Origin of the sequence: Nocardia sp. NPDC051570 (assembly GCF_044454005.1) — a bacterium.
In the GTDB taxonomy this organism is placed as follows: domain Bacteria; phylum Actinomycetota; class Actinomycetes; order Mycobacteriales; family Mycobacteriaceae; genus Nocardia.
In genome coordinates, this window is sequence record NZ_JBITDI010000011.1 from 1 (window position 1) to 57671 (window position 57671).

At 66.4% G+C, this 57671-nt stretch carries 54 protein-coding genes and 1 tRNA gene (1 of these 55 running past the window's edge); 34 read left to right on the plus strand and 21 right to left on the minus strand.

The window, feature by feature from the left end; all coding sequences use genetic code 11:
• Positions 1 to 199: 199 nt before the first annotated feature.
• Complete coding sequence (locus ACIA76_RS26180; RefSeq protein WP_397155088.1) at positions 200 to 865, minus strand: hypothetical protein; 666 nt, start codon at positions 863 to 865, stop codon at positions 200 to 202.
• Between the two features lie 204 nt (positions 866 to 1069).
• Between ACIA76_RS26180 and ACIA76_RS26185 the strand changes: the two genes are divergently transcribed.
• Positions 1070 to 1453, plus strand: coding sequence for a hypothetical protein (locus ACIA76_RS26185; protein WP_397155090.1), 384 nt, complete (start codon positions 1070 to 1072; stop codon positions 1451 to 1453).
• 119 nt (positions 1454 to 1572) lie between these two features.
• On the opposite strand, the gene ACIA76_RS26190 is transcribed toward ACIA76_RS26185, so the two are convergent.
• Both ACIA76_RS26190 and ACIA76_RS26195 read right to left on the minus strand, forming a co-directional pair.
• Entirely contained in the window at positions 1573 to 2265 is a 693-nt protein-coding gene (locus ACIA76_RS26190) for a histidine phosphatase family protein (RefSeq protein ID WP_397155092.1), read from the minus strand.
• Positions 2266 to 2333: 68 nt separating this feature from the next.
• Positions 2334 to 3206, minus strand: coding sequence for an aldo/keto reductase family oxidoreductase (locus ACIA76_RS26195; protein ID WP_397155093.1), 873 nt, complete (start codon positions 3204 to 3206; stop codon positions 2334 to 2336).
• Between the two features lie 131 nt (positions 3207 to 3337).
• Between ACIA76_RS26195 and ACIA76_RS26200 the strand changes: the two genes are divergently transcribed.
• Together ACIA76_RS26200 and ACIA76_RS26205 are read left to right on the plus strand one after the other, a co-directional pair.
• On the plus strand, positions 3338 to 3781 hold the full coding sequence (locus ACIA76_RS26200) for a winged helix-turn-helix transcriptional regulator (protein ID WP_397155095.1): 444 nt from the start codon (positions 3338 to 3340) through the stop codon (positions 3779 to 3781).
• 147 nt (positions 3782 to 3928) lie between these two features.
• Positions 3929 to 4015 (plus strand) — tRNA-Leu (locus tag ACIA76_RS26205).
• Here ACIA76_RS26205 and ACIA76_RS26210 read toward each other — a convergent pair.
• Positions 3994 to 4191: a hypothetical protein gene (locus tag ACIA76_RS26210; protein ID WP_397155097.1), complete on the minus strand. Its 198-nt coding sequence runs from the start codon at positions 4189 to 4191 to the stop codon at positions 3994 to 3996. The genes ACIA76_RS26205 and ACIA76_RS26210 overlap by 22 nt on opposite strands.
• A 99-nt stretch (positions 4192 to 4290) precedes the next feature.
• Here ACIA76_RS26210 and ACIA76_RS26215 point away from each other — a divergent pair, with 99 nt between their 5' ends.
• The gene (locus ACIA76_RS26215) at positions 4291 to 4593 is read left to right on the plus strand and encodes a hypothetical protein (protein WP_397155099.1); all 303 of its coding nucleotides are present in this window, start codon (positions 4291 to 4293) and stop codon (positions 4591 to 4593) included.
• Positions 4594 to 4616: 23 nt separating this feature from the next.
• Here the strand turns inward: ACIA76_RS26215 and ACIA76_RS26220 are convergent, their stop codons facing one another.
• The 4 genes from ACIA76_RS26220 to ACIA76_RS26235 all read right to left on the minus strand — a co-directional run bounded on the left by ACIA76_RS26220 (position 4617) and on the right by ACIA76_RS26235 (position 6596).
• Positions 4617 to 5117 (minus strand): nucleoside deaminase, encoded by a 501-nt coding sequence (locus ACIA76_RS26220; RefSeq protein ID WP_397155101.1) that lies wholly within the window; start codon positions 5115 to 5117, stop codon positions 4617 to 4619.
• A gap of 243 nt (positions 5118 to 5360) precedes the next feature.
• Entirely contained in the window at positions 5361 to 5609 is a 249-nt protein-coding gene (locus ACIA76_RS26225; protein WP_397155103.1) for a hypothetical protein, read from the minus strand.
• Between the two features lie 163 nt (positions 5610 to 5772).
• On the minus strand, positions 5773 to 6174 hold the full coding sequence (locus ACIA76_RS26230) for a hypothetical protein (RefSeq protein WP_397155105.1): 402 nt from the start codon (positions 6172 to 6174) through the stop codon (positions 5773 to 5775).
• A gap of 80 nt (positions 6175 to 6254) precedes the next feature.
• The gene (locus tag ACIA76_RS26235) at positions 6255 to 6596 is read right to left on the minus strand and encodes a MerR family transcriptional regulator (RefSeq protein WP_397155107.1); all 342 of its coding nucleotides are present in this window, start codon (positions 6594 to 6596) and stop codon (positions 6255 to 6257) included.
• Positions 6597 to 6678: 82 nt separating this feature from the next.
• Between ACIA76_RS26235 and ACIA76_RS26240 the strand changes: the two genes are divergently transcribed.
• On the plus strand, positions 6679 to 7818 hold the full coding sequence (locus ACIA76_RS26240; RefSeq protein WP_397155653.1) for an MFS transporter: 1140 nt from the start codon (positions 6679 to 6681) through the stop codon (positions 7816 to 7818).
• Between the two features lie 317 nt (positions 7819 to 8135).
• Entirely contained in the window at positions 8136 to 9257 is a 1122-nt protein-coding gene (locus ACIA76_RS26245) for an FAD-dependent oxidoreductase (protein ID WP_397155109.1), read from the plus strand.
• Positions 9258 to 9557: 300 nt separating this feature from the next.
• Here ACIA76_RS26245 and ACIA76_RS26250 read toward each other — a convergent pair whose 3' ends face one another.
• Positions 9558 to 9836 (minus strand): hypothetical protein, encoded by a 279-nt coding sequence (locus ACIA76_RS26250; RefSeq protein WP_397155110.1) that lies wholly within the window; start codon positions 9834 to 9836, stop codon positions 9558 to 9560.
• A 118-nt stretch (positions 9837 to 9954) separates the two neighbouring features.
• A complete protein-coding gene (gene lepB / locus ACIA76_RS26255; protein WP_397155111.1) occupies positions 9955 to 10749 on the minus strand; it encodes a signal peptidase I in 795 nt (264 codons plus the stop codon).
• Positions 10750 to 10924: 175 nt separating this feature from the next.
• Between lepB and ACIA76_RS26260 the strand changes: the two genes are divergently transcribed.
• From ACIA76_RS26260 to ACIA76_RS26280, 5 genes are all read left to right on the plus strand, one after another.
• On the plus strand, positions 10925 to 11428 hold the full coding sequence (locus tag ACIA76_RS26260) for an AAA family ATPase (RefSeq protein ID WP_397155113.1): 504 nt from the start codon (positions 10925 to 10927) through the stop codon (positions 11426 to 11428).
• Between the two features lie 25 nt (positions 11429 to 11453).
• Positions 11454 to 11717 carry a TetR family transcriptional regulator C-terminal domain-containing protein gene (locus ACIA76_RS26265; RefSeq protein ID WP_397155655.1) on the plus strand — a complete coding sequence of 88 codons (264 nt, stop codon included), beginning with the start codon at positions 11454 to 11456 and terminating at the stop codon, positions 11715 to 11717.
• A 462-nt stretch (positions 11718 to 12179) separates the two neighbouring features.
• Positions 12180 to 12773 carry a hypothetical protein gene (locus ACIA76_RS26270; protein WP_397155114.1) on the plus strand — a complete coding sequence of 198 codons (594 nt, stop codon included), beginning with the start codon at positions 12180 to 12182 and terminating at the stop codon, positions 12771 to 12773.
• A 174-nt stretch (positions 12774 to 12947) separates the two neighbouring features.
• The gene (locus ACIA76_RS26275; RefSeq protein WP_397155115.1) at positions 12948 to 14207 is read left to right on the plus strand and encodes a glycosyltransferase family 87 protein; all 1260 of its coding nucleotides are present in this window, start codon (positions 12948 to 12950) and stop codon (positions 14205 to 14207) included.
• A gap of 436 nt (positions 14208 to 14643) precedes the next feature.
• A complete protein-coding gene (locus ACIA76_RS26280; RefSeq protein ID WP_397155116.1) occupies positions 14644 to 15123 on the plus strand; it encodes a YcxB family protein in 480 nt (159 codons plus the stop codon).
• A gap of 73 nt (positions 15124 to 15196) precedes the next feature.
• On the opposite strand, the gene ACIA76_RS26285 is transcribed toward ACIA76_RS26280, so the two are convergent.
• Complete coding sequence (locus ACIA76_RS26285) at positions 15197 to 15709, minus strand: DinB family protein (protein ID WP_397155118.1); 513 nt, start codon at positions 15707 to 15709, stop codon at positions 15197 to 15199.
• A gap of 111 nt (positions 15710 to 15820) precedes the next feature.
• Between ACIA76_RS26285 and ACIA76_RS26290 the strand changes: the two genes are divergently transcribed.
• Positions 15821 to 16234 carry an SDR family oxidoreductase gene (locus ACIA76_RS26290; protein ID WP_397155120.1) on the plus strand — a complete coding sequence of 138 codons (414 nt, stop codon included), beginning with the start codon at positions 15821 to 15823 and terminating at the stop codon, positions 16232 to 16234.
• 77 nt (positions 16235 to 16311) lie between these two features.
• On the opposite strand, the gene ACIA76_RS26295 is transcribed toward ACIA76_RS26290, so the two are convergent.
• On the minus strand, positions 16312 to 16905 hold the full coding sequence (locus ACIA76_RS26295) for an EF-hand domain-containing protein (RefSeq protein WP_397155122.1): 594 nt from the start codon (positions 16903 to 16905) through the stop codon (positions 16312 to 16314).
• Positions 16906 to 17261: 356 nt separating this feature from the next.
• Here ACIA76_RS26295 and ACIA76_RS26300 point away from each other — a divergent pair, with 356 nt between their 5' ends.
• The 14 genes from ACIA76_RS26300 to ACIA76_RS26365 all read left to right on the plus strand — a co-directional run bounded on the left by ACIA76_RS26300 (position 17262) and on the right by ACIA76_RS26365 (position 37365).
• Positions 17262 to 18065, plus strand: coding sequence for a hypothetical protein (locus tag ACIA76_RS26300; protein WP_397155123.1), 804 nt, complete (start codon positions 17262 to 17264; stop codon positions 18063 to 18065).
• On the plus strand, positions 18062 to 19768 hold the full coding sequence (locus ACIA76_RS26305) for a non-ribosomal peptide synthetase (RefSeq protein ID WP_397155125.1): 1707 nt from the start codon (positions 18062 to 18064) through the stop codon (positions 19766 to 19768). The genes ACIA76_RS26300 and ACIA76_RS26305 overlap by 4 nt, the downstream gene beginning before the upstream one ends.
• Positions 19769 to 19798: 30 nt before the next feature.
• A complete protein-coding gene (locus tag ACIA76_RS26310; RefSeq protein ID WP_397155127.1) occupies positions 19799 to 20770 on the plus strand; it encodes a TauD/TfdA family dioxygenase in 972 nt (323 codons plus the stop codon).
• Positions 20767 to 22278 (plus strand): condensation domain-containing protein, encoded by a 1512-nt coding sequence (locus ACIA76_RS26315; RefSeq protein ID WP_397155129.1) that lies wholly within the window; start codon positions 20767 to 20769, stop codon positions 22276 to 22278. The genes ACIA76_RS26310 and ACIA76_RS26315 overlap by 4 nt, the downstream gene beginning before the upstream one ends.
• A complete protein-coding gene (locus ACIA76_RS26320; protein ID WP_397155131.1) occupies positions 22266 to 22517 on the plus strand; it encodes a phosphopantetheine-binding protein in 252 nt (83 codons plus the stop codon). The genes ACIA76_RS26315 and ACIA76_RS26320 overlap by 13 nt, the downstream gene beginning before the upstream one ends.
• Positions 22517 to 26539: a type I polyketide synthase gene (locus ACIA76_RS26325; RefSeq protein ID WP_397155133.1), complete on the plus strand. Its 4023-nt coding sequence runs from the start codon at positions 22517 to 22519 to the stop codon at positions 26537 to 26539. Before ACIA76_RS26320 ends, ACIA76_RS26325 begins: the two co-directional genes overlap by 1 nt.
• Positions 26536 to 27762 carry an MFS transporter gene (locus tag ACIA76_RS26330; RefSeq protein ID WP_397155135.1) on the plus strand — a complete coding sequence of 409 codons (1227 nt, stop codon included), beginning with the start codon at positions 26536 to 26538 and terminating at the stop codon, positions 27760 to 27762. The genes ACIA76_RS26325 and ACIA76_RS26330 overlap by 4 nt, the downstream gene beginning before the upstream one ends.
• Before the next feature lie 30 nt (positions 27763 to 27792).
• A complete protein-coding gene (locus ACIA76_RS26335; protein WP_397155136.1) occupies positions 27793 to 29508 on the plus strand; it encodes an amino acid adenylation domain-containing protein in 1716 nt (571 codons plus the stop codon).
• Between the two features lie 26 nt (positions 29509 to 29534).
• Complete coding sequence (locus ACIA76_RS26340) at positions 29535 to 34100, plus strand: amino acid adenylation domain-containing protein (RefSeq protein WP_397155137.1); 4566 nt, start codon at positions 29535 to 29537, stop codon at positions 34098 to 34100.
• A gap of 85 nt (positions 34101 to 34185) precedes the next feature.
• A complete protein-coding gene (locus ACIA76_RS26345; protein ID WP_397155139.1) occupies positions 34186 to 34431 on the plus strand; it encodes a hypothetical protein in 246 nt (81 codons plus the stop codon).
• Positions 34406 to 34867 carry a M43 family zinc metalloprotease gene (locus ACIA76_RS26350; RefSeq protein ID WP_397155141.1) on the plus strand — a complete coding sequence of 154 codons (462 nt, stop codon included), beginning with the start codon at positions 34406 to 34408 and terminating at the stop codon, positions 34865 to 34867. Before ACIA76_RS26345 ends, ACIA76_RS26350 begins: the two co-directional genes overlap by 26 nt.
• 55 nt (positions 34868 to 34922) lie before the next feature.
• Complete coding sequence (locus ACIA76_RS26355) at positions 34923 to 35846, plus strand: NADP-dependent oxidoreductase (RefSeq protein WP_397155143.1); 924 nt, start codon at positions 34923 to 34925, stop codon at positions 35844 to 35846.
• A 61-nt stretch (positions 35847 to 35907) separates the two neighbouring features.
• Entirely contained in the window at positions 35908 to 36480 is a 573-nt protein-coding gene (locus tag ACIA76_RS26360; protein ID WP_397155144.1) for a Uma2 family endonuclease, read from the plus strand.
• A 348-nt stretch (positions 36481 to 36828) separates the two neighbouring features.
• Entirely contained in the window at positions 36829 to 37365 is a 537-nt protein-coding gene (locus ACIA76_RS26365) for a GNAT family N-acetyltransferase (protein WP_397155146.1), read from the plus strand.
• Between the two features lie 75 nt (positions 37366 to 37440).
• Here ACIA76_RS26365 and ACIA76_RS26370 read toward each other — a convergent pair whose 3' ends face one another.
• The 3 genes from ACIA76_RS26370 to ACIA76_RS26380 form a co-directional block, all read right to left on the minus strand.
• Positions 37441 to 38418: an alpha/beta fold hydrolase gene (locus tag ACIA76_RS26370; RefSeq protein ID WP_397155148.1), complete on the minus strand. Its 978-nt coding sequence runs from the start codon at positions 38416 to 38418 to the stop codon at positions 37441 to 37443.
• Positions 38415 to 39407, minus strand: a complete 993-nt coding sequence (locus tag ACIA76_RS26375) for an oxygenase MpaB family protein (protein ID WP_397155150.1) — start codon at positions 39405 to 39407, stop codon at positions 38415 to 38417. Before ACIA76_RS26375 ends, ACIA76_RS26370 begins: the two co-directional genes overlap by 4 nt.
• 166 nt (positions 39408 to 39573) lie before the next feature.
• A complete protein-coding gene (locus tag ACIA76_RS26380) occupies positions 39574 to 39783 on the minus strand; it encodes a hypothetical protein (protein WP_397155152.1) in 210 nt (69 codons plus the stop codon).
• 245 nt (positions 39784 to 40028) lie between these two features.
• On the opposite strand from ACIA76_RS26380, the gene ACIA76_RS26385 reads away from it, so the two are divergent.
• Both ACIA76_RS26385 and ACIA76_RS26390 read left to right on the plus strand, forming a co-directional pair.
• Positions 40029 to 41228, plus strand: coding sequence for an FAD-dependent oxidoreductase (locus tag ACIA76_RS26385; protein WP_397155154.1), 1200 nt, complete (start codon positions 40029 to 40031; stop codon positions 41226 to 41228).
• Positions 41229 to 41341: 113 nt separating this feature from the next.
• A complete protein-coding gene (locus ACIA76_RS26390; RefSeq protein WP_397155156.1) occupies positions 41342 to 42478 on the plus strand; it encodes an asparaginase in 1137 nt (378 codons plus the stop codon).
• A 3-nt stretch (positions 42479 to 42481) separates the two neighbouring features.
• Here the strand turns inward: ACIA76_RS26390 and ACIA76_RS26395 are convergent, their stop codons facing one another.
• Entirely contained in the window at positions 42482 to 42904 is a 423-nt protein-coding gene (locus ACIA76_RS26395; RefSeq protein WP_397155157.1) for a hypothetical protein, read from the minus strand.
• Between the two features lie 96 nt (positions 42905 to 43000).
• On the opposite strand from ACIA76_RS26395, the gene ACIA76_RS26400 reads away from it, so the two are divergent.
• Positions 43001 to 43927, plus strand: a complete 927-nt coding sequence (locus tag ACIA76_RS26400; RefSeq protein ID WP_397155159.1) for an inositol monophosphatase family protein — start codon at positions 43001 to 43003, stop codon at positions 43925 to 43927.
• A 9-nt stretch (positions 43928 to 43936) separates the two neighbouring features.
• Here ACIA76_RS26400 and ACIA76_RS26405 read toward each other — a convergent pair whose 3' ends face one another.
• Genes ACIA76_RS26405 through ACIA76_RS26425 form a run of 5 tightly spaced genes read right to left on the minus strand, consistent with a single transcriptional unit; the run spans position 43937 to position 52758 of the window.
• Positions 43937 to 45271 (minus strand): phytoene desaturase family protein, encoded by a 1335-nt coding sequence (locus tag ACIA76_RS26405; RefSeq protein WP_397155161.1) that lies wholly within the window; start codon positions 45269 to 45271, stop codon positions 43937 to 43939.
• Positions 45258 to 47639, minus strand: coding sequence for an MMPL family transporter (locus ACIA76_RS26410; RefSeq protein WP_397155163.1), 2382 nt, complete (start codon positions 47637 to 47639; stop codon positions 45258 to 45260). The genes ACIA76_RS26405 and ACIA76_RS26410 overlap by 14 nt, the downstream gene beginning before the upstream one ends.
• Positions 47636 to 47914: an acyl carrier protein gene (locus ACIA76_RS26415; protein WP_397155165.1), complete on the minus strand. Its 279-nt coding sequence runs from the start codon at positions 47912 to 47914 to the stop codon at positions 47636 to 47638. The genes ACIA76_RS26410 and ACIA76_RS26415 overlap by 4 nt, the downstream gene beginning before the upstream one ends.
• Before the next feature lie 33 nt (positions 47915 to 47947).
• Positions 47948 to 50425: an aminotransferase class III-fold pyridoxal phosphate-dependent enzyme gene (locus ACIA76_RS26420; RefSeq protein ID WP_397155167.1), complete on the minus strand. Its 2478-nt coding sequence runs from the start codon at positions 50423 to 50425 to the stop codon at positions 47948 to 47950.
• Complete coding sequence (locus ACIA76_RS26425; RefSeq protein WP_397155169.1) at positions 50422 to 52758, minus strand: hypothetical protein; 2337 nt, start codon at positions 52756 to 52758, stop codon at positions 50422 to 50424. Before ACIA76_RS26425 ends, ACIA76_RS26420 begins: the two co-directional genes overlap by 4 nt.
• 585 nt (positions 52759 to 53343) lie before the next feature.
• On the opposite strand from ACIA76_RS26425, the gene ACIA76_RS26430 reads away from it, so the two are divergent.
• The 5 genes from ACIA76_RS26430 to ACIA76_RS26450 form a co-directional block, all read left to right on the plus strand.
• Positions 53344 to 53616, plus strand: coding sequence for an acyl carrier protein (locus tag ACIA76_RS26430; protein ID WP_397155170.1), 273 nt, complete (start codon positions 53344 to 53346; stop codon positions 53614 to 53616).
• The gene (locus tag ACIA76_RS26435) at positions 53613 to 54614 is read left to right on the plus strand and encodes an acyl-CoA desaturase (protein WP_397155172.1); all 1002 of its coding nucleotides are present in this window, start codon (positions 53613 to 53615) and stop codon (positions 54612 to 54614) included. The genes ACIA76_RS26430 and ACIA76_RS26435 overlap by 4 nt, the downstream gene beginning before the upstream one ends.
• Entirely contained in the window at positions 54611 to 56263 is a 1653-nt protein-coding gene (locus ACIA76_RS26440) for an AMP-binding protein (RefSeq protein WP_397155173.1), read from the plus strand. The genes ACIA76_RS26435 and ACIA76_RS26440 overlap by 4 nt, the downstream gene beginning before the upstream one ends.
• 100 nt (positions 56264 to 56363) lie before the next feature.
• Positions 56364 to 57371, plus strand: a complete 1008-nt coding sequence (locus ACIA76_RS26445) for an SDR family oxidoreductase (protein WP_397155174.1) — start codon at positions 56364 to 56366, stop codon at positions 57369 to 57371.
• Position 57372: 1 nt separating this feature from the next.
• Positions 57373 to 57671: the start of an SDR family NAD(P)-dependent oxidoreductase gene (locus ACIA76_RS26450; protein WP_397155176.1), read on the plus strand. It continues 640 nt past the right edge of the window; only the first 299 of its 939 coding nucleotides appear in the window; the start codon lies at positions 57373 to 57375; its stop codon lies off the right edge, out of view.

A 57671-nucleotide genomic window follows, 5' to 3' on the forward strand; every position in this document is an offset into this window, starting at 1 on the left:
TTTCGATCCTAGACAAATCGAATTATCGCAGCTCAGAGCACCTTTCGCCATTTCAGCGACCAGTTGTCACCAATTACAATGAATGGCCGAGGTTAGGTAGAGTTTGCCTGATGCAGCCGAGGTGGTCGGTTCAGTGACGGATTGGGCGTTCCCGCGCCATGTCGAGTATGTCGTTGCCGCCCGAGGGGTGTTCGTCGGGTCAGGTGGTGAGCGGATGGCGAACCCATACATTCGGTTCGACGTAGACGGCTTGGTTCTGGGCCACGTCGCAGTGCACGGGCGCCAGCGCGTGGGGGGCCATGACGGGGCCGGAGGTATCGAACGGCAGACCCGTCCAGCCGCGCCATTCGGCAAGGGTGCCGGGGATGACCAATGAGCGCGGTGCGATCCGATCGATCCGTCCACCCGCGCGTACGTGCACGCGTAGCCAGGTATCGAACGGCAGCCCGTCCGCGCGCACCTGGAAGGCGTACTCGGACATCGGTTGGCCGGGATCCTGTTTACCGTTCGGCCGCACCGGTGCGAACAACTCGCGGAATCCCAACCGGGACACGTTCTCTCGCAGTGCGGCCAGGATGCGACCGGACAAACCCTTACCCTGGTGATCCGGCCGGATCGCGATCTCGATCGCCGAGACCGCATTCGGTGTCCGCCCGTCGAGCCGGGTGCTGACGGCGCGGCGCACGACACCGTCCCAGCCGTCGTCGAAGGGCTCGTCCTCGCTCATCTGGAATGGTGCGGCGAATGCCTGCGCGATCAGCTCGCCCGACCCGTTCGAGACGAGGAGGACGTACTCCGGGAAGAGGTCGGCGGCCTGGCCGTAGAAGAGGGTGCGGAGGGGTTGTGGTGCATGATCTCGAGCCACGGGCTCGGCATCTCCCGGAGCTTGCCGACAGCGTCGAGACGCTGCGCGAGCGTCGAAATCTCGAGTTCCACACCGAGCCTCTCACTCTGTGAAAACGTCGAGTATTGCACCTTTCGGCGGTCGATCCGGACCCAGCAGGGCCACTGATAGCATTTCTACATGACTCGAAGCGGAGTAGTGAGAACGGACTCTCGGCTGGTCCGGATGGCTATTCGCAGTAGTGTCGCGGCAGGTGTCGCCACGATCGCCATCGCGGCGTCGGGAACGGCATCCGCGGTGACCGAGGACGTCCAGGCGATGGTTTCCGGGCAGAGCGTCACCATCAGCGCCTATTGCCCGGGTGACGCCAGTGCGCCCACGGCCTGGTATCACAACGGTGCACGGTTCGGCCACGAGAATTCGCCGCTGCAGGGGATGGTGCGGGACGGGGCGCGCTGGTCGACCACCTTCACCGATGTGCGGCCGGGCCATTGGTTCTCCCAGGCGGCCTGTAACTACAAGCCCGCGGCGGGCGGGACCGGTAGCTGGGATCCGCCACAACCGGCCGTAGCCGATACCGCAGACGGCCCCGCGTTCGATATCTCCTGAGGCCATCCCCATATCGCATAACCGGCACTATCGGATATTTGTGAGATCGTATGCGGCGTTCCTGGGGGCGGGCGTCCGATCCGCCCGCCCCGGTGAACAGGTCCGGTATCCGTGGCCGGTCAGGAGATGGGGGCGGGGGAATCTCCGGCGAGTAGTAACTGTGGGATCTGAGTGAATCTCCAGCCGTCGCCCTGGCGGGTGAGGACGTAGACCATGTCGAACCGTGCTCCGGGCCAGGAGTTCGGCGGAGCGGGATCGATGGCGCCCAGGTGGTCGAGGATGGCGCCGATACTTTCGTGCTGCCAGGCGATCAGGACCGGACCCTGGGCACCCGGCAGTGCCGCGACCAGGTCGGCCTCGCCGCCCTTGGTGAAACGGGTGTCCACCGACAAGGACAGGGCCTGCGCGAGAGGAGTCACCGTCTGTTGCGGCCGCTTACTTCCGTCGCCGCCGGGGTTGGAGGCGAAAATCGTTGCGGGCCTGGATAGTCCCGGCCGCAGCGGGGCGGGGGTGCCGTCGGCGGCTCGGGGGGCGAACAGTTCGACCAAGGCCCCGGCTCGGGTCCATCCACGGACCGTGAGGGACTCCTTATCCTTTTCCCCGTCCTCGGTGATCCCGTGCGGACTGCCCGACCCGGTCGGTTTCTCCGCGTGCCGAACGATCATCACCGTATCCGGCAGTGACCCCCTGCCGGCGGGGACCGGCGTGGGAGTCGCCGCGGCGTGCTTGGTCCCGCCACCGCACGCGGCCGCCCCGAAAGTCATCGCCCCCAGCATCGCGAACATCGCCCGTCGATCCAGCTCTACCTTCATGTGCCGACGGTACCGGTCGAACATGCCCGCCATGCTCACGATCCACTGCTCGGCACCTCGCCCGGCGGTTAGTGGCCGATCTTGTCCAGCTCGGCGAGCTCGGTGTCGGAGAGTGAGAGTCCCGCGCCGATGATGTTCTCGCGCAGGTGCGCTGTCGATGAGGTGCCGGGAATGAGCAGGATATTCGGCGACCGCTGCAGCAGCCAGGCCAGGGCGACCGACATCGGCGTCGACTTCGATCGGGAGGCTACGGTCGACAGCGCCGAAGACTGTAGGGGGCTGAAGCCGCCGAGCGGGAAGAAGGGCACGTAGGCGATGCCCTGTTCGGCGAGCGTGTCGATCAGCTCGTCGTCTTGGCGGTAGGCGAGGTTGTACACGTTCTGCACGCATACGATCGGGGCGATCGCCTGTGCTTGGGCGATCTGTTCGGCCGTCGCGTTGCTCACGCCGAGTTGTCGGATCAGGCCCTGGTTTTGGAGTTCGACGAGTGTCTCGAACGGTTCGGCGAGGGAGCCGGATTGGGTGCCCGCAGCATTGCCGAGCCGGAGGTTGACCAGGTCGAGCACGTCGAGGCCGAGGGTGTCGAGGTTCTCGTGGACGGCGCGGCGCAGGTCTTCGGGCCGTCGGGCCGGAGGCCAGCCGCCTTCTCGGTCCCGGGTCGCGCCGACCTTGGTCACGATGTGCAGCGATTCGGGGTATGGGTGCAGTGCCTCACGGATCAGCTGGTTGGTGATGTGCGGTCCGTAGGCGTCGCTGGTGTCGATGTGGGTGATTCCGAGGTCGACGGCCTCGCGGAGGACGGCGAGTGCGCTGTCGTGGTCGGCGGGCGGTCCCATGACCCCGGGGCCGGCGAGCTGCATGGCGCCGTAGCCGAACCGGGTGACGGTCAGGTCGCCCAGGGTTCGGGTGCCGCCGGGAAGCGAAGCGGAGAGCGTGCTCAAAACCTTTGCCTTCGTGTCGAACTGGATGGTGGTGCCTGATGGCTCCTTGCATCAGTATTGGTAGGTAACTTCCTGGCGGGAAGTACGCACTTCGAAGTGCGTAAGACACCTGCGGGTGAGAGGAGCGGTCGATGACAACGATGACGGCGGCCCAGAAGAGGGCACAGACCAAGGCGGCATACGACGCTTTCCTGGCGGCATGTCCCAGCCGCAAACTGCTCGACCGGATCTCCGACAAATGGGTCGCGCTCATCCTGGCCGCGCTCGGCAGCGACGGCTCGCATCAGCTGGGCGCCGAGTGTGCCGGTGAGCCCCGGTCGATGCGCTACTCGGAACTGTCCCGCCTGCTGGCCGGCGTCAGCCAGAAGATGCTCACCCAGACGCTGCGCTCTCTGGAGCGTGACGGTCTGATCACCCGCACCGTGACACCGACTGTGCCCGTGACGGTCTCCTACGAGCTGACCGATCTCGGTCTCTCACTGCACCAGATGATGCGCGGCCTCAAGACCTGGGCCGAGACGCATATGGACGATGTGCTCGCCCACCGCGCGACGTACGACACGCGCGTCGCATGAACCAGGAGCGGGTGGCGCTCGCGGTTCGGACAGGTTGCCGCCGGGCAGGCGCGGGCCGTCGCAGCGCTGTTTGTGGCCGAAACCACGTCACGACCAACCGATTTCGCCTCAGCGGCATAGTTGCGCTACGCTTGCCGAGTATCACCGGTCCGGGTGGCGGAATGGCAGACGCGCTAGCTTGAGGTGCTAGTGCCCGATAAGGGCGTAGGGGTTCAAGTCCCCTTCTGGACACCAGTATTAACCACGCACACGCTGACGGCCGCGATCTGTTCGTGCGGCCGGTAACGGATCTCCAGATTCAGCGCCACGTCGATCAGCTTCTCGGATTCGAGTGCCGAGAGCTGGCCTATTTGAGGCATCCGATCCAATTCGCTTTGGGCTGCGGCCTTTTCGGCTTGGGCGGTGTTCATCGCATCTACGAGCACGGCTGGATCTACGCCTGGTCGGCATCTCGCCGCGACCATGCCGCCCACGCCAGCCGTTCTCGGCGGAGGTGCCATCCTTGGGCAGTGAGCGAATATTTCTGGCCGGAAGATGAGGAATTAGGGATACGGGCACGTCGTGCATGGTCGGTGACCGTTGCCGCGTTGCCGATCGGCACTCGCGTGACAGGCACAGTCATCGGTCGGCAGCCGTTCGGAGTATTCATTCGTATCGACCAGGCGCCTGATGCAGTCGGCCTCATCCGGGCTACTGCAGTTCCCCCGGATGCGCAGCTTCCCCCCAGAGACGCGCCGATCGTTGGCGAGGTGCTCTGGCACACCGAACACAACTGGCAGGTGATCGTGAAACCCCCAGGATGCCAAGGCTGAACGAGTGACGCTACCATCGCTATTCACAGGCGTGCGAGCCCATCAGCCCAGGCGCGCATACCTGGCGGGCCGTCGCCAGCGGCGTATGCGGCGAACTGCTCCCGTGCTTCGCCTGATCGGATGCCGCCCCTGATCTCGCGTGGTTTGGCGAAGAATGGCAGCTCTTGCGGAGGAGACCACGACTCCACCAACGCGGCGGCGCCGTCGTTCGGCGACGGGAGCGCGAACCACACCCTGCGGATGCCCAACGTGATAGCCGCACCCATACACATCAGGCAGGGCTCGAGATTCACCGCGAGCGTGAGAGTTCCGGCCGGGCGAGTGAACCCCAACGCCTCGTCGGCCTGCTGCATTGCGAGAAGATCGGCATGCACAATCCGTCGGCCTAACGCCTTCTCCTGGGTGTGAGCGCGTCCGAGGACCCGCTCGTCATCGAACACGACCGCACCGATCGACATCTCACCTGCAGACAGTCCCTCGCCAGCGACCGACAATGCCAGTCCCACAGCGTCATACGGCTCCATCACGACTCCAGTGCTGCCAGCGGGGAAGCCTGCCAACAGGCGCCGCGGTCGAGAGCGACAGCCACACGTTCGGCCTCGACCCACACGGCGTCGGCTTCTGCCTGGTCGCTGCGCGGATCGGAATACGGACCTGCCGTCGCAGATGCGCTTCGAGCGGCTCCGGGATGTCGCCGAGTGGACTTGCCCACGCGTCGATGATCGTGAGAGCGGTCACCTCGTCGATGGCCCGATAGGTCTCGGGAGTTATGCGGGCGCTCCACCATTGGCCATGTCGCGGCCAGTCATAGACGCTCCACCGTCGTAGGTGTCCAGAAACTGTGGGTGAGCGATCAAGGCGGCCAGCACCTTTCGATCATCGGGTGCATCGGACGCCAGCCAAAAGCGTTTGGTGTCGGCCCAGCGGTAACCATGGTCGAAACATCTCTCGGGGTCGTAGTCCCGGAAGTTTGCACAGTCGCTATCCAGGTGCGCGAGGATGGATACCGGTTCCATGTCAGTCATCGTATGGCCGTCGCCTCTGGCCGGACGGACAGCGCGATACGCGGCTATCAGCGCACTCGCTCCGAATGAAGTCAGCATGATAGGTGCGATTCAAAACGCCTTACGCTGATGACAGGACGTTCGCGTATGCGCCCGCCCTGTCCCCGGTCGCGCGCTACGGCTTGGCGTCCATCGCCCACCGGAGGCTGATGTCCGGCTTGGTCTGAAGCCACAGTGTTTTGGCGGCAGTGTGATCAGTGAAGTCGATCCGAAGCCGCTCGCGACCGGAGCGCTTGTCGACCGCTACTGTTCGCACACTGGCGAGTTCGAGATCAGCGAGCGGGTCATCGCCTACCCCGATGATCAGGTGCACTTGATCGTGGTCGGGGTGGATCTCCATCTCCGCCCACGTATTCTTGCGCTGCAATCGAAAGATGGCAGTCGTGCAGGGCCACAACTGTTCCTCGTACGCCGCGTCGCTGTACGGTTCTGACAGCTCCTCTATGTGCGGCCATCGCGGCTCTGTCTCGAACAACCAGATGAGATCGGTGAGGTCTGGTGGTGGATCCATGGTCACGAGCGAAGAATCGTATCGCCTGTGTCCGGCCCCACCCCACTCAGCGGCAAAGTAGTTTGTTCTGTGAGGAGCTTGTCGGGTCACCGAACGGGGTTGTCCAGCAGTTGGTCGAGAATCGTTCGTGCCGAGCTGATTCGATCAATATCGGCGGTCATGCGCCGACGCTCGTGCATGAGACGTTCTCGGCAGCCGTCGAGCAACGGAGAGCCGCTCGAGTTGCAAGTGAGAATCTCCGTGATGATATCCATGCCCAGACCAGCGGACAGCAGGGTCTGGATGTGGTCGACGGCTCGAACGGCGGCGTCATCGAAGATTCGGTATCCCGCAGGCGTCCGGTCCGCCTGGAGCGCACCCTTGCCCTGGTAGTAACGCAGCGCACGGACACTGACACCGGTCCGATTCGACAGCTCACCGATCCTCATCGACCTCTCCTGCGCATCGCTGCTTGACTCTCACACCAGTGTGAGACTTTAGCGTAGCGAGATGCTTCGAACAGCAATCTTGATGTCCTGCATATTCAGCATCACTACCGGTGAGTTCGTGGTGGCGGGGATCCTTCCCGAGGTGGCCGGAAGTCTCGGAGTTCCGTTAGGGACTGCGGGTTTGGTCGTGACGGCATACGCGGTCGGCATGATCGTCGGAGGCCCGATTCTCACCGCTATGACCGCAGGCATCGACCGGAAGCGGTTGATGCTGACCCTGCTCGCAATCGCCGCGATCGGCAACGTGCTCTCCGGGCTCGCCCCCGGGTTGGTACCGCTGCTGGGTGCGCGCGTCGCGACGGCACTGGTGACCTCGACGTTCTTTGCGCAAGCCATAGTGGTCGCAGTCCACTCGGCACCACCCGGACGGTCGGCCACTACCGTTGCCCGGCTGGCGTTCGGAATGAACCTGGCCATGATCGTCGGCGCACCCATCGGCACGGCAATCGGTGGCCAATGGGGCTGGCGGGCAGCGTTTCTGACCGTCGGCCTCGCGTGTCTGGTCTGCCTCGTACTGGTGGCCGGGCTGATCACGTCACCGCCTGAGGAACCGCGTAGATCGGCGGTGGCCGAACTGCGCGTAATCAGGCGACGACCAGTGTTGGTAGCGCTTGCCATCACCGCGATCGGTAACGTCGGCGTGCTGATGGTTTTCTCCTATATTGCCCCCCTTCTCACAGATATTGCGGGGCATCCCAGCGCACGCCTGCCGATACTGCTGGTCGGCTACGGAATAGGAGCCACGGTCGGCAATCTCGTTGGTGGCGCGCTGTATGACAGGAACCCCCGCACATCTCAATCCGTACTGCTGGGCCTTCTCGCTGTCGCCCTCGCGGGGGGCTGGCTGACAGCTCGCTCGCCGCTGCCGGCCGCACTGGCGGCTGTGGTGATCGGCGGGCTCGGTTTCGCGATCATCCCCGGTATGCAGGCGCGAGTGATCAGCGCTGCCTCCGAGGCACCTACGCTGTCCATGGCAGTCAACGCATCCGCCTACCAGGTCGCCGCGGCTTGCGCGGGTCTGCTCGGTGGATTCATCACCGACTCCGGTGCCGGGCTACGCCTCATCTACCTCGCCGCTTCCGCGCTCACCAGCTTCGGGCTACTCCTCAGCCTGACAAGCACGCCCGCACGGCAGACCGACCACGACGTATTGATCCCCTGAATCACAGTCGCCACCAACTTTCGGACCGTCGGCGAGGACGCAGAACACGCACTGAATTCGGCCGAATCGGACGTTCGCAAGGTCGACTGTGGGTCATAAGCTGTGCTCGATCGAACGTCCGCGCAGCGGCTACAGATCACTCGAGGTGACCTGTCGTCAGCGTGCTGAACTTCTCGATGCAGAGCGCCTTACGCTCGGCTACGCGACATACTCCGACGACCAATGGGCACAGGTTGTTTCGGATGTATCTCGATGCACGGGCATGATGCAAGCCGGGTGCAAGGACGGTGCAATCATCGGCGAGCACCCTCGTTCCTATGACCACTCCAGTAACGATCATCGGCGCCGGACTCGGTGGACTCACCCTCGCCCGCGTGCTGTACGTGCACGGCATCCCGTCCACGGTCTACGAGGCGGAATCGTCCCCGTCGGCGCGCACGCAGGGCGGGCTGCTCGACATCCGCGACTACAACGGCCAGCCCGCGCTGGAGACGGCGGGCCTGACCGAGGAGTTCCGCAAGCTCATCCTGGAGGGACGTCAGGCGATTCGACTCCTGGACCGAAACGGAAACCTCCTGCGAGACATGCCCGACGACGGCACCGGCGCCGAACCCGAGGTGCAGCGCGGCGAACTGCGGCAGATGCTGCTCGACTCGCTCCCGGCCGGCACCGTCCGGTGGAGCCACAAAGTCACCGGCGTTCGCGGCCTGGGCGACGGTCGCCACGAGGTGGCCTTCGCCAACGGCATCACCGCCACCACAAGCCTGCTGATCGGCGCGGACGGCGCCTGGTCCCGGGTCCGGCCGCTACTGTCCGGCGCGACACCCGAGTACACCGGCTTCTCGTTCATCGAGACCTACCTTTTCGACGCCGACACCCGGCACCCTGCCAGCGCGGAAACCGTTGGCGGCGGAGCGATGATGGTGCTGGAACCGGGTAAAGGGATCCTGGCCCACCGGGAGCGCGGCGGAAACCTCCACACCTGGGTGATGCTCGCCAGACCGCAGGATTGGTTCGCCGGTATCGACTTCACCGATTCCGCCGCGGCCACCGCACAGATCGTGCAGGAGTTCAGTGGCTGGGCGCCGCAGCTCACCGCTCTGGTCACCGGCGGGGAGACCACGCCGGTCCTGCGCACCATCTACACCCTGCCCGTCGAGCACAACCGGTGGGACCGGATACCGGGGGTGACCCTGCTCGGGGATGCCGCACACCTCGCGGCCCCCAACGGCGAAGGCGCCAACCTGGCCCTGTACGACGGCGCGGAACTGGGCAAGGCCATCGCCGCACACCCCGGCGACATCGAAACCGCCCTGACCGAATACGAGCAGGCCATGTTCGTGCGCAGCGCCGCGGCCAACGCCGACGCCGACGATCTTCACGACATGCTGGGCGAGGACACACCCCACCACCTGATCAACGCCGTCGCAGGCGGCTGATCTGATCTTCAAACTGTTTGGCGTGGTCAGCGGATGGCCAGAACTCCGGGCCCGGCGGGCCCAACCATGCTCAGCACCCTGATTTCCGCAGGCCCGCGCTGGCCGTTCCGCTCCGCGCGGGTCTCGGCAGTAGAGGATGTTCAGCCGAGCCTCGAGCGCGTTGTGTGAACGCGACTTCGCCATCCAGCCAGTGGATTGAATGTCAGGCCAGCACTATTCGGCTACCGCGCATTGGAAGGCGCTGTCGGCCAACCAATCGGGGCGATCGACCAACGCCCGCACCAGCGGCAGTGGAGTGCCTCAGCTGTCTGTAGGACGCTGGTGGCCGCATTCGAGTTCGGTACCGGACCGATCGCGAACCGCGACCTCGTGGCTGGAGGCCGGCCAGACCGTGACGCCCTTGTCGTGCCACACCACATCGAACTCCGCACCGAGGTTCGCCTGTTCGGCGAAGTCGCTTTCGTTGTACTCGATGGTGAACGCATCTCCCGGGCGCAGCCAGTAATCCCGGGCCCAAGGCTCGACCCAGACGATGAACGGCTTATCGGAGTCCGAATTGGTGAACATGATCTTGGGCATGACCGCAGCGTATGACGACGGCGTCAGCAGCGCCTGGAGACCGGTTACAACAGACACACTCTGCGCGGCAACGGCTTCCACTGGGCCGACCGCCCGACCAGCGGCTAGTTATCGCGTGCTAGTGAATCGGTCCGATCCGGTTCGGCGGCCAGATCCTGAACACCGCTTTGCCTCGAATGTTGCTGATCGGAACAGCGCCGGAGTACTGGTCGTCGATATGCCCTCGCGAATCGAGGGATTCGTTGCGGTTGTCTCCCATCGCCCAGATGAATCCCTCGGGGATGCGGACCGGTCCGAACTCCCGACCGGCCGGGTTGACCGATAGCCCGTCCGCGGTCTTGACCGCGAAGGGCAGGCCGGGCTGGTACGGGAACGTGTAATGGCCGTAGTGCTCGTTCGCCCGCTTGCCGTCGATCTCGATATTTCCCTGAGCGTCACAGCACTGCACGGTCTGACCGCCGACGGCGATCACTCGCTTGACGAGGTCGTTTTCGTCGGGGGCGGCGAGTCCGAAGATCGAGAAGAAGTTCTCGATGCCACCGATGATCGCGTTCCGGGATCGGGTGGAATGCCAGTCCCGGTCCCAGGAGCTGGTCGGTGCCTTGAAGACTACGACGTCTCCCTGCTGCGGGCTGCCGAAGTCGTAGCTCAGTCTCTCCACATAGATTCGGTCACCAGTGCAGCCCGCACAGCCGTGCAGGGTCGGCTCCATCGACTGGGACGGAATCACATACGGGCGACCGAGGAAGTTCACCACCAGCGCGGCGATCACCGCCGCGGTGACGACGAGCAGCGGCAACTCCTGCCAGAACGGGCGTTGATCGCGCTTCCTGCGGGACCTTCTCCGTACGCCTCCCTCCTCGTGTCCGTCATCCGTCCCGGAGATCGTCACCGCATCGCGTTCGTCCGTCACACCGAACAGGTTATCGAAACCGGGCGAGATCCCTTGTGGCTGCGGAGAATTGAACTGCGCACACCAATACCGCCGAGCACACACTCGTCGGCATGATCGGGTGTTTGCGAGATCGAGTGTTGGACAACGGCTGCGGCGGTCGGGTAGCCGGTGGCAGCGCCCGTAGGATGTGGGCGTGACGGTGATCTTGGTGACAGGCATGTCCGGCACGGGGAAGTCCTCGACTCTGAATCTGTTGGCAGGGCGGGGATATCGAGTGGTCGACACCGATTTCGGCGGGTGGATCGAACAGGTGCCGCTGCCCGATGGTGCCGGTATCGAGCCGCAGTGGAACGAGGAGCGGATCGAGGCGTTGATCAGCGAGCATGAGCAGTCGGGTGAACCGCTGTTCATCGCCGGTGCGGTGTGGAACCAATACAAGTTCTATCCGCGGCTCGACCAGGTGGTTTTGCTCAGTGCGCCGTTGGATGTGTTGCTCGAGCGCATCGCGGTTCGTGAGACCAACCCGTTCGGCAAAACCGAGGAAGAGCGTGGCCGCATCGTCGCGGACGTGGCCGAGATCGAGCCATTGCTGCGGTCGGCGGCGACTGTGGAGATCGACACTCGCAAGCCGCTGGCCGATATCGTGGACCATCTGGCTGAGCTTGCCGGTCCGCCCGCTTCACTTGGCCGACCATAGGTCCGACCAGCTGAGGTGATCGGACATCGGGTATTCCAGAGACAGAGCCGCGCGGAATCCGGACATGTCGTCCCGCCTGTCCGCCGGTTCCGATCGGCTCGCGACCGCGATCGCTGCGGCCCTCCACTCGAGCACGACCCGCCACTCCCGCGAGGATGCGCTGCGCGATGCGCGCGGACTGCTGCCCCTCGTCGAGGGCCTTCTGCTGCAACTGGCACGCCGCGACATCGACCCCAACGAAGCCCCCATGGCGATCACCCGCTTCGTCGCACTCACCTTCAACCGGTGAAGCCCACGCCACCAACTCGAGCCAAGGACCCGAAACCTTGCCCCGGGTACTGTCCGAGACAACCGCTCATCGGCATAGAGCGGATGTTCTGCGTCGCAGCGCATCTCACTGGTCGAGCGCGCGGGTCGCGGCATTATCGACACTCGGGGGTCACGTGTGATTTCGACGGATTCGTGATGACGCGCAGGGGTACGCATGCTCGTACGGGATCGGTGGGATCGGTCCTGTCGAGTCGGACCGGCGATTGCTCCGGATCCAGTGCAGGATAGGCTGCGGCGGTAGCCACGAAGTGGTTGTGTTTCGGATCTGCAGGGGGGTCAGAGCGTCATGTCGTGCCGCCGAATGGTTTTCGCGGGATTGCTGGTGGGGGCGACGGTGGTTGCTGCGGGGTGTGCCAACAGTCAGGAAGCGGCGACGGCGACCAGTGCCGCTGCTCCGACCACCACAGTCGCGCCGCGGCCGATGACCGAGTATCTCGTGAGTACCGTCGAGACGCCGGAGATCACCTACGTGCTGCCTCCGGCGGCCGATGCCGTCGCGCTCGGTACCGTAGGCGTCGCCTCGGGCCGGAATACGCCGGAGTGCGCGGCGCGCAACGCGGCTATTCCGATCGTCGCAGCCGATCCGCTGGCGGCCGCGCTGGCCCGGGTCGAGACCGCCGACGGCAAGCCCCGCTTCGACGTAGAGATCGCGGTCTTGAACCGCGCCGTTGACGTCGACACGCTGGCCTCGACCATGCGGGCGTGCCCGAGCGTGAACATCTCGGTGCGCAATCGTGATGGGTCGGAACAGGCCATCGACTGGGAAGTGCCGGTGATCAAGGACATCGCGGGGGTGGGTTCGGTGCGGGAGATGTCCTACATCCGGGAACTGGGCAACAGGAGCAGCGGCAGTGCGACCGCCGCCGCCGTCGCACGTTTCGTGACAGTTGGCAATCGCACGGTGGTCGAATACATCAACGGCAACCTTTTCTCCTATCGACCCGAATTGCCCACCGAGAGCATTGCTTTCGGGGATCGGTTACTGGCCGCGCAGGTGGCCAAGCTGAAACGCTGACCTGCAGGTGGTCGTTCGCAGCATTTCGAACACCCTCGTCTCGGCAGATGCGGACGTTCCGGAGACGTTGGCGGCCAACCGGTTTGGCGGCCGCCCAACGCGCGCATGCGACAATATCGGACGTTCGTTGATCATCGAGGTGAGTTGGTGCGCACGGCTGTGTACGGTTCGGCTGTGGAGCTTCTCACGCGAATCTCATCTGGCCGGTTCTTCACCGTGCAGTCACTGACCTGCAGTCAGGTGGTACGGCTGGTTGCGTGGCCGCTCGCCGTGATCACCGCGCTGGATGTCGTGTTCGTTCGCGCGGTTCACGGGGACATCACCGACGACTTCAAACCCGTTCACGCCGCGGCCGACGCGTTCCTGCACCACAGGCCGGTCTACACCGAGCAGTTGGACTGGGTGGATCCGCACTATCTGTATTCCCCGGGGGCCACGCTGCTGTTGTCGCCGCTGGGCCTGCTTCAAGAGCACACTGCACGATACGTTTTCATCTTTATCAACGCTCTCGCACTGGTCGGGGCCACTGCCTTGTTGCTTCGCCTGTTCGGGTACTCCTTGCGGTCTGTGGCAGCGCCGATCTGCTACTTCGTGGTCTTCGCATCCGAATCCACGGTCAACACACTGACTTTCGGAAACATCAACGGACTGACATTCCTGGCCGAAGTCGCATCCTTGCACCTGTTGTTGAAGCGGCGAGATGTGGCAGCGGGTATCGTTCTCGGGCTGACGATCACGGTCAAGCCGACGTTGGCCCCGCTGCTGTTGATTGCTGCCGCTCGAAGGCAGTGGGCGACAATCGCTGCAGCGGCCGTAGTGCCACTGGCTGTTACGGCAGTGGCGTGGCCGTTGTCGGCCGACCCGGTCGCGTACTTCCGTCGAACCCTGCCCTACAGTGCGCAGGCACGGGACTACTTCAACTCCTCCATTGCTGGAAACGCGCTCTATTACGGGATCCCCTCGTGGATGTCGCTGCTGATCCGAGCGTTGTTCGCGGCTGTTGTCGCGGTCTCGCTGTGGCTGCTCTATCGGTATTACCGGCGAGACGAGCTGTTCTTCGTCGCCACCACCACCGGAGTGCTGATGACCGCCGAGTTCCTGCTCAGCACCCTTGGACAGCAGTACTACTCGATGTTCATCTTCCCCCTGCTGCTGACGATCGTGCTCAGCAACTCCGTGGTCCGGAACTGGCCCGCATGGCTGGCCATCTTCGGATTCATAACCTACGACAAATGGCTACTCGACCACTGGCCCGCACTGGGCCGCGACCTCGAATACCTGCGGATCACATTCGGCTGGTCACTGCTGCTCATCGTCGTGTGCTACGTGCTCACAGACCGATATCTCACGACCCGGCGCAACGACCGGCTTCCCGATCTCGATCCTCCTGAGCTGGCGCCGGGCTACCCACCCGCTGACGCCATACTCCAGTGAAACCAACGGCTGCGCACCGACCGGAACCGGACTGTCCCGCAACGTAACTGATCAAAGCTCGGCGCTCGCCCGTCTTATCGAGGCCGTTGCGGCGACGTCGACCGATCAGGCTGCTTACTCGCACGGTGAGGCACAGCTCTTCTGTCCAACGGCCCCTCATCAGCTATATCGGACGTTCGTGAGATCCGTTGGCCGCCAACGGTTACGGCTCGGTCGAAGGACCGGAACGCGGCTGCTCGCTTGCCTCAGCCATGCTCGGTGAGCAGGTGGGGCCGCGCGTCCTATCCCTGGACATGAACTGATGTTCAGGTTTTAGTGTGAGGTCCGTGATCGAATCCGAAACGTCCGCGACGACCGGCGGGCGGTGTGGGTAGGAGAGCGGCGGCAGTTGTCCGCTATTTCCGTTTGATGCATTTTCGTGGTCTAGGATGCCGCGGTGCAGATCTCGATGTGGGTCCCCTATGACAAGAAACGACGGCGGCGCGGGGTGAAGTTCGTGCTGCGTTCGCAGCTGAACTCCCTCTACATCGGGGGCGTGGGTCTGGTGGTGCTCGGTCTTGTGTTTCTCGCGCAAGGGTTTTCGGAGCTGATGGGCTACTTCTTGCTGGGGCTCGGCGTGTTCTGGGTGGTGGCCATGCCGCCGATCACCGTCGCTCAAACGATCCGGAAGCAGTCCGGCCTCGCCAAGGACGGGGTCCACGTGACCCTCGACGATGAGGGAGTCACCACCATCCACCCGCTCGTCGAGTCCCGGATTCGATGGGCCGCGCTGAGTCACACCGTCGAAACCTCGGAGGTGTGGTATCTCGTGCTCAGCAAACTGTCGGCTCTCTCCATCCCGAAAGCCCTCATGACCGCGGACCAGCAAACCGAATTCGCCGCGTTCCTCGCAGAACACCGAACGGGCCGATCGTAGGTAGCGGATCGAGTCTGGTCGCCGACCCGTAAGCGGTATAGATGTTGGCGGACCGTGTGTTTGGTGTTCGGCTCTATGTGTCGGTCTGGCCGTCGATCCGCTCCCGGATGAGGTCGGCGTGCCCGTTGTGACGGGCGTATTCCTGGATCATGTGTGTGAGGATCCAGCGCAGGCTGTAGCGGTCGCCGGTCGGCTGATATACACGGGAGGTGTCGAGCGATTCGCAGGCATCGACGATCTCGCGGGATCGGGCACATGCGCTGTGCCACAACCGGAGTGATTCGTCCACGTCAGCGTCGTCGACGTCGAAGTCGCGGCCGTCCGGGGTATCGTCGTGCCAATAGTGGAACGGGGTATCCCCGCCGGACAGGATGCGGTCGAACCAGCCTTGCTCGACGTCGGTCAGGTGGCGGACGAGTCCGATCAGCGACAACTTCGACGGTTCCACGGCCCGCAGGCGAAGCTGGTCGGCGGTGAGTCCGGAACACTTGCGGGCCAGTGTTTTTCGATGGAATTCCAGGATGTTGGTGAGTGTCTCGCGTTCTCCGGCAGTGTGTTGTGTTTCGGTCTGTTGCGTCGATTCCACTCGTTCATGATGCCGGGTGTGGGCGAGTGCTGATGAACGTCGGCACGCAACTCGGACGTTCGTGAGAGCGGTTGGCCGCGAACGGTTACGGCTCAGTCGAACGAACGGATCGTGCAGGCGTGTCTGGACGGGAAAGAGGCCGCCGCTGTCGCCTATCTCGACGCCGACCCATCCGGTGGTGGCGTGGCCGGTGGCTATGGGATCGCCAAGCGTGCGTTGAATCGCTGGGTGCGCGAGGTCGCCCCGACCGCTGAGTGGGCCGGTTCCGGTATTGCTCTCAATGTCGTTGCCTCGGGTGTCGTCGACACGCCCGCGGCGGCCTGGATCTTCGCCGACGATGAGGTGCGTAGGGCGGTCGAAACCGCTGCGCCGCAACCGTTCGGTGGTTTCCCGGGGCGGCCGGAATGGGTCGCTGAGCTGATCTGCTGGCTGGCCAGCGCGGACAACCGTTTCGTGACCGGTCAGGTCATCTTCGCTGACGGAGGTTCGGAAGCGGCGGCACTCGGTGATTGCCATTGGCGGTAGTGGACACACAGCAGTTCGGCCGCCGCGGGTCTCCATGATCCACGCTGTCTCGCCCCTCGTACACGGTCTGTAATCGATCAGTCGAGTGGGCCCAAGAGCCAGTTTCCTGGTGCGTTCTCGTCATCGCTGAGATAGAACTCGACGATGGCGGTGCGGAATTCGTCGTAGCTGATCGCATTGTCTCCGTCGCGGTCGAGCCGCCTGAACGCGTCGCTGGAGTGGGCTGGGTCGATGCCGAGGCCCTTGTACATCTGCACGTACTCGTCGAAGCTGAGCGAACCGTCGCCGGTGGTGTCCACTATGCCCATGAAGGCATCGGCGATGGTCAACACCGCGCCCTCGAAGTTCTCCGGTGCCGTGACACTCGAGTGCATGACTTGAATGAACTCATCGCGTTCCAGCCTGCCGTCGCCGTCGGCATCGCCCGCGGCAAGGAGCAGGCCCCACCATTTGTCGAACGCACCGCGCAACGCCTGTGCCTTCTGCGGGGCTTCGCCGCCGGGCAGCGCGATGAACAGCGTGGCCATCTGCTGGAGATCATCCTCGGAGACGTAGCCGTCCCGACCTTGATCGAACCAGTCGAAGAGAATGGTGAACTTCCGATTCTTCGCACTATCCGCCATGGGACTGTCCTTTCCAGGGACCGAGTCGTCTCGGCCGCGGATCAGCAAGATGTAGCACTGGAATTCGAGGTGAACAGCCTCCATTGTCGACCGAATGCCCTGCACAGGTGGCAGTTTCGCGAGTCGTGCCAGTTCGGATGGTTATGCGATACCGATCGGTCGGGTCTATTGTGACGCAGTGCGAGGGTAAGTCCGCCAGTCTTGCACCGCGCATCGCGTGAACTCCCGCTGTCCTCGGATCCGCGCTCGAGCTCGGGAAATGATCGAGAAGTGATCTTGCCGTCTGCGCGGGCGAGTCTTTCATGATCCAAACATTATGGCGACAGTTTCATCCGAAACTAATGTGATCGGCGGCAAGCTCCGTGAATCCTCGCAGAGAGGCGATGGTTTTGGAATCGTTGGTGATGCGTAGTCGATCCGGGGTGCCGCCGGGGTGGCGGCAACTCAGTGTCGGTGAGGGTGAATCCGTAGTGCTGGCAGTGGATTTCGAGCAGACCAGCAGGGTGGAGGCGGGGTTTCGGGATCTCATCGCGAGGTTTCCCGAGCCGTTGACGGTGTGGCAGGCGGTCCAGCCTCCGAGCGGGTCGTCGGCCGAGGACTACATCGCCTGGTGGAGTACGGAACTCGACTCCGAGGACGCGAATGTCGTTGCCGTCATGGGGTATTGCGCGGGGAGTGTGTTCGCGTCGGCGGTGGCCGATGAGATCGAGCGGCGGCGCGGGCTGCGGCCGCTGACCGTCGTCTTCAATCCTGGTCGGCCGAGCAAGGATTCGGTGGATCGTGACTTTCGCGCGATCATCGGATCGCTGTCGCCGCTGTCGGCCGACGAGCGTGCCGAGGTCATCGACACGGCGAATGACATTCTCCGGCGATGGGATCGAGATCCGGGTACGACGATCGACCGGTTGCTGGCGCTGTATCGCGCGCAGACCGGGATAGCCTTCGAGAGGGCGGGTGTGGCGGCGGATGTCGGGCAGGAGCTGGTCGATGTATTCCGTTCCTACACCGCGTATCTGCGTGCCGCACACCAGATCACGCCGCGTTCGTCCTGGTCGGTGGCGACGGCGGTGTGTTCGATCGAGGGCGACGGTGAGCCGGGCTTTGCCGAGTGGACGATTCCGATCGCGACGAGCAGACAGGATCTGCTGCGGTCCGAAACGGTCGCACGGACGGTATTCGAGCTGCTGGCGGGGGTGTCGAGGCGATGACCGGATCCGCACCGGTGACCCCGAATCGGGTCACCGTCGCCGAACTGTTCCAACAGCAGGTGGCGCGGTCGCCCGAGGCAACAGCCGTCGTACACAAGGGAATTCAGCTCAGCTACGGTGCGCTCGACGAGCGTTCGGCGCGGCTCGCGGACCGGCTGCGCGCGCACGGGGTGCGACGCGGAGGGCTGGTGGCGGTGCTCCTGGACTCCTCGATCGATCTGGTCGTCGCGCTGCTGGCGGTCCTTCGATCCGGCGCCGGATACATACCGCTGAGCGTTCGTGATCCGCTCCCGCGGATCGAATCGATCCTGCGCGACGCCGGGGCCGGATTCGTCCTCACCGACGATCGTTCGCCGGACGCGGGTCCGGCGCGGCTCATCCGCATCGGTGACGAGGACGAAAGCCGCAGCAGCACAACGGAAACGATGCCCGCACCGCATGACATCGCCTATGTCATCTTCACCTCCGGCTCGACAGGCCGGCCCAAGGGTGTCGTCATCGAGCACGCCGCGCTCGCCACCTATCTGACGCGGGCGGCCGAAACCTATCCCGGCCTCACCGGGCGGGTGACGTTGCATACCTCGCCCTCCTTCGACCTCGCGGTGACCAGCGTCTTCGGACCGCTCGTCACCGGCGGCACGGTCGAGATCACGACACTGGACACCGCGGATACGAGCGGACCGGGACCGTCCTTGCTGAAGGGCACGCCCGCTCATGTGACGTTGCTGCGCACCGAATTCCCGCACTGCTCGCCCACCGCGGACCTCCTCGTCGGCGGCGAGGCGCTGCTGTCGTCGGCGCTGGACGCCTGGCGGCGCGACAACCCCGGGGTCACGGTCTACAACGAATACGGCCCGACCGAGGCGACGGTCGGCTGCTGCCTGCATCGGATACCGCCGGGCGCCCCGCTCGAACCCGGTGCGGTGCCGATCGGCCGCGCTTTCGACGGCACCGCACTGCGGCTGCTCGATCCCAAGCTCGGGCCGGTCGCCCTCGGCGAGTTGTACATCGCCGGTGCGCAACTCGCGCGCGGCTATCTCGATATGCCGGGCCGCACGGCACTGGCCTTCGTGGCCGATCCGTTCGGGCCGCCGGGAACACGGATGTACCGCACCGGCGATCGGGTGCGCCGTCGCGACGACGACCTGCTCGAATTCGTGGAACGCATCGACGATCAGGTCAAGATCAACGGGATTCGGGTCGAACCGGGTGAGGTCGCCGACGCGCTCGCCCGGGCCGACGATGTCGCGGCGGTCGCCGTCACCGCGAGTTCGCGGGGCGGTGCGCGCCGGTTGATCGCCTATGCGGTGCCCGCGGCGGGCGCGGCCCTCGATGCCACCGCGTTGCGCGCCTATCTCGTGGACCGCGTGCCGAGTCATCTGGTGCCCGCATCGATCGTCGTGGTGGATGCGCTGCCGTTGAACGCCAACGGCAAGGTCGACTTTCCGGCCCTGCCCGTACCCGCGCACGATCGCGCCGAATCCGAGACCGACGCGCGCACAGCGCCGGAAACGGTGCTGTCCGGGCTGATCGCCGAACTCGTCGGTGTCGAGGTCATCGGCCTCGACGACGATTTCTTCGCACTCGGCGCCACCAGCCTCGACGCCGCGCGGCTGGTCACCCGCGCGCGGCGCGGCGGGCTCACGTTCACCCTCACCGACGTTCTCGACAAACGAACCGTGCGCCGACTGCTCGGGCCGTAACCCGGCCCACCGGTGCCCAAGGAGGACTCCATGATCCCGACACCGCCGATGGACGTGATCGACCTCGATCCGGTCACCGGATATCTCGAGGACAACGGGTCGACCGCCGCGATGGTCTACCCGCTCGCCGACACCATCACCGATCCGCTGTCGTGGCTGCGGCAGCACCGCGATCGCATCGACACCGCGCTGCACGGGTACGGCGCGGTGCTGTTACGCGGCCTGGAACCCGATATGCGGCTGTTCGAGGAGGTGGTCGGGCTGATCGGGGGCGCAGCGCTGCGCTACAGCGATCGGTCCACGCCGCGGACCCAGATCGGCGCGAACATCTACACCTCCACGGAATATCCACCCGATCAACGTATTCCGATGCACAACGAGAACTCCTATGCCGACACTTGGCCGGCGCGGCTGTTCTTCCTGTGCGAGACACCGGCCGACGAGGGCGGTCACACGCCGATCGCGGACAGCCGCTCGGTATTCCGGCGCCTGCCGCAGGATCTGCTGGACCGATTCGCCGACGGTGTGCGCTACACCAGAACCTATCGCGACGACCTCGGCCTCGGCTGGCAGGAGGCCTTCCAGACCGATTCCCGCGCGGCAGTCGAAAGCTATTGCCGCGCACACGATCTGGATTACGACTGGAACGGGTCGCTGCTGCACACCAGCACCACGCGGGCCGCGTGGCGTGCCGAGCCCCACACCGGGGCCCCGGTGTGGTTCAACCAGGCCAACCTGTTTCACGTCTCCGCGCTGGAGGAGGAGATCCGCGAGGCACTGCTGGCCGCGTTTCCGGAACGGGAGCTGCCGCGCAATGCCTACCTCGGCGACGGCAGCCCGATTCCCGTGGCGGATCTGGCGCTGATCGAGCAGGCGTACGACGACTGTGCGCTGACCCTGCCGTGGCAGCGCGGCGATCTGCTCATCGTCGCCAATATGCTTGCCGCCCACGGCCGTACGGCCTACCGCGGTCAGCGCCGCATCTGGGTGGCGATGGCATGATCGACGATCTGGAGCGATCGATCGCCGATATCTGGTCGCAGCTGCTCGGCGAGGATCCGGGACCGCACGACCGATTCTTCGACAGCGGCGGCGATTCCCTGCTGGCCATCCGGCTGCTGAGCCGGGTCGAGGCGCGCACCGGCCACGGCATCGAGCTCACGGAATTCCTCCGGCAACCGACCGTATCCGGTCTGGCCGCCGCACTGCGCACACCGGCGACGGCGGACGCCGCGGCGATCGAACGCCGCGGCCTGGATTCGGCTCGAGTATCGTTCGGCCAGTACCGGCTGTGGTTCATGCAGCAGCTGGAACCCGGCAGTGCGACCTACAACGTGCTGTGGGCGGTGCGGATCACCGGCGCGCTGGACCTGACGAGGTTGCAGGCCGCGGTCGATGTGGTCGTGGCCCGGCACGAGGCGCTGCGCACCTGTTTCGCCGATCGCGCGGGCGAGCCCGAGCAGATCGTGCGGGCTGATGCGCGGGTGCGCCTCGAGGTCGATGATGTCGCGCCGGAAGTCATCTCCGAACACGTCGACCGGTTCGCCGCACGGCCCTTCGATCTGACACGGGCGCCGCTGCTGCGCGCGGCCGTCGCCCGCGTGAGCGCCACCGATCATCTGTTCGTGGTGAACGTGCACCACGCGGTGACCGATGGCCGCTCGATGGAGATCTTCGCGCGGGAGATATCGCTGTGCTACAACGCGTTCACCGCGGGCACGGAACCGGAGCTGCCGGAGCTGCCGGTGCAGTACGGCGATTACGCCGAGTGGCAGCGTGACGGCATGACCGCGGGCCGTTGGGACGATCAAATCGCCTTCTGGCGAACCGAATTGGCCGACTGGCCGCTGGTACTGGACCTGCCTGCCGACCGCCCGCGGTCACCGGTCCGCGGATCGGCCGGTGCCACACTGCATTTCACGATCCCGGACTCGGCGGGCATAAGGTCCGCGGCCCGTCGGCTCGGCGGCACCGTGCATATGTTCCTGATGACGGCCTTCCAGGCGGCGATGGCCCGGATCAGCGGTCAGGAGCGGTTTCTCGTCGGCACCGCGGTCGCCGGGCGGCCGGTCATCTCCGTCGAGGATGTGATCGGATTCTTCGCCAATACCTTGCCGATCAAGGCGGATTGCTCCGGCGCGCCGACGTTTTCGGAGTTGTTCGACCGCGTGCGCCACCATCTGCTGCGTGCGTACGCGAATCAGGATCTGCCGCTGGATCAGATCGTCCACGCGGTGCGGCCGCCCCGGGATACCGCGCGCACGCCGCTGTTCCAAACCGTTCTCACCTTCGTCCCCGACCCCACCACCCACCTGCGGCTCGGCGCCGCGGAGGCCGCGAATCACGTAGTGCTCCCGCGGGTGTCGCGGGTGGATTTCCTGATCGAAGTCACCGATACCACACACGCATTCGACGCGGTGCTCGAGTACAGCACCGAGCTGTTCGACCGCACCACGGCCGAGAAGTATCTCGCCACCTTTCTCGAGGAGCTCGACGCATGGACTCGGTAGCAGATAACGACACCCGGGCGCTGGTCGACCGCATCGCGCGCATCTGGTGCGAGGTGCTCGATATCCCGCAGGTCGGCATCGCCGACAACTTCTTCGATCTCGGCGGCACCTCGTTCCAACTCCTCTTGGTGAAGAACCGGCTGGACAGCGAATTGGCGACCGCCACCGAACTGGTCGGCTTCTTTCGTCATCCGACGGTGGCGGCGCTGGCCGAACATGTCTATGGAAAGGCACTCTGATGCGCGACGACGATATCGCGATCGTCGGCATGGCCGGCCGGTTTCCCGGCGCCGCCGATATCACCGAGTTCTGGCGGAATCTGGTGGACGAACGGGAGTCCCTCGTCGTTCCGGGCAACGGATCGGGCGCCTATGGCGTGCTGGCCGATATCGATATGTTCGATGCCGACTTCTTCGGAATTCCGCCCGCCGAGGCCGAACTGCTCGATCCTCAACATCGGCTGTTTCTCGAATGTGCCTGGCACGCACTGGAGAACGCGGGCTGCCCGCCCGAGCGATTCGGCGCCGAGACCGGCGTGTTCGCCTCGGCGAGTCCGAGCACCTATCTGCTGCATACGATGTTGTCGCGCTACCGCGATGCCGGGCCGACCGAACAACATCGGATGCTGCTGGCCACCGACAAGGACTATCTCGCGACCCGCGCGTCCTACAAACTGGATCTGCGCGGGCCCAGTCTCGGTGTGCAGAGCGCCTGTTCGTCCTCGCTGGTCGCCGTGCATCTGGCCTGCCAGAGCCTGAGGGCGGGAGACTGCGGGGTGGCCGTGGTCGGCGCGGCCGCGATCGATCTGCCGCAGGGCGCGGCCGGCGACCATGTCGAGGGCGCGATCCTGTCCGCCGACGGCCGCTGTCGTCCGTTCGACGCCGCCGCCTCCGGCACGGTCCGCGGGAACGGGGTGGCCGCGGTGGTGCTGCGCCGGGTGAGTGATGCTGTGCGCGACGGCAATCCGATCCGTGCGGTGATCCGGGGCTCGGCGGTCGTCAACGACGGACGGCACAAGATCGGATACGCCGCGCCCGGCTGGGACGGTCAGGTGCGTGCGGTGGCGAAGGCCCTCGGGCGGGCCGGGCTGGCGAGCACCGAGATCGGCTTCGTCGAGGCGCATGGAACCGGAACGCCGATCGGCGATCCCATCGAGGTTTCGGCGCTCGCCGAGGCATTCCGTCTGCGTCGGGACGGCGACGCCTTCGGCTCGACTCTGCTGGGGTCGGTCAAATCCAATATCGGGCACCTCGATGCCGCCGCCGGTGTCACCGGCCTGATCAAGGCGGTGCTGGCGATCGAGACCGGAACGGTTCCGGCCACCCTGCATTTCACCGAACCCAATCCCGAATTCGATTGGGATACCGCACCGTTCACCGTGAATCCGAAGACCGTCGAATGGTCCGCGGGCCGGGCCGAGCGCCGGGCCGGGGTCAGCAGTCTCGGCATCGGCGGCACCAACGCGCATGTGGTCCTCGCCGGATGGGACGAGGTGCCACGCCGTTCGGCGCCTCGGAGCTGCCATGTCCTGACCTTCTCCGCGCAGTCGCCCGCCGCCCTCGACGCGGGTGTCGGTGCTATGCAACGGCATCTGGAGGAGCATCGCGATCTGAATCCGGCCGATATCGCCTACACCACACAGCTCGGTCGCAGCGCGCTGCGTCACCGCGGCTTCGCCCTGGTCGACTCGTCGTCGAATCCCGTTGACGCCCTGGGAGATTCGATCACCGCCGACGGTCCCGTCGGGCTGACGCCGAAGATCACCTTCCTGTTTCCCGGACAGGGCATCCGGTACCAGGGGCTGGGGCAGGAGCTGTGGCCCGATTTCGAGATCTTCCGGACCGAACACCACTGGTGCCTGGATCTGCTGTCCGATGCCACCGGAATCGCGTTGCGCGAGCAGCTGTTCGGCGATGAGCCCGCCGATTTCGACAATACGGTGCTGTCGCAGTCGGCCTTGTTCGCCGCCGAATACGCGCTCGCGCGGACCTGGCAGCGGCTGGGCGTCGGCCCGGACGCCATGCTCGGCCACAGCCTCGGCGAGATCGTGGCCGCCACGGTCGCGGGGGTGCTGACGGCCGAGGATGCCGCTCGCCTGGTCGCCACGCGGGCCGAACTGATGCATCGCATGCCGGTCGGGGCGATGCTCGCGGTCGGCATGCCCGAGGCGGATGCGGCGCGCTTCCTCGAGCGGGGAGCCGATCTCGCGGCGGTGAATTCGGCCGAATCCTGTGTGCTGTCCGGACCGGTCGAGGCGATCGCCGCCATCGAGAACGAGCTCACGAGCGCGGGTTCGGCCTGCCGCAGGCTCGGTGTCGCCCGCGCCTTCCACAGCCGGATGACCGAGGACTGCCTGGATGAACTGCGCGCGACGCTGTCCGGTATCGAATTGCTGCCGCCCACTATTCCGTTCGTCTCGACTGTGACCGGCGACTGGATCACCGAGGAGCAGGCGATGAGCCCCGACTACTGGGTGGCGCAGACCCGGCGAACGGTCCGGTTCGCCGACGGGCTGGCCACGGTGTTCGAGTCGGCTCCGGATGTGGTGGTCGAACTCGGCCCCGGCCGGGTGCTGAGCAAACTCGCCCGGCGGCATCCGAATCGGCCCTCGGCGCTGCCGGTGGTCGCCGCGCTGCCGGCCACCTCGGAGGAGGAGCCCGAGGCCGTCTGTCTCTCGCGCGCCCTGGCGCGGGTGTGGAGCCTCGGCGGTGACGTCGACTGGGCGGCGCTGTGGGACGGCGACGCGCACGTGGTCGAGCTGCCCGGATATCCCTTCCAGCGCAGCCGGTATTGGCCCAGCGAGGAACTCGCCGGCATCGGCGCGGCGCCGGTGAGTGTGCCGGTCGAGGCACCGCGGCCTGCCGCGCCGAACGGGCATCGCCCCAACGAGCTGCGGGCCCAGGTGCGGGCGGCCTACAGCAAGGCCCTCGGCACGGAACTGGGCGATACGACCAACTTCTTCGATGTCGGCGATTCCTTGGTCGCGGTGCAGATCGTGCTGGATCTGCGCACCGCGACGGGTAGGGAGCTGTCGCTGCGGGAGTTCGTGAATCATCCGACCGTCGAGGATTTGGTGACGCTATTGTCCACGCGCACAACGGAATCCACGTCCAACGGGCATTCGGCCCCGGCCGTGACCGCGGTCTCCGAGACGGTGGCGCCCGCGGCCGCGCGCCCGGTGGCTCTCGCCCCGCGGGATTCGTCGGATCCTCGGTTCAGCGTCTTCTTCTTCTCGGCCTCCTCGATCGAGGGCGACCGATACGGCCTGATCCAGGCGTGCGCGCGCCGCGCCGACGAACTCGGTTATACGGCCATCTGGACCCCGGAACGCCACTTCCACCAGTTCGGGGATCTGTTCCCGAATTCCGCCGTCCTGGCCGCCGGATTGGCGACCATCACCGAACGGATCCACCTGCGCGCGGGCAGTGTCGTCGCGCCGCTGCATCATCCGGCGCGGGTGGCCGAGGAGTGGGCGATCGTCGACAACCTGTCGGGCGGCCGGGTGGGCCTGGGCTTCGCGCCCGGGTTCCTGCCGCTGGATTTCGTCTTCGGTCAGGCGAGTTATCAACGCAAACAACAGGTCACGATCGAACGGGTCGAACAGATCCGGACGCTGTGGCGCGGCGGTGAGATCGAGGATGTGAACGGTCTGGGGGAGCGGGTGAAGCTGCGGACCTTCCCGCGTCCGGTGCAACCGGAGTTGCCGGTCTGGCTGACCGTCTCCACCAATCCCGAAACCTTCGCCACCGCGGGACGTTCCGGTTTCAACGTGCTGACCGCGTTGATCAACCTGGATCCGGCCGAACTCGAATCGCGGATCGCGGCCTACCGCCGAGGCCGCGCCGAGGCCGGCCTGGATCCGGTCGCCGGGACGGTCACGGTCATGGTGCACGCGTTCCTCGGCGAGGGCGACGACGATGCCGTGCGCGCGGTGGTCGAGGGGCCGTTCCGCGAATACCTCTGGGCCAATTCGGAAATCCTCAAATCGGCGGCCAAGGCCGTGCTCAACGACCTCGATCTCGACAAGCTCACCCCCGATGATCGAGAGACGTTGAAGGACTTCGCCTTCCGCCGCTACTGGGGGTCGAGCGCGCTGCTCGGCGGCGCGGCGACCTTCGCGGCGCGGGCCCGGTTCCTCGGCGAGATGGGTGTGGACGAGATCGCCTGCCTGATCGACTTCGGTCTCGACGAGGCGACCGTGCTCGGCGGCCTGGACCGCATCGCCGAGACGATGGCATTGCGGAGCAGGACGCGCGCGTGACCCAGCTCGCACCCGTGCGACCGTGGCCGCCGAGGGTGTGGATCTTCCTCGGCGGCCAGTCGGTCTCGCTGCTGGGCGATGCGCTGTCGATGCTCGCGATACCGCTGCTGACGCTCGAATTGAGCCGCAGCCCAGTGGTTTCGGCGCTGTCGGCGGCCTCGGTCACCATCGGTTACGTCTGTGTGGGCCTGCCCGCCGGAGTGATCGTCGACCGGGTCGACCCCTGGCGGACGATGGTCGCGATGGATGCGGTGCGCACCGCGGTGTTCGCGGCGCTGTTCGTATTGTCGGCCTGCGGCGCGCTGTCGGTGTGGTTGCTGATCGCGCTGGCGTTGGTGGCGGGTTCGGCGCAGGTGTTCTTCGCGACCGCGCTGATGGTGGCGATTCGCGATATGTTCGCCGACGCCCAACTCATGCGGGCCAATTCCATGATCGAGGCCGCGACCCAGCTGACCCTGGTGCTCGGCCCGGTCACGGTCGGCGCGCTGGCGGCCACCGTGGGCCTGCGCGGGGCGCTGCTGGCCGATGCGGTCACCTTCGTGATCTCGCTGGTGACACTCGGTCCGGCGCGGCGGCGGATCCGCGGTCGGGAGCGGCCGCAGTCCCCGGCGCGGTTGTCGGGGATGGTCGGCGAGTTCCGCGAGGGACTGCGGTATCTGCTGTCGGTCCGGGTTCTCGTGGTGCTGACCGCCATGCAGATGGCGGTGAATTTCGCACTGGCAGTGGAGCGATTGCTGTTCTTCTATGCCAAGGACACCCTCGGACTGAGCACCTTCGCGGTCGCGGTGGTGATGGCGGGCGGCGGGGCCGGCGGCGTGCTCGGTGCGCTGTCGGCGCCGTGGGTGGCCCGGCGCTTCGGGCATGTGCGGGTGGTGGTGTGGGGTCTGGTCCTGGCGGGTATCGCCATCGCCTCGATGTGCGTGACCAATTCGTTCGCGACGCTGCTGATCGCCAATGCGGCCTATCTGTGGGCGGTGATCCTGGCGAGTCTGGTGAACCGCACCGAGCGGCAGCGGATCGTGCGGCGCGACATGCTCGGACGGGTGACCGGCACCGCGAAGTTCCTGTTCCTGGCGGTGGAGCCGCTCGGCGTGCTGGTGGTGGGTGGTGCGACGGCGGCGCTCGGCAACGATCCGCGGCCGGTATTCCTGGGCGCCGGCCTGCTGGCCGCGGGTGCGGCGGTGACGGCGTGGTTCGTCGGTCTGCGCGCGGTGCGCAGCTAGTGGATTCGACTTTTCGACAGTGAGGTTCTCATGTCTGCACAAGTAACGTCCGAAGGGCTGATCCCCGGCCGCTTCGCCTACTGGGCCGAGCGGCAGCCTGCCGCGGTCGCACTGGAATTCGGTGACGATCGGGTGACCTACGGCGAGCTGGCCGCCGAGGCGTCTCGGATCGCCGCGGTGCTGCGCGAGCTGGGCATCGGGCCCAATGATCCGGTGGGCGTGTATCTGCCCCGCAGCGACCGGTTCGTGATCGCCGTGCTCGGGGTGCTCATGGCCGACGGCGTCTGCGTTCCCCTGGATCCCACCCAGCCCGGACGATGGATCGCCGACCAACTGCGGATCGCCGATGTGCGGGTCGTGCTGACCTCCGCCGCGCTCCGTCACGAATTGCCCGGCGGGACAGCCGTTGTCGTGGTGGACGACGGATCGGTGCGCGCCGAGGGTGGCCCGGTCGCGCCGCGCGGCGACATCGACGATCTCGCCTACGTCCTGTTCACCTCGGGGTCGACGGGACGGCCCAAGGCCGTCGCGGTACCGCATCGAGGAGTGCTCAATCTGGTCCTCGACGCCGACTGGATGACGCTGGGACCGCAGGAGTGTCTGCTGTTCAACTCGCCGACCACCTTCGATGTCTCCGTCTTCGAGGTCTGGGGCGCGCTGCTCAACGGGGGCCGCCTGGTGATTGCCCCGCACGGTCCGGTCACGGCCGGAACCCTGGGGCGCCTGATCCGCGAAAAGGGTGTGACGGCAGCGTTTTTCACCACGGCGCTGTTCCAGCTGATTCTCGAGGAGCAACCCGGGGCGCTGCGCCCGCTGCGTCAACTGCTCACCGGTGGGGAGGCCGTCTATCCGGCGTCGATCGAACGGGCCGGGCAAGAGCTGCCCGACAGCACGCTGATCATCTGCTACGGTCCGACCGAGGCGACCGTCTTCGCCACCATCCACACCCAGCACGCCACCGATCCGGTGCCGAGCGTGCCGATGATCGGCCGGGCCGTCGGCGGGGTCCGCGCCCATGTTCTCGACGAACGCCTGAAGCCGGTGGCGTCGGGTGAGTCGGGCGAATTGTGTTTGGGCGGCGCCGGTTTGGGGTGCGGTTACCTCGGCGCTCCCGATCTGACCGCCGAGCGGTTCGTGCCCGATCCCTTCGGGGCGCCCGGAGATCGCCTGTACCGCACCGGCGATCGAGTGCGCGAGGTCGAACCGGGTGTCCTCGAATTCATCGGGCGGATCGATGCCCAGCTGAAGGTGCGCGGTCACCGCATCGAACCGTCCGAGGTCGAACAGTCGCTGCTGGCGCATCCGCTGGTCATCACGGCCTTCGTGGCGGTGAAACAGAATCCGGAGCGCGGCAAGTATCTGGCGGCCTACGTGACCTGCGGTGCGTCGCAACCTGTCACCGCGGCCGAATTGCGTGCGCATATGGCCGCATTCGTACCCGATCATCTGCGGCCCGATGTGTATGTGATCGACCCGACCGTGGCGTTGACCGCGCATGGCAAGATCGACCGCCGTCCCCTCGACGGCGACCGTGTGCCCTCCGACGTGGATCGCGACGAACGTCCGTTCGTCGTCGTCGTCAATGCGCGCGGGCAATACGCGCTCTGGCCCGCGGAGCGTGAGATACCGACGGGCTGGACATCGCAGGGCCGGGCCGGTTCCGCAGAGGAATGCAAGGCACGGGTCCGCGCGGTCTGGGGTGATATCCGGCCCGTCGGCGCACCGCTGAATGCGTCCGGCGCATAGCGGATTCCGGCGAAGGGCGAGAGACGATGAACGCAGTGCAGGGGACGAACCCCGACGATCGAGTGACGCTGGCGAGTTTGTTCGAGACGCAGGTCGCGCGGACGCCGGAGGCGGTCGCGCTGGTCCACGCCGAGACCACGCTGACCTATCGCGAACTCAACGGCCGGGCGAATGCGCTTGCCCACCAACTGATCCGGCGGGGAGTGGGTCCCGAGGACATCGTGGCGGTCGCGGTGCCGCGGTCGCCGGAGTTGCTGGTGGCGCTGTTGGCGGTGTTGAAGGCCGGGGGTTCCTATCTGCCCATCGACCCGTCCTATCCCGCGGACCGGCTGGCCTTCATGCTCGCCGATGCCGCGCCGATGGTCGTGCTGGCCGACCGCGCCACCGCGGCCACGCTTCCCGAGACGGTGTCACCGCTGCTGATGCCGGAAACACCCAGCGGTGCACCGAATCCGGTCGATGCTGATCGGCGCGCGGTGCTGCGTGCCGACCATCCGGCCTATCTCATCTACACCTCGGGCTCGACCGGACGGCCCAAAGGCGTTGCCGTCAGCCATCGGGCGATCGTGAACCGATTGACGTGGGGTCAGTCGATCTACGGCATCGATGCCACCGACGCGGTGTTGCAGAAGACCTCGGCGGCCTTCGACGTCTCGGTGTGGGAGTTGTTCTGGCCCTTGCAGACCGGCGCACGGCTCGTCCTCGCCGATCCCGAGGGGCAGGGCGATCCGGCGTATCTGTGCGACCTCATCGCCGCGCAGTCGGTAACGGTCGCGCATTTCGTGCCCTCGATGCTGGCCGCCTTCCTCGATCAGATCGAGGGTGAGCGGCTGTCATCGCTGCGGCATGTGTTCACCTCCGGAGAGGGGTTGCCGATCGACACTGCCCGGCGGCTGCGATCGCGGACCGCCGCCAGACTCCACAATCTGTACGGGCCGACCGAGACGGTCGTGGAGGTTACCTTCCACGAGGTCGGTGCGGAGTTGCCGGGGCAGGGTCTGGTGCCGATCGGGTTGCCGGTGGCCAATTCTCGGGTGTTCGTGCTGGATGGGCGATTCCGTACGGTGCCGGTCGGGGTGGTCGGTGAGTTGTATGTCGCCGGGGTGCAGCTGGCGCGCGGATATCGGGGCCGGTGGGGATTGACCGCGGCGCGATTCGTCGCCGACCCGTTCGATACCGGCGGCCGGTTGTATCGGACCGGGGATATGGTGCGGTGGACCTCCGCGGGTGTGCTCGAGTTCGTGGGTCGCTCCGATGATCAGGTGAAGATTCGCGGATTCCGGGTCGAGCCGGGTGAAATCGAATCGGTGCTGCGATCGCATCCCTCGGTGACGCGGGCGGCGGTGATCGCCCGCGAGTCGGCGCCCGAGGGCGGCAGGCAGCTGATCGGATATGTGACCGGTCGCCGGGACGCCGATGCGGTGGACGTGGAGGCGGTGCGGCGGTTCGCCGGTGCGCGATTGCCCGAGTACATGGTGCCCGCGGCGATCGTGGTGCTCGACGCACTTCCGTTGTCGCTCAACGGGAAACTGGATCGACGGGCACTGCCCGAGCCCCGATTCGCGCCCACGGCGGATTACCGGGCGCCGCGCACCGAACGGGAGCAGCTGTTCGCGGACCTGTTCGCGGAGGTACTACGTCTGGCGCGGGTGGGTGTCGACGACGGTTTCTTCGCCCTGGGCGGGGACAGCATTTCGGCCATTCAGGTGGTGAGCCGGGCCCGGCGGTCGGGTGTACTGATCAGACCGCAGGATGTGCTGACCCATCAGACCCCGCAGGCGCTGGCCGCGAGCGCCCGGGACCTCGTCGCTGCCGATCGGTCGAGGGATATCGGCGATATCGGTGTCGGCCCGGTGACCGCCACGCCGATCGTCGAATGGCTGGCCGAACGCGGCGATATCGCCGAGGGCTTCTGCCAGGCGATGGTGATATCGACTCCGCCGGCTCTGCGGGCGGCGGAGTCGATTCGCCTGGTGGAGGCGCTGATCGATCATCACGACATGCTGCGATTGCGGGTCGTTGCTGAGGACCCCGGATCACTGGAGGTGGGGGCGGTCGGATCGGTCAGTGCCGCAACCTGTCTCGATCGGCTGGACTGCTCGGGCACATCCCGCGAGGAGATCGAGAAGCTGGTCGCCGATGCGTACGCCTCGGCCGGGCATTTGCTCGGGCCGCCAGGGGATTCGGTGCTGCGGGCGGTGTGGTTCGATGCCGGGCCGGATCGTGCGGGGGCGTTGCTGCTGGCTATCCACCACCTCGCGGTTGATGGTGTCTCATGGCGCATTCTGTTGTCGGACTTGGCGATCGGGTGGGAGGCGATCCGTGGCGGTGATCGCATCGGGCTGCCGGTGACGGGGACGTCGTTTCGCCGATGGTCGACAATCCTTGCCGAGGAGGCGATGTCGCCGTCGCGCGAGGCGGAGTTGCCGGTGTGGAAGAGCATTCGGGCCGAGACCGAATCGGTGGTCGGTGCACTCGATCCGAGCCGGGATACCTATGGCAGTGCCGGTCATCTGACGCTCACATTGCCGGTGGCGCAGACCGGTCCGCTACTGAGCTCGGTGCCGGCCGCCTTCCACGCCGGTGTACAGGACATCCTGCTGGCCTCGTTCGCGGTGGCGATGACGGAGTGGGCCGCTCGGCGTGGTCGCGGGCGCGTGCCGGTCGTCGTCGATGTCGAGGGGCACGGCCGCGACGAGGCGCTGGCCGACGGAATCGACCTGTCCCGCACAGTGGGCTGGTTCACCAGCGTGTACCCGGTCCGCCTCGATGCGGGGCGGATCGACTGGACCGATGTGCTCATCGGTGATGCGGCGCTGGCCGAGCGTGTGAAACGCGTCAAGGAACAGCTGCGCGCGATTCCCGGTAGCGGCCTCGGATTCGGGTTGTTGCGGTATCTCAACCGCACGACCCGCGCGGAACTGGCGGGGGATCCGAACCCGGAGGTCGGGTTCAACTATCTCGGGCGGATCTCCTCGGCCCACGACGACGCACCGTGGCGTCCCAGCGAGGGGTACGGAGCCCTGCTCGACAGTGCCACGCCCACCATGGCTTTGGCGCATGCGCTGGAGTTGAATGCGGTAACCCGCGACGATGTCGACGGGCCGCGGCTGGCGGCGACCTGGACCTGGGCCGAGGCGTTGCTGACCGAGGACGAGGTCGGCGAGCTGGGGCGGATGTGGTTCGCGGCATTGGGCGCGATGGTCGCGTGCGCCGAGCGGACCGGAGGCGGCCGCACACCGTCGGATCTGCCACTGGTATCGCTGACCCAGCAGCAGATCGATCGTCTCGAGACCGAGTATCCGGGTCTGGAAGACGTGCTGCCGATCACTCCGGTGCAGGAGGGGATGCTGGTCCACGCCCGCTACGCCGGACGGGCGCAGGATCCGTATGTGGTGCGGATCCGGCTGGAGCTCGAGGGTTCGGTCGACATCGCACGGTTGCGCGCCTCGTTCACGGCGATGATCGACCGGCACCCCGCGCTGCGAGTCAGATTCGTGCAGAGTCGTCTCGAGCAACCGGTACAGGTCGTCGCCGGTCACCCCGGGCTGCCCTGGTCGCAGCTCGAGACGGCCAGTGACGAGGAGTGGGCGCGGGCACTGTCGGCGGACCGGGCGCGCGGATTCGATCTCACCGCGGAGCCTTTGGTGCGCGCACTCCTGATGTGCCTGTCCCCGAACAGAATTCGACTGTCGCTGACCATGCACCATATCGTCTGCGACGGCTGGTCGATCCCGGTGCTGCTGCGCGAGCTGTTCGACATCTACCTCGCGGGCGGCAAGGCGGACCGGCTGCCGCCGGTGGCCCCGTATCGCAGCTTCTTCGAGTGGTACGGCGGGCGGGATCATGTTGCGGCAGAAGCGGTCTGGCGTGAAGCCCTGTCAGGAGTGGCCGGGCCCACGCTCCTCGCGGAGGCGGTGGGTGGTGCGGGGGCTGATACCGGGCGCGTCGTCGTCGAATCCGAAGTGCCCGCGGATCTGACGTCGGCGTTGCACCGGATGACCCGTGCGCACGGGACGACGCTCGGCATCGTGCTGCAGGTCGCGTGGGGGATTCTGCTCGCCCGCACGACCGGGCGCGAGGATGTGGTGTTCGGGTCACCGGTGTCGGGCCGACCGGCGGAACTGCCGGGCGTGGAGACCATGGTCGGCCTGTTCATCAACACCGTGCCCGTTCGCCTGCGCCCGGATCCCGCGATGCCGGTATCGGAGCTGATGGACCGAGCGCGCCACGACCAGATCCGCCTGATCGATCATCAGCACATCGGATTGAGTGAGATCCACCGCTGGACACGGCATTCCGAACTTTTCGACACCCTGTTCGCCGTGGAGAACTACCCGCAGGATCCGCGCGAGGTCGACTACCCCGCCGAGGATTTCTCGGTAACCGGCGTCCATGTGGACGATACGACGCACTATCCCTTCGAATTGAACGTTCTGCCCGGCCCGGCTCTGCGGCTGCGGGCGGGCTTCCGGACGGATGTATTCGATCGGGAGACCGTCGACTCGCTGATTCAGCGGTGGCGGCGAGTGCTGGCGGCGGTGGTGGCCGATCCGGATGTGCGGGTGGGTGATATCGAGACGGCGCGGTGAAATCCTCGGCCGCCGCGACCTATCCGGGCCGCCTGCAGATACGAATCAGATGTGGTTCCGGTCGGTTCGCCAGGGAGGTATCTGCGTGCGGCTCGAGGCAACTCCTGTTCTGCTCGGTGTGGCCCTCATCGGCGGGTTCGTGACCGCCTTGAGCGTCGGCACGCCGCTGACGCCTCCCGCGCCGGCCGCCTGCGCGCCGCCGCAGACCACCGATGCCAGGATAGTGGTGGACGACGACGCGCCGCCGGAAACGCAGGTCATCGTCGAGGTCGAGTCCGAGCGGAACGACTTGGCGGAGGCCGGAGATGAAGACCGCACTGCACAAGGGTGATGCGAAGGCACTCAACCTGTATCTCAACAATCTCGGCGGCGGTCTGCTGAGGATCGCGACCTTCCCTCACGACCTTCGGGACAACCCGCAACTGGACGGGGTCGTGGTCAACGACGTCGCCCTCCCCGCCGGATCGTTGAACGGATACAACACCGGCAAGATCGCGACCCACGAGGTGGGGCACTGGCTCGGGCTCTACCACCCCTTCCAAGGCCGATGTCAGGATCCCGCCGACACGGTGGCCGACACCCCGCCCGAGAACGGCCCCGCCCTCAAGTGCGTCGAGGGCGTCAAGAGCTGCAAGTCCTCGACCGGCGACCCCATGCACAATCACATGAACTACACCCCCGACGCCTGCCGCAACGAGTTCACCCAGGGCCAGGCCCAACGCGCCGAGGACGAATGGGCGGACTACCGCCAGCCACGCCGCACCTGATGCCCGAAAGACATTGAGGGGCAAACGTTTCACCGAGTCGAGATCGGAGCGAGTGATGAAGGCGGTCCGCTTCCAGCGGTTCGGGGGTCCGGAGGTCCTGGAGATCGTGGATCTGCCCGACCCGCATCCGGGCCCCGGCCGGATTCGGATCGCGGTGCGCGCGGCCGGGGTCAACCCCAGCGACTGGAAGAAGCGTACGGGCCTGATGGACAAGGAGCTCCCGCAGACCCTGGGCTATGAGGCGGCGGGCATCGTCGACGAGCTCGGCGCGGGTGTCACGGATGTGGCCGTCGGCGATCGCGTCTTCGGCTTCTCCGTCGAGGGACCGGCCCAGGCCGAGCTGGCGGTGCTGTCCTACTACGCGCCGATCCCGCCGTCGCTCGACTTCGCCCACGCCGCAGCACTTCCGGCCGCCGTCGAGACGGCCACCCGCGCGCTCGACCAACTCGGTGTCAGGAACGGCAGCACGCTGCTCGTCAACGGCGCTTCTGGAAGTGTCGGCGCCGCCGCGGTTCAGCTCGCCGTGCTGCGCGGCGCGCGGGTCATCGGCACCGCGAGTCGGGCGAACCACGAGTACCTGCGCACGCTCGGGGCCGAGCCCGTCGCCTACGGTGAAGGCTTCGCCGGGCGGGTGCGCGCACTCGCACCCGACGGCGTCGATGTCGCGCTCGATATCGCCGGGAGCGGGGTGCTGCCCGACCTCATCGACTTGGCCGGCGGCGTCGGGCATGTCATCACGATCGCCGACTTCGACGGAGCCCGGGAGTACGGGGTGAGATTCAGCAGCGGCGATTCCGGCCGCGCACTCCACGCGCTCGGCGAGATCGGAAAACTGATCGAGTCCGGGCACTTCACACTCCCGGTCGCGCAAACCTTCCCGCTGGCCGAGGTCGCCGAGGCGCACCGCGTGAGCGAGACGGGGCACGTGCGCGGGAAACTCGTCTTGCTGATGACCGGGTCGACGGCCTCCTCGCCTTGACCCCGTACTTCCAGCAGCGCACCGGGTTCGTGGTCCGGTCCGGACTGCAATGATGGCGACTATGCGTGTGACGGCCGAGGAGTTCGCCGAAGGGGTGACTGCCGGACTCGGTGACATCGAGATCGTCGACGGGCGCGTGGTCCGGCTGATGGCCCAGAGCCCCGTGCACAGCCGGGTGGTCAGGAGGCTGGCTGGGATGCTGGAGGCGGCCCGCCGTGACGGTGGCCCGTGCATGGTCGTGGATTCCGATGTGGCCGCACGATTCGCTGATGCGGAATCCACCGTGGCGGATCGGAAGTTGAACATCCGGTACCCCGACATCTGGATTCGGGACTGCGAACCCTACGACGTCAACACCGTCCGTGAGCACATTCTGCTGGTGGTCGAGGTTACTTCTGAATCAACCATCGATGTCGATATCAGCGATAAGCGAATTCAGTACGCTACCGCAGGTATTCCGCGATACCTGATCGTCCGGCTGGATCAGAAGGAAGAACGCATCGAGGAGATCGAAGAGTACCGCCTCGATTGGTCCGGTCGCCGCTACCTCGCCCATACGGTTCACCGACGCGTGCTGCTACTCGATGACCCGGTCGAGGCGACCATTCCATTCGATGTGCTGGAACAGCCGTAACGGTCAGTGGTCGACAACGACTGGCCCGCGGATACCATTCCGACGGTGAGTGAGGCAGCTCACTCATCGCCGCTCTATTAGTTCACTTGAAGTAACTGATTCCCCGCCGGAACTCTAGGTGCGTACCAGCTACGCCGCCGAGAGAGATGCGACTGCAGCTGACCGCGTAACACCGGTGCGAACAGCACCGCGCGCTCCTCTTCGTTCCGGCCCGGATCTGCAGCCGATGCCGGTGACGGTCAACACCTTTCGATGCATATGACCGCCACCGGAATCAGGCGCTGCGCTACCGGATCGACTGCCCGCTCGTATGCGTTATCGTCGATCTTGGAGTCGAAGGAGGCATCGATGGCGTCCATCGAGATGCTCCCCGTGGAGGCGGCAGGAAATGTCGTGCTGATGGCGGAGCTGACCGAACTGATCAACCGTGTATACACGGTGGCGGAAGCAGGTATCTGGCGCGACGGCTACAGTCGCACAACAACATCCGAGCTGGCATCGCTGATCACGAGCGGCGAGATCGCTGTCACTCGCGACGTGGGCGACCGGATCGCAGGGGCTGTGCGAGTACAGCAATTCGGCGACGGCGTAGGCGAATTCGGCATGCTGGTGTGCGCGCCCGAACAACGGGGCACCGGACTCGGCCGAGCACTGGTGGATTTCGCCGAACGACGATGCGCCGAGCAGGGTGCCGACACCGTTCAGCTGGAACTTCTGGTGCCGCGTGGTTGGACCCACCCGGTCAAGGAGTTCCTGCGCAACTGGTACCTCCGCCTCGACTACGTCCTCGTGGGCAAGGGTGAGCTCGAGGAGGACTATCCGCATCTGGTTCCGCTACTGGCCACTCCCTGCGATTTCCTCATCTTCCACAAACAGATCCGTTGAACCGGTCGCGCCACGACCTCCTCCGGCGATTCGGGCGACGCCGCTTCCTCCACATCCGGTCAGCACCCGCGCCGCTCAACCGAGCGCACCGGGCCGCGCCGAACCCGAATCTTCTCGGGCGGCCCAGATCTCGCGGGTCAGGAAGTCGGCGATATCGCGCAGGGAGTCGGCGGCCTCACGGAGCAGGCCCGCCTGGGCCTGGGCGCAGTGCCACAGGGTGGTGCTCTCGACGAAGCGGAGTGCGACCCCGGCTTCGCGCATGGCCGTGGCCAATTCGGTGCACGGGTCGTACAGCAGCTCGGTGGTGTTGATGTGGATATAGGTCGGGGGGAGCCCGGCCAGCGTGCCCCAGCGGGGAGCGAAGCGCGGGTCGGCCGGATCGCCCTGGCCCAGATACGCTGCGACGCAGGCCGATCCCCAGGTGCGGTTGATGACCAGATCGCGGTGTCGCTCTGGTATCACATTGGGGTCGGTCCACGGTGAGATGAGTACGAGGGCGGCGGGTTTCGCGTCGTCGCGGGTCAGCAGCTGCTGGGCGGCGGCCAATGCGATGCCGCCACCAGCCGAATCACCGCCCAGGACAATCGAATCGGCGGGATGGCCGTGCTCGTCGGCCAGGGCGCGCAAGGCGGCCAGGGTGTCATCCATTCCGGCCGGATAGGGATGTTCGGGTGCGAGGCGGTAGTCGAGCAGATAGACCGGTCGCCGGGTGTCCCGCGCCAGATACGCGGCCAGGGAGCGATGGGTCCGCATCGAGCCGACGGTGAAGCCGCCGCCGTGCAGATACAGGATCGCCTCGCGGCCCTCGACCGGTCCGGCCGTCACGCGTTCGGCGCGGCGTCCGGCCAATGTCATCGGTTGTACGGCAGTGCCTTTCGGCAGCGGCTGCAACAGTGCGGTCAGATCCAGCAGGCGGCGCTGGGTGGTCCACGGCAATCGGTGGTTGAAGGCGATCCGGTAGACCGGATGCACCGTCGCGCGGACCAGCGGCAGAGGCATCGGCAGGGGCGGCAGCAGGCGGGCGGGGCGGATCCGGCGGTGCGGTGCGGTCATCGGACGGCCTCGGATTCGATGGTGTAGCGCGAATCACCGGCCGAATTCTTGTGCGAGACACGGCCGTAGACCTTCCGCGCCGCCGCGGGGGTCGTGATGTCCGCGCGATGCGGGCGAGTCGCCAGGAAATGCTGGCGGACGATGCGACCGGAAATCGGGGCGGCGATCCGCACGGCGGTCCAGGTGGCGCGGTGTGAGGCCGCCACCGTGCGCAGAACGGTCCGGAAGAGCGGGATACTCGCCGCGTCCACCAGGGCGGACTGATCCAATCCGGTCAGCTGCCGAATCCATGTCGGCATGGTCGCCAGCGTGGCGGGCGTACCGATCCGGCTGACCGCGGCGATCTTCAGATCGGCGTACGGGCCGGAGGTGTAGAACTGCTGGCGCATACCGGAAATGGCATGGTCGGACACGCACAGGCGTGGCCGCAGCTCGGTGTAGTACTCGCGGACGCCGTCCCGCGAACTCGGGACGTCGGCGGGCTTACAGGTGAACAGCTCCGCGGCGATCGCGCATTGGGCCCAATACTGCTGTTCGGCGGCGGGTTCCAGGGGTCCCGGCCCGAACACTTCGTAGCACTTCAACACCGAATGCCAGGTGCAGACGTGGGTATAGAGCTGCGCCTCAGGGCTGTTGGCGTGATAGCGCTGGCCGCTGATCGGCTCGACGCCCTTCACATGGGTGTGGATCTTCATGATGAAGTCGGAGGTCTCCAGCGCCGTCCGGCTGTCCCCGAAGATTCCGCTCAGCACGAAGGAGAGCGTGATGTCGTAGAAATGCGCCGGGCGTTGATATATGGCCTGCGCGTCCTCGTGCGCGGCCGCGAAGAACGGATTCAGGAACTGTAAGGATATCGCCCGCTGCAGGCCGAGCAACATCGCCGGATGTGACCAGACCTGCCATGAAACCGAATTCGGCCCGAAGAATCCATAGTCTTCTCTGCGTAACGTCGCGGCCAATCGAGCATCCGTCAGAATGTTACCGGCCATCGATCGCTCCTCTAGGTATTCGCAACGATACTGCGTGAATCGGATTGCAGTATTGCACCTCACCCTGAAAGCGCTCTGAATCAACGACATTCGCGGTCGGGCGTACTGCTCGACCGGCGAGGAGTGGCCTCCGGTCGAGCGTCGACCGGAGGCCGGATCGTCTCGGTCAGGTCGTCCGATCGGCCGCGGTGTCGGGGAACCGCCGATGCAGCCGGTCGATATAGCCGCAGACCGTGGACAATTCGGCCTCGAGGCGACGTCGCGCCCCCGGCGTGTGGTTGTGCCCGAATGTCATCTCACGTGCCAGAGCATGCGCTCGGGCGGTGAGGACCCGGAGGAAGACTCGGGCCTGGGCCTGGTCGGGATCGTCGAGCATATGCTGCCCACCACCTCATCTTTTGCCACCCATCGTCGTCCGATTCGGTCTCAGCGATGATCACTCTCGGTCACAATGTCGTTTCGGCTGGCGATCAGGCGTCACGATCGCGGCTGCGATAGAGTGCCTCTGGACGTCGAAACTCACGGCCCGGTCGGTAGTCCGGGCGGCGCATCGCGCTCGTACACACGATTCATGCGTGTCCTGAACGTCCCTTTCTTAGTCGAACCTGGAGAGGGATGAGCATGACCGAATCGAATCTGCGCGTCATCGTGATCGGTGCGGGGCTGGGCGGACTGGCTCTGGCCCAGGGTCTTCGCCGCGACAACATCGACGTCGCCGTCTACGAACGAGACGAGTCGCCCACATCGCGCCGACAGGGGTATCGGCTGCGACTCAACCCAGAGGGGCTCACCGCCCTGGAGGATCTGCTCCCGCCGCGACTGAATCAGGTGGTGTGGGCGACCTGTTCGATGCCGCGGCCGAGCCTCATATTCGATGCCGGGCTCGATCCGCTGCCCACCACAGACCCTGGTCGCGGGGCCGGCAACGACCGAAACGTGGTGGTCAACCGGTTGACGCTGCGGCAGATCCTGCTCGACGGACTCGACGACAATGTCCGCTTCGGCTGCGAATGCCTCGGCTACCGGACCAACGCCGACGGTACCGTGACCGCGCTCTTCCGCGACGGCTCGCAGGCCACAGGTGATGTCCTGGTCGGCGCCGACGGAGTGAATTCGGCGGTGCGCCAACAGTATCTGCCGCATGCGCGGGTCATGGACACCGGCGTGCGCATCGTCTACGGTCGTTTCCCGCTCACCCCGGACATCGCCGCACGGATTCCCGAGCACCTGTTCACGCTCTACACCGGCGTCTCGGGCCCGGACCGCCAACACATCGGCATCGCTCCGGTGCAGTTGCGCCGGCCGTTCGAGCATACGGTCGCGCGACTGGCCCCCGGGCTGCGGCTGACCGATACCGAGGACTACATGATGTGCCTGTTCGCCGCCCGAGCCGAACTACTGCCTCGCACCGACGCCGAACTGCGTGACGCCACCGGATATCAACTGCGAGAGATGGTTTCGACCATGGTCGGCGACTGGCACCCGATGGTCGGCTCGATCGTCGACATGTGGACACCCGCGACCGTCTTTCCGCTCGTCCTGCGATCCAGCGTGCCCATCGGACCGTGGCCGACCACCGCCGTCACCCTCCTCGGCGACGCCATCCACGCGATGAGCCCCGCCGTCGGCATCGGCGCGAATATCGCGCTGCGCGACGCCCACCTCCTCGCCACCCAACTCGGCAAGATCGCCCGTGGCGCGGATCGCGTTGCGGCAGTGCGTGATTACGAAACCGCGATGATCGAATACGGCTTCGATGCGGTGCGCACCTCCGCGGTGTACGGCGAGCAGCGGATGGGGCAGCACCCGCTCGTGTTGTGACAGTGCCACCTCGTCGTCAGTCGAGGAAGTGCTCGAGCTCCGCGCGTGAGCTCGCCGAACTCGCCGGTGTCGGCCTGTCGAACTCGCCGACCGTCCTGGCATAGGCTGCCGGGGTGTCGCATTCTGAAACAGGCCGTCGCGTAGTCGTTTTCGGGCTCGGCGGCACCATTGCCATGTCGACCGCCGCCACCGGCGGGGTCGCACCGGCGCTGTCGGCGGCGGAGCTCGTGGCGGCGGTGCCGGGGCTCGCCGCGAGCGGGATCGATGTCGAGGTCGTGGATTTCCGGCAGCTGCCGGGGGCGGGGCTGACCTTCTCCGATGTCCTGGCGCTGGCCGAGGCGATCGGCGAATACGGCGGGGGCGCCGACGGTTTCGTCGTCACTCAGGGCACCGACACGATCGAGGAGACCGCCTATCTGCTGGACCTGATCCATGCGGGTCCGCAACCGGTCGTGGTCACCGGAGCCATGCGCAATCCGACGCAGGCGGGGGCCGACGGGCCCGCGAATCTCCTTGCCGCCCTGCATGTTGCGGCCGACCCGCAGGCACGCGGGCAGGGCTGCATGGTCGTATTCAACGACGAGATCCATGCCGCACGGCGGGTCCGCAAGACCCACACGACCAGCACCGCCGCGTTCCGTTCACTCGACGGCGGCCCACTGGGCTCTGTGGTGGAAGACGAACCACGCTTTCACAATCGGATCGTCCACCGCACCGTCGTACCCGGCACCTCCGCGGGCGCGCAGCGTGTTCCGATTCTCACGGTCGCACTCGGCGAGGACGAGACCCTGCTGAACACGATCGCCGACCACATCGACGGACTCGTCGTCGCGGCATTCGGCGCGGGCCATGTCCCGGCCGCCATGGTCCCGGCGCTCGAGCGCCTCGCCGCCCGGATCCCCGTCGTCCTGGCGTCGCGGACCGGTGCGGGGCCGGTGCTCGAATCGACCTACGGATTCCCGGGCTCCGAACGCGATCTGCTGTCGCGCGGCCTGATCCCGTGCGGGTATCTGCACCCGCTCAAGGCCCGCATCCTGTTGTCGGCACTGCTCGCCAGCGGCTGCGATCGCGCCACGCTGACCGCCGCGATCGCCGCGGCCGGGGGGCACCGGGGACCCGAAACCTGGCCCTGGCCAGTGGATCAGCCCTACCGGATGCAGATCGGCGTGCCCGAAATGGAGCCGCCACCACACGAGAAGACGAGGTCAGCGACCGCAGGACCGATGACCCGTCACAGCCCTGAAGGCTGAAGATCAAGCTGAGACAACCTGACCGCCAACGGCGCGGTCGAAACCCTCGATGCGATCGGCAACCTGCGCACTGCCGAGGCTCGCGGCGCGGGCCCGCTGATCACCACCTACATCCCGGGTCACCCCGGCGAACGGGAAAAGGCCGGGATCACCGACATCGACACGGGCAATATCCGCTATGCCGCTGATCGGACACTTTGTCGACCTGGACGACGCCTCGTTCTTCCCACCGCCGGAACCGAACCCACCATCGTCATCTGCGACTTCGAGGTAAAACACGCCAACGTCATCGGATACCTCGCCCGCCAGATCCGAGCGCGATACACCGGTGCCGAACTCTACTTCGCCGTCTTCGGAGCCATGACGAAAGGCCGTGACCTCAGCGTCGCCAGCTTCGACGATCTCACCGGTGCGAAGATCATGCATGCCGCTGAGTTCGAAGCCGTCTTCATTGCCGCGACCATGAGCCCACCCGGAATCGAACCCCCGCTCGAGTTGCGCTAACCCGAAAGGGCCTCACCCGTGACCAATCCCAGCGCCATCCCCGAACTCGCCCAGCATATCGCCAGCACGGTTCGGCAAGCCATGGACGAAATTCGGCCTCGACTCGTCGAGGCCGCGCTCACCGGCGATCGCGGCGAGAACGAGAATCTCCGCCACAGCGACAACTTCCTGTCCGAATACGACCTCTGGATGCACCGGCGGTACAAAGAACTCCTCGGCCATCATCTGCCCTCCTTCGTCTACGCATCCGAGGAAGCCGACCCCGAGGTCATCGGCAGCGACCCCGATCCCGATCTCTGCGTTCTCGTCGACCCCCTCGATACCAGCGAGCTGGCCGTGCGGGGTCTGTACGGATACACCCACGTCATGGTCTACTCACGCCGACAAGCCCGACCCATCACCGCCGTCGTCGGAGACATCTTCCATCACTTCCAGCTTTACCTCGCCGCCCAGGACCACGACGGAACCGATCGCGCATTCCTGATCACAAGGGACGGACGCGAACACGTCCTCGACCGACCATCTCAGGCACGTCTGTCCGAGGCGCTGGTGACGAACTACCTCATGCGGCCCGAACAACGGTTCCACCCCCTCGCAGTACAACGCGACTTCTTCACAGCGCTCAGCGCGAAATCCGTAGATGGCAGAGCCAGGGGCCGCATCGGGCTCGATTTCGGATCCGTCGGACTCTGCCACGTCGCTGCTGGGTTTTCTGACGCGATGATCGAGTTCGCCAAAGGCTTCGCGATCTGGGATCTCTCCCCGGGGCGCTATATTCTGCGAGCCGCAGGCGGTGAAGTGGTCGACTTGCACGGCGCGCCTTTGACTCTCGATGACAATCTGACGTCATTGGCAGACATCAAGGACGCAATGAGTAAGCGCCAGAAGTTCATAGCCGCAGGGAATGTCCACCTTGCCAGGGAGATTCAGAAACTGTTGCGGTGACGCACCTGCTCAGTGCCGACCGGGAACAGGGATATCACGCAGTACCGAATCCACTACCGCGCGGGAGGTCTTGGCCACCGATTCCATACCGCCGTCGCCGAAATCCTTTACCCCGTCGCCCACATTCCACAGGTTGGCGATCGGGGTGGCCGGACGCAGATCGGTGCCGGGCGAGGCGTGCTGGGCCGGCCAGTCGTCCCGGTTCACCTTCACCGAAAGCACTCGGGCGGTGTCGAATCCGGGCACCGCCTCGCGGAGATCCTCGAGCAGTAGCTGCGATTCCCGCTCGCTGTCGAAATCGCCGCCCGCGGGCAGGCCCCAGCCGAGATACAGATGCCATCCGGGCGGAGCCATCTCCGGGCAGGTGGCGGTGAAGTTCATCAGTTCGAGCAGTCTGCTGTTGCGGGTCGGGCCGAAGGTCATGGCGCCGAAGCGGCCCAGCGAGGTCGGCATGGCGAAGTTGACCGCCATCAGCGCGGCGGGCCGGACGGTTTTGACCGCTTGTAGATAGGACTGCGGAAAGTGTTGTTCGCCAACGAGTTCGACCGTCGCGCGCGGACCCGCATCGCTGATCGCGGCGAGACAGTCGATCTCGGTCTCGGCGCCGTCCGCGGTCAGCACCGCACCGACGACGTGGCCGTCCTCGATCCGCAATCGGCGCACCTCGGTCGAAGTCCGCAACCGCCCACCGAATTCGGTGAAACGGTCGAGCAGCATTCGCGAGAGCCCGATACTGCCCTCGGGATGGAATCCGAACTTGCGCAGGCCGGTGTTGTGCGCGAAGAAGGTGAAGACGGCCGCCGCGGGCAACTCGTCGGTCTCGGTGACGAAGAACGACGCCAGGGGATTTCGCAGCATGGCGTGGATCCATCGATTCTTGGTGAACCGGCTCAGCCACTGCTCGAAGGTCACCTCCTCCACCGCCACGCCGCGCTTGGCGGCCATGCGGGGGAGCCGGTCGAGGCTCACGCGGCAGATCCAGCGGAAGGTGCCGTTGGCCCAGCCGCCGATCACCGGGGTGAGATCGATATTCATGCGGCCCAGGCGCAGGACGACGGCCGGGCGCGGCACCCGGATGCCGCGGCCGGTGGCCGGGTCGGCGCCGTAGGGCACGCCGACGGTCCGGCACACCTGTTCCAGCGTGCCGCCGAATTCGAAGGCCGCGGCCCCGGTGTTGACCAGGAATCCGTCGATCGGTTCGGTCGAGGCGCGCCCGCCCACCCGATTCAGCCGTTCGGTCAACAGGACTCGATAGCCCTGCTGGGCGAGCAGGGTCGCGGCGCAGACGCCGCCGATCCCCGCACCGACCACCAGCACATCGCAGCGGTCATCATTCGTGTACATCCGTGCCTCCCAAGACCGGGACGGTGTCGGCCGGGCGCACCGAGCGCGACGGCCACCAATTCCATCTGCCCATCAGCTTCATCGCCGCGGGCACGATGACGACTCGGACCAGCGTCGCGTCGAGTGCGACCGCGACGGCGAGCCCGATTCCCATCTGCTGCATCAGCATGTTCCCGGCCAGGCCGAACGCGCCGAAGACGACGATCATGAGGATGGCGGCGCCGGTGATGAGCGGTGCGGTGCGGGCCATACCCCGCGCGACGGCGAGCCGATTGTCGCCGCTCGCGCGATACTCCTCGCGCACCCGGCTCAGCAGGAACACCTCGTAATCGGTGCTCAGGCCGACGATCATCGCGAGGATCAGCGGCGGCACGAACGACACCAGATATCCGGCATGGTCGAACGCCCCACCGTTCCATCCGTACTGGAACAGCATCACCAGCACGCCGAAGGTCGCACCGACCGACAGCACGTTCATCGCAATGGCTTTCAGCGGCAGGAATACCGAGCGGAACGACAGCAGCAGCACGACGTACACCGCGACCAGCATCAGTGCGATCACCAGCGGCAGGCTGTGGGAGATCACCCGGTTCACATCCTGTGAGCGCGCGGCGATGCCGCCCACCTCCGCGGTGAGCGGCGAGGGCAACTGATGGGTCCGATCCTCGATCCGGTTCAGCAACCGGGTCGTCGAGGGATCGGCCGGATCGTGCGCGGGAATGACCTCGACCACGAAGCGGTGCGCGTCGGCGGGCACGAAGTAGCGCACGCCCTGCTGCGCGTCGGCGGGCAGCCGGTCGAAGGCCGCGGGCGCGAGCGCGGCGAACGGATTCGCGGGCGAAACCTGTTGCAGCACAGTCATCGCCGAGTTCACCGCCTGCACATCAGGCAGCGTGCCGACATCGTGGACGAAACGGGTCAGCTCATCGGCCACGGCCGGATCGGTGACCGGGGCCGGGCTCTGGACCACCACCTGGACCGGCAGCGCGGCGCTGGGACCGAATTCGTCGGCGATGTACTGAGATCCGATCCGCACCGGCGACGACGCGGGCAGCACGCGCAGATCCGGCAGCGACAGGGTCATACTCAGCGCCGGAATCGCCAGCAGGATCAGCACCACGGCCCCCGCGGCGAGGAATGTCACCGGTCGCCGCATGACCGCCAGCGCGGCCCGATACCAGCGATGGCCGGTCAATGCGGTGTCGTCGGCGGTCTCCGCGCCGCCGATGCGGCCGGGCAGCCGCACCGCGCCGGTATTGATCCGGTGACCGAGTAGATGCAGCAGCACCGGGGTGAGCAGGCTCGATACCAGCACCGCGATCGCCACCACCAGCGCGGCGCCCGCGGCCATCGAGACGATCGCGTTGAGCGGCACCACGAACAGCGCGGCCGCCGCGACGATGATCGTCACCCCGGACGCGATGACCGTATGTCCCGCGGTGGCCACCGTGCGCGCGACCGCCGAACCCACGTCCCGCCCGGCGGCGAGTTCCTCCTTGAACCGTTTGATCGTGATGAGCGAATAGTCCACGCCGACACCGAGGCCGAACATCAGCACGACGTTCTGGACGAAGATGGACAGCTCGACATGCCGCGCGACGACACCGAGAATGCCCAGCGCGAACACCACATTGGTCAGCGTGGTCGCCAGCGCCGCGAGCATGGCGACCACGCTGCGGAACAGCAACAGCAGCACGAGCGCGACCAGCGGCAGGGCGATCGCCTCCGCGCGGACCAGGCTCAGCACCGAATCCTCGTTGATCGCACCCTGGAAGATCTGCACATTCACCAGCGCCACATCCAGGCCCTGGGAGTCGAAGCGGGCATTGAGATCCTTCTCGATGCCGGGCAGATCCTTGGTCGCCTCGTCGTCGGACAGCCCCGAACCGACGGAGGTCACCACCGTCGCGCGATCCTTGCCCAGGAAGGTGCCCCGGGCCAGCGGCGACAGCGTGCTCCAGCCGAAGCTGCTCGTCACGCGCAGCCGCGGATCCGACCGCACCTGATCGAAGACCTCGCGGGTGCGCTGATCGAAGGCGGGGGAGGCGGCGGTGTTATCGCGGTCGTGGACCACCAGCGCAGCGGAGGTGGCCCCGCGTCCGACCAGGCCCTGCGACAGCAGATCCCGCACCGCCACGGTGCCCGAACCGGCGACGTCCCAGCCGCCCGCCTGCAGCGATCCGGTGAGCGAGACGGCGCTGATCCCCCCGGCGACCAGGAGCACCACCCACACCGCGACGAGTCGCCACCGATTGCGCGCGGCGAAACCCGAAACGGCCGCGGCCCAACCGGATCCGTCGGCCGGGGGCGGTGGGTCCGAATCCTCGGGCCGATGCTCCGCGGGCGCGGTGTCCGGACGGCTCGTCATGGGGCGGTTCCGGGGGCGGTCGCACTCTGGGTGGTCGCCAGTTCGCGCACCATATCGATGACATCACCGATGGTGCGCACCCCGCCCAGCTGTTCGCGTTCGACGGTGCGGCCCAGTTCCGCCTCGAGCAGCTCGATCAGGTCGACGAAGTCGATGGAATCCATACCGAGATCGTCGCGCAGATCGATCTTCTCGTCGTCCAGTTCGTCGGTCGACATACTCAAAGTGTCGCTGAGCATCCGGATGACCCGCTGACGAATGAGGTTGCGATCCAAGACTTCCTCCTAGGATTCGGGCGTGTCGCACGATCAGCGACCCAGCCGGGGTTGCACGGTGGCGCAGACCTCGCCGGTGGCCGCGACGAAGCGATCGATATCGGCCTCGGTCACCACCAGCGGCGGTTGGATGCGCATCACCTGATTGGTATTGGCGGTGATGAAGGTCAGGATGCGGTGGTCGGCGCCGAGCGCGGAGACGAATCGCATGCACAGCAGATCGGTCAGCGCCTGTTCCATCGCCGCGCCCGCTTGGCGCAGGCTGGCGCTCACCACATCGGGCAGCGTGTCGGCCAGCTCGTGCAGGCCGCCGGGCAGGCGGGTCAGCGCCTCGCCGACCGCGGCGCCGGTCGCGCCGGTGAAGTAGCCCGGCTCGAAGGCGATCGCGTTCATCAGGCCCACGCCGCGGGTCTCGGCGATGAAATCGTAGGGTGCGCAGACCTGCGACAGCCCGGCCCGCAAGCGCTTGCCGAGCCGATCGGCGCGCGCCGGAAGTTCCTCTCCCACAATCACATCCAGTGTCGCCAGCGCCACGGCGGCGGCGAAGTTGCCACCGCCGAAGGTGGAGGTGTGGGCGATCGAGCGGGTGGGGGAGGCGTAGGCGGCGTCCCAGATCGCGGCCGTGGTCAGGGTGGCGCCGATCGGAACCAGCCCGCCCGACAGCGATTTGGCCAGGCACAGCACATCCGGCTCGACCAGCTGCGATTCACAGGCGAACATCGTGCCCGTGCGGCCGAGCCCGGTCTGGATCTCGTCGACGATGAACAGCGCGCCCGCCTCGCGGCAGATCCGCGCGGCGGCGGCGAGGTAGCCCTGCGGGGCGATGACGACGCCGCCCTCGCCCTGGATCGGTTCGACGATGAAGGCGGCCGCGCCCGTGACCGCGGCGCGCAACGCCTCCTCGTCGCCGTAGGGGACCTGGATGCAGTCGGGCAGCAGCGGATGGAACTGCGCCCGATGCGATTCGCGGCCGGTGACCGAGAGCGCGCCCAGCGTCTTGCCGTGGAAGCTGTTGTCCGCATAGATGATTCGGGTCCGACCGGTGGCCGCGCGGGCCATCTTCAGCGCGGCCTCCACGGCCTCGGTGCCCGAATTGCTGAAGAAGACCCGCTCCATCGCGCCGGGCGCCAGGTGGCACAGTCGTTCGGCGAGTTCGCCGGTGCGCGCGGGCACCGAGGTGTACTGCACGAAGGTCGGTTGCCCGCCGGTCAGGAATCCGCGCGCGGCGCGGGTGACCGTCGGATGGTTGTGGCCGACGTTGAGGCAGCCGTATCCGGCCACGAAGTCGAGGTATTCGGTGCCGTCAGCGGTGGTCAGAACGGCGCCGCGGCCGCCGACGAACACCCGGTCGATCCCGTGCACGGTATACATCTGCCCGACGCGCGGATTCACGTACTTCGCGAATCTCGTCCGGGCCAGGGTGCTTTCGTCCATACCGCCGCCGCGTATCCGGCCGCGGACGGCGGCGAATGCGGCCAGGCGTCCGGCGGGCAGCGGCCTGCCCAGGCTGGCCGGCGGCGCGACCCGGAAGCCGTGCCGGGCGGCGAGCGCCCCGATCTCGCCGACCCGCTCGGTATCGAGTGTCCTTCCGAGAGAATAGTTTTCGGCGCGCTGCTCCAGTCCCAGCACGATGGTCTCGGCGAGGCAGCCGTTGAGCTGTTCGGTGAGACCGAACGCGGATCCGAGTATCGCACCCGCCCCCGACATCAGGCCGCCGTCGAGGATCAGCACATCGTCGCGGGGCCGCTCGGCGCGGACCACATCCCGCGGCAGTGCGACATCGATCACGACCGTGCCCGGTCGCAACGCCGATTCCTCGATGATGCCCCCGGTGGAGGAGGCCGACAGCACGACGGTGCTGCGGGACAGACATTCGGAGATCTGATCGACGATGCTGATCCGATCGCGGTGCCGCTGTGGGAATTCCGCGAGCAGCAGTAGCGGATCGACCCGGCCCTTGCGGCAGGTCAGCAGGACCGTCGCGCCATCTTCGAGCAGCAGTGCGGCCAACGCGCTGGCGATGGCACCGGGGGCGCCGATCACGCCGATGGGTACCTCCTCGATCCGCTCGCCCAGGGCGTCGAGTACCTCGTGCACCAGGCGGTGCGCGGCGTACACGGTCAGGGAGTTGCCGCTGGTGACCGGGATGTCGACCTGTTCGGCGATGCGCAGGCCGCGGTTGCCGATGATCGAGGTGGCCCCGCCGAGCCCGACCAGTTCGGCCCCGCCCGCCTGCAGCGCGCGCACCTGATCCACCACATAGGACACCGAATCGGAGACCCGGCCGAGCAGATCCTGTGCGGTATAGGGGATATAGCGCACCTCACCGGAACAGGTAGCGCCCGTCGGCGAGACGACCTGCCCGAACGACGGGACCGGAAGATACTGTGCCGCCGATCCGCCCGACCCGCGCCCGGCACGTCCGGCGACGGTCGCGGTGAGCAGGCTCGCGGCCCGAATCATGTTCTGCTGTTCCACCGAGACCGGATGGACCAGAAATCCGAACTTCACCGTGACCTCCCACTCGGCAGTACGCCTGCCAATGACAATGCGCGGCTGGACAATTCGTCGCGCTGCCAGCTGAACGCCGACAACATGCTCAGCCCGTCGCCCTCGTTGTTGTGGCCCAGGACCACGCTGTACAGATCGATGCCGTGCGGCCGGGTCAGCCGCGCGAGGTCGATATCGTCGAATGCCAGCACCCGGCGGTGGCGCACGGTGAGCGGGCCGACGGTCCGATCCCAGTCGTCGTCGAGATGGCTGACCACGCTGGTCTGGGTGCCGATCGCGGACAGCCGATGACTCTCGCGATAGGTGCGGATCACCGAATGACCGCCGTTGACGAACCGGAAGATGCTCAGGTTGTGCGGGAACGGCGAGCCGTCGACGACGATCTGCTGGATCAGCGTCGGCACGATATCCGGTGTCAATGCGGCCGAGCCGTCGCCGATGAAGGCCAGCACGTTGGTGTCGCGCCGGGTGATCACGCCGGGTAGCGCCTGCAGCGCGTCGCCCATCAATGCCCGGCCGAACCAGCCCGAATAGCCGACGCGGGTGCGCGGCAGATTGCAGGTGGCCGACAGGCCCGCCCGGCCGACGTCGTAGACGCCGAGGTAGTCGTAGCCGTCCTCCTCGATGAGCCGGACCAGTTCGGTGCGGAATCGACGGACGAAGTAGTTGATCGTCATCGGCCGAATCGGCAGCAGCCCGATGACATCCGAGCGCGAATCGGTGGTGGCGTCGATGGCCCCCTGGCGCAGCGCGAGCACCGCCGGGTCCACATCGAGCCGGTCGAGCAGCGCGCGCAGCACCTTCTCCGGGTCTCCGGTGACGACGATGCCCGCGAACGGCGCTCGATCGCGGTCGTCGGACACGATCTGGGCCGGGGCGATCCGGCGCAGCGCCGGTTCGGAGAACGGGGTGTCGATCTCGGCGATCGGTGTGTCGACGAACAGCAGGGCCTGTTCGTCGGCCGGGCGCACCCGGCCGTCGGAGTAGAGGTATTCGTAGACCCGCGCGGAGTAGCCGTACAGGCTCATCGTGCCGAGGAACTCCCGCACCGCGACGCCCTGGCGATAGGCGGCGACCGAACCGGGCCGGGCGAGTGAATCGGTAAGCGCCACACCGGCGTTGGCGGCGAGGGTGTAGACGAGTTCGCGCCCGGTGTCGGTCAGTTCGGCGGGCTGGCACAGCAGCCGTTTGGGCGCGGAGTTGATCAGGTCCACGAGATCCTCGAACGCGGTCGGACGCACCTCGATCGGGGGCGGCGGCGCGGCGGGGAGAATCTCGATCGGATCCAGTTCGCCCGCGACCTGGAGCACATCGCGCGAGGCGATGATCAGCAGCGGGCCTCGGCCCGCGCGATAGTGCGCGAACGCCTCGGCCAGCCCGCGCGGGATATCGGCGGCCACGGCAATGTGCACGAGCGCGATTCCCTTGGCCCGCAACGCCTCTCGCGAGTCCTCGTGGCGGTGGATGGTGCCCTGGAACGGATACCACTGTCCGGGCCGGGAATCGGCGCAGACGATGAAGCCCGCCGCGGCGACGCGGCACAGATTGGCCAGCGTGCCGCGGAATTCGTCGTGCATACCGCTGGTGGTGACGATGAGATACGGCGCACGGTCCAGCGACCAGCGGGCCAGCGCGGCGCAGGCCAGGCTGTGTTCGCTCGGGCCGCGCACGACCGGATTGCCCTGCCGCCGCGCGTGTTCGCCGAGATCGTCGATGAACGAGGCGACGACCGAGCCGGTGTAGTAATGCAGCCCCCAGTCGTTGCCCGCCGCCTCGTCGAGGAAATCCGCGAGCGCGCCGGCCAGGGCGCTGCGGCCCAGGTCGGGGCGGAATCTGTTGGTGCGGTGCGCGTGGATCGAATCGACCACCGCGCAGGCGATATCGGCGGTGACGACCCAGTCTTCATCGGGCCGCCAGCGCGGGGTGAAGTGTTCCAGCGAGACGAACGGGTCGACATCGGGATCGGTGTAGATCTGCACGGTGGTCGGGGAGGGCTCGAACTCGATCGAATCGGGCAGCGCGGCGGCCAGTTCGGCGATCCGCCGCTCGAGTGTGGCCGGATCGGTGACCCGGTAACGGTATTCGTGGTGGTCGACAATGAGCAGGGTGAGCACCGACCCGGCCGGACAGCCCGCCTGGGCCACCGCGTCCGGGACACGTTCGAGTGAGGGCGCCTCGACCAGGCGCAGGGCGTCGTCGGGAGTGGCCAGGGCGAGAAAGCGCCGTGCCCGCGCCAATACTTGGCGATACTCGTCGCGATCGGGTACGGCGGATGCCGACAAATCGGTCACTGCGCGCACGGCAGCCGCCGCCACGATATTGTTATCGGTCACAACAATGATCAGTCGGGTTGGAGGTTCGGTTCCTGTCGGCAATAGTGCCTCCCCGAAATGTGGTCGTGCAGTGATTCTTCCGCCCCACCTCGTACGAGTGAACCAGCCGGATCGCGGCGGCGTCAACACCGGTCGCCACCTGATCGCGGACGATCTTCGACTATCAGTAATATGCCGAATGAAACGTACCGGATAACCAAGTCATCCAGACCCCTGAACAAGGGGCATCGGCTCGCTGTATTCGTATTGAGCAACCAATGAGAGACGCATCGGCGTCGACGTGAAACGGGTGTGCACACTGCAAACGCACGCGGACGGCAACAATGCGGAAACCCGGCCATGAAGATCACCGTTTTAACGCAAGGCCCCAGAACTGTCCAGCGTTGACACGTTACTCGCCGTAGCAGTAACGTCACACAAGTCCGACGTCACATTGCTCGGGGGAAGATCAATCGCGGATATCTGATTCCAGATTGCCCCTACCAATTCGGGGCACTCCATTAGTCCGCGCTCGAAGACAGCGTAGTCAACCGATCCTCCGAGTCATCTCGACGCGCGTTACCAGCACGAAAGAGGAGCTGATCAGTGATTACTCTGGAAGAGGTCGAGACCAAGATCAAGCAGAAGCTGAAAGGCAATTTCCCGACCGGCCTGGTGCTCACCGAGCAGACTCCCCTGGAGGATTTGGGCTTGTCCAGCCTGCAGACCGCGGAGATCGTCTTCGAGATCGAGGAGGACTACGAGATCGAGTTCGATCCGGCGCAGGCGGCGGACGTCAAGACGCTGGGCGCCCTGGTCGCACTCGCGAACGAGATACTCGCCGAGAAGTTCCCCTCGGAAGAGGAGGTGCCGCGATGAACGGCCGCGAGCATTACATCTATATTCTCGTCGCCTCTCTCCTTCCGTTCGCCGGAGTCGTCGCGGCCGTCGTGCTGCTGTGGAATTCACTGGTCGGACCCTCTGATATCGCGGTATTCGTGATCATGAGCGTGATCGCCGGACTGGGTGTCTCCATCGGTTACCATCGGCTCCTCGCGCACCGCGCGTTCAAGACCTATCGTCCCATCAAGATCTTCCTTGTTACTGCGGGCGCAATGGCGGGTCAGGGGCCGCCGCTGATCTGGGTCGCCCATCATCGCCGGCACCATCGCGTCGCCGATAAGCCGGGCGATCCGCATTCGCCGTATTTCGACGATCAGGCCGGGCCGCGCGGCGTGCTGAAGGGTTTGTGGCATTCGCATCTGGGCTGGCTGTTCGACAAGCATCTCACCTCCGATCCGGTGCGGTATTGCCCCGACCTCTGTCGCGATGCCGATATCCGTTTCCTGTCCATTCGTTTCCTGCCGGTAGTACTGGCCGGTCTGCTTTTACCGGGACTGCTCGGGCTCGCACTCACCGGTACGCTCGCGGGTTTTCTCACCGGAATCCTCTGGGGCGGGCTGGTGCGGATGTTCATCGGAAATCACGTGACCTATTCCGTCAATTCCATCGGCCATTACTTCGGCGGGCGGCGTTTCGATACCGCGGACGAATCCCGCAACGTGGCCTGGCTGTCGATCCCGTCGTTCGGCGAGTCCTGGCACAACAACCACCACGCCTTCCCACGGTCGGCGCGGCACGGAATGCGTTGGTGGGAACTGGATCTCAGCGCGATCACCATCTACTCCCTGGAGAAGACGCATCTGGCCTGGGACGTGATCCGCATCGATCCGGCCAAGCTGCGGATGCGGGCCGACGGGCTCACCCGGGTCGGTAGCGGCCGCGCGGCGCCGCATCAGCCGCTGCGTCCCCTCGCCGAACGCGGACAGGCGAGCACCAAGGACAGGGGTCCGATCGATGTAGCGGACGTCGAATGACTCTGTGGCAGCGATTGATCGCCGACGCACGGGGATTCGACTCGTGTGCCCGGTTCTGGGTCGATGGCGATTACACCTCGATGACCTGGGGTGAGCTGATCGACGAGGCGCAGCGAACGGCCCCGGCGCTGCGCCGGCTCGGGGTCGGACCGGGCACCCGGATCGCGGCCGTGCTGGCCAACGGCCCGGGCGCGGCCCGGGCCCTGACGGCGGGCTGGATATGCGGCGCCGCCGTGGCCTCGCTGCCGGTGCGGGTGGCCGGAACCGATGCGGCGGGCTACGCCGAACAGTTGCGCGGCATCTGCGAGCACCTCGAACCCGTTGTGCTGCTTGCCGATTCGGCCACCCTGGCGGCATTGCCGCAGCCGGTGCACCCCACCGTCGCGGCGCATTCGTTCGAATCGCTGTCCTCCGACGGGAGCGCCGCCGAGCCGACTCCGCCCGGCGAGGACGAGGTGGCGTTCATCCAATACTCCTCGGGCAGCACCGGCACACCCAAGGGGTGCATGCTGACGCCGCGGGCGATCGCTGCCCAGCTCGATATGCTCGCGCATCTCACCGCGGCCGAACCGGGCGAGATCGGGGTCACCTGGCTGCCGTGGTCGCACGATATGGGTCTGTTCGGCGGACTGCTGAGCGGTTGGTGGAACGACGTCACGACGTATTACTCGACGCCGCAACGGTTTCTGATGTCCCCCCGCACCTGGTTCGAGGATATCGCCCGCTACGGCGCGCATTACACGGCGGGCAGCCCGACGGCCCTGCAGGTCGCGGCGCGCGTGACCGCGCTGCGCGTCAAGGAGCTGCCCGGGTCGCTGGATCAGTTGAAGGCGGCCATCATCGGCGCCGAACGGGTGCACTGGGAGGTCCTCGAGGACGCCATCGCCAACCTCGGCCGATTCGGGCTGCGCCGCCGGGCCCTGATGCCCGCCTACGGCCTGGCCGAGGGCACCCTGGCGGTCACCGCGACGCCGATATCCGAGGAGCCGCGTTTCCTCGCGATGGATTCGGTGGCCCTGGCCGCCGGTCTGCTGCGCCGGGTCGATCCGGACGATCCCGGTGCGACGAAGGTCGTCAGCGCCGGTCCGGTCTGCACGGGGATGACGTTGATCGAACCCGAACCCGGCGGGGATCGGTTGGCGCCCATCAGGTTTCGCTCGGTCTCGCTGGCGACCGGATACTACGGCGACGCCACGCGCACCGCGGAGCATTTCAGCGACGGCGTGCTCGACACCGGCGATCTCGGTTTCGTCGTCGACGGTCACCTCTATCCGGTGGGCCGCAGCGACGACATGATCTCCGTCGGCGGCCGCAATGTGTATCTGCGCGAGGTCGAGAAGGCCATCGAGGCGGCGAACGATCTGCGGTTGGGCTGTTCGACGCTGATCGATACGCGGCTACCCGGCCGGTCCCGGCTGACGCTGCTGCTCGAGACCGGCGCCCGGGTGAATCACGAGGCGGTGGCGCGCCGCGCCGCGACAGCGGCGATGTCGACCGGGGCGTTGCTGCTCGAGGAATGTGTCTTCCTGCGCCGCAACGCGTTACCGCGAACGCCGAGCGGGAAGGTGCAGCGGCACCGCTGCCGTCAGCTGCTCGCCGAGGGGGGATTCGCGCCCGTCGCGACGATACAGCTCGCCGAGTCCCTATGAAGGCGAGCGAGTCCATTCGACAGTGGTGGGGGAGTTCAGAGGAAGCGGTGAGGCAGGCCATATGAAAGTTGGCTCAGCACAACGGAAACGACACATTCTGGTGACCGGTCCATCCGGGGTGATCGGACGCGCGCTGGTCTCCGAGCTGTCCCGCCATCACGTCACCGGACTGGTCCACGCCGATACCGAACTGCCCGATGTCGACGAGGTGGTGCACGGCGATCTGTCCCGGCCGTGGCTGGGCCTGACCGAATCCGGTTGGCACGAATTGGCCGAACGTACGGACGTGGTCGTGCATTCGGGCGCATTGACCACCTGGGGCCAGGACCGGGCCCGCTATCAGGACATCAACATCGACGGCACCGCACGGGTCGTCGAATTCGCCCGCCGGGCCGGTGCGCCCGTGCACTATCTGAGCACCTGTTTCGTGCACGGCATCGAACGCACCGGACTGGCCGGGGTCGCCGAGGACAACGTGGTCCGCCCCTATGTCTGGTCCAAACTCGAGGCGGAGCGGTTACTCGCCGCGAGCGGGGTGCCGTATTCGATCTTCCGGCCCACCAATCTGGTCGGCGACTCCCGGACCGGGGCGAGCAGCAAACGCCAGATCGTGCAGGTGATGTCGGAATTCATCTGCCGCGGCAAGGCGCCCTACCTGCCCGCGCATCCCACCAACCGGCTCGATTTCGTCCCCCTCGACGTCACCGTCGACGCGGTCGTGCGGGCCGTCGAGGCGGATGATCTGCGCGGACAGATCTATTGGCTCACCTATGGCGGCGACGCCATGACCGTTCCCGAGGGCCGGGAGATCCTCACCGAACACGCCGAATCACTGGGGCGGGACCTGGGGGAGCTGCGCATCGTCGATCCGCGGCGACCGCTGCCCGTTCCGCTGGCCGAACTGCATCCGCTGAGCCGGTCGTTCATCAAGGTGCTGATCGACGTGAGCGAGATGACCTTCGAGGCGGGCGGCGTCCTGCCCAGCTCGAAAACCGAACTGGGACAGCGCCTCGGCCTGGACTTCCCCGATGACCGCGCCGCCTATCGCAACAGCCTGAAGTACTGGGCCGACGAATCCGCGTCCCCGACCTCGACGAGAAGGACCTGATATGGCGACGAGTGGAAGCTGGCAACCACCGGACCTGTCCGGCCGCGTCGCCCTGGTGACCGGCGCGAGCCGCGGCGTCGGACTCGGTGTCGCACTCGCCCTGGGCGAGTGCGGCGCGACGGTGTACGTCACCGGGCGCAGCACCCGCGCCGGCGGCAGCACCGAGGGGATTCCGGGCACCGTCGAGGAGACCGCCGAACTCCTCAGCGCGCGCGGCGGTAAGGGCATCGCGGTGCGGTGCGATCACACCGACGATGCCGACAACGCCGCGCTGTTCGAAATACTCTCCGCCACTGGACG

Coding starts and splice junctions, on each gene's coding strand:
- ACIA76_RS26185 (WP_397155090.1), top strand. CDS start 1,070: ATGGCTATTCGCAGTAGTGTCGCGGCAGGTGTCGCCACGATCGCCATC.
- ACIA76_RS26190 (WP_397155092.1), bottom strand. CDS start 2,265: ATGAAGGTAGAGCTGGATCGACGGGCGATGTTCGCGATGCTGGGGGCG.
- ACIA76_RS26200 (WP_397155095.1), top strand. CDS start 3,338: ATGACAACGATGACGGCGGCCCAGAAGAGGGCACAGACCAAGGCGGCA.
- ACIA76_RS26210 (WP_397155097.1), bottom strand. CDS start 4,191: ATGAACACCGCCCAAGCCGAAAAGGCCGCAGCCCAAAGCGAATTGGAT.
- ACIA76_RS26220 (WP_397155101.1), bottom strand. CDS start 5,117: ATGGAGCCGTATGACGCTGTGGGACTGGCATTGTCGGTCGCTGGCGAG.
- ACIA76_RS26225 (WP_397155103.1), bottom strand. CDS start 5,609: ATGGAACCGGTATCCATCCTCGCGCACCTGGATAGCGACTGTGCAAAC.
- ACIA76_RS26235 (WP_397155107.1), bottom strand. CDS start 6,596: ATGAGGATCGGTGAGCTGTCGAATCGGACCGGTGTCAGTGTCCGTGCG.
- ACIA76_RS26240 (WP_397155653.1), top strand. CDS start 6,679: ATGTCCTGCATATTCAGCATCACTACCGGTGAGTTCGTGGTGGCGGGG.
- ACIA76_RS26245 (WP_397155109.1), top strand. CDS start 8,136: ATGACCACTCCAGTAACGATCATCGGCGCCGGACTCGGTGGACTCACC.
- ACIA76_RS26250 (WP_397155110.1), bottom strand. CDS start 9,836: ATGCCCAAGATCATGTTCACCAATTCGGACTCCGATAAGCCGTTCATC.
- ACIA76_RS26270 (WP_397155114.1), top strand. CDS start 12,180: ATGACCGAGTATCTCGTGAGTACCGTCGAGACGCCGGAGATCACCTAC.
- ACIA76_RS26300 (WP_397155123.1), top strand. CDS start 17,262: ATGCGTAGTCGATCCGGGGTGCCGCCGGGGTGGCGGCAACTCAGTGTC.
- ACIA76_RS26305 (WP_397155125.1), top strand. CDS start 18,062: ATGACCGGATCCGCACCGGTGACCCCGAATCGGGTCACCGTCGCCGAA.
- ACIA76_RS26310 (WP_397155127.1), top strand. CDS start 19,799: ATGATCCCGACACCGCCGATGGACGTGATCGACCTCGATCCGGTCACC.
- ACIA76_RS26315 (WP_397155129.1), top strand. CDS start 20,767: ATGATCGACGATCTGGAGCGATCGATCGCCGATATCTGGTCGCAGCTG.
- ACIA76_RS26320 (WP_397155131.1), top strand. CDS start 22,266: ATGGACTCGGTAGCAGATAACGACACCCGGGCGCTGGTCGACCGCATC.
- ACIA76_RS26325 (WP_397155133.1), top strand. CDS start 22,517: ATGCGCGACGACGATATCGCGATCGTCGGCATGGCCGGCCGGTTTCCC.
- ACIA76_RS26335 (WP_397155136.1), top strand. CDS start 27,793: ATGTCTGCACAAGTAACGTCCGAAGGGCTGATCCCCGGCCGCTTCGCC.
- ACIA76_RS26340 (WP_397155137.1), top strand. CDS start 29,535: ATGAACGCAGTGCAGGGGACGAACCCCGACGATCGAGTGACGCTGGCG.
- ACIA76_RS26350 (WP_397155141.1), top strand. CDS start 34,406: ATGAAGACCGCACTGCACAAGGGTGATGCGAAGGCACTCAACCTGTAT.
- ACIA76_RS26355 (WP_397155143.1), top strand. CDS start 34,923: ATGAAGGCGGTCCGCTTCCAGCGGTTCGGGGGTCCGGAGGTCCTGGAG.
- ACIA76_RS26360 (WP_397155144.1), top strand. CDS start 35,908: ATGCGTGTGACGGCCGAGGAGTTCGCCGAAGGGGTGACTGCCGGACTC.
- ACIA76_RS26365 (WP_397155146.1), top strand. CDS start 36,829: ATGGCGTCCATCGAGATGCTCCCCGTGGAGGCGGCAGGAAATGTCGTG.
- ACIA76_RS26370 (WP_397155148.1), bottom strand. CDS start 38,418: ATGACCGCACCGCACCGCCGGATCCGCCCCGCCCGCCTGCTGCCGCCC.
- ACIA76_RS26375 (WP_397155150.1), bottom strand. CDS start 39,407: ATGGCCGGTAACATTCTGACGGATGCTCGATTGGCCGCGACGTTACGC.
- ACIA76_RS26380 (WP_397155152.1), bottom strand. CDS start 39,783: ATGCTCGACGATCCCGACCAGGCCCAGGCCCGAGTCTTCCTCCGGGTC.
- ACIA76_RS26385 (WP_397155154.1), top strand. CDS start 40,029: ATGACCGAATCGAATCTGCGCGTCATCGTGATCGGTGCGGGGCTGGGC.
- ACIA76_RS26395 (WP_397155157.1), bottom strand. CDS start 42,904: ATGCATGATCTTCGCACCGGTGAGATCGTCGAAGCTGGCGACGCTGAG.
- ACIA76_RS26405 (WP_397155161.1), bottom strand. CDS start 45,271: ATGTACACGAATGATGACCGCTGCGATGTGCTGGTGGTCGGTGCGGGG.
- ACIA76_RS26410 (WP_397155163.1), bottom strand. CDS start 47,639: ATGACGAGCCGTCCGGACACCGCGCCCGCGGAGCATCGGCCCGAGGAT.
- ACIA76_RS26435 (WP_397155172.1), top strand. CDS start 53,613: ATGAACGGCCGCGAGCATTACATCTATATTCTCGTCGCCTCTCTCCTT.
- ACIA76_RS26440 (WP_397155173.1), top strand. CDS start 54,611: ATGACTCTGTGGCAGCGATTGATCGCCGACGCACGGGGATTCGACTCG.